The organism is Jannaschia helgolandensis (assembly GCF_900109285.1).
In the GTDB taxonomy this organism is placed as follows: domain Bacteria; phylum Pseudomonadota; class Alphaproteobacteria; order Rhodobacterales; family Rhodobacteraceae; genus Jannaschia; species Jannaschia helgolandensis.
Map to the genome: position 1 here is coordinate 112,508 of NZ_FNZQ01000004.1, position 54,417 is coordinate 166,924.

The 54,417-nt window shown below is 63.5% G+C and carries 61 protein-coding genes (2 of these 61 only partly in view); 24 read left to right on the top strand and 37 right to left on the bottom strand.

Features of this window, described 5'->3' with window-relative positions; translation table 11 throughout:
- From BMY38_RS11350 to BMY38_RS11395, 10 genes are all read right to left on the bottom strand, one after another.
- Nucleotides 1-107, bottom strand: the 5' portion of a protein-coding gene (locus BMY38_RS11350; RefSeq protein ID WP_092762916.1) for a DUF3168 domain-containing protein. The gene continues 307 nt to the left of window position 1, outside the view; 107 of the gene's 414 nt are visible here — the first part of the coding sequence; the start codon lies at nt 105-107; its stop codon lies off the left edge, out of view.
- Entirely contained in the window at nt 104-445 is a 342-nt protein-coding gene (locus BMY38_RS11355) for a head-tail adaptor protein (protein WP_092762918.1), read from the bottom strand. The genes BMY38_RS11350 and BMY38_RS11355 overlap by 4 nt, the downstream gene beginning before the upstream one ends.
- Entirely contained in the window at nt 445-996 is a 552-nt protein-coding gene (locus BMY38_RS11360; protein ID WP_092762920.1) for a head-tail connector protein, read from the bottom strand. Before BMY38_RS11360 ends, BMY38_RS11355 begins: the two co-directional genes overlap by 1 nt.
- A gap of 215 nt (nt 997-1,211) precedes the next feature.
- Nucleotides 1,212-2,357 (bottom strand): phage major capsid protein, encoded by a 1,146-nt coding sequence (locus BMY38_RS11365; protein ID WP_092762922.1) that lies wholly within the window; start codon nt 2,355-2,357, stop codon nt 1,212-1,214.
- A gap of 31 nt (nt 2,358-2,388) precedes the next feature.
- A complete protein-coding gene (locus BMY38_RS11370; RefSeq protein ID WP_092762924.1) occupies nt 2,389-2,916 on the bottom strand; it encodes an HK97 family phage prohead protease in 528 nt (175 codons plus the stop codon).
- A 45-nt stretch (nt 2,917-2,961) separates the two neighbouring features.
- The gene (locus tag BMY38_RS11375; RefSeq protein ID WP_139204704.1) at nt 2,962-3,330 is read right to left on the bottom strand and encodes a hypothetical protein; all 369 of its coding nucleotides are present in this window, start codon (nt 3,328-3,330) and stop codon (nt 2,962-2,964) included.
- A 43-nt stretch (nt 3,331-3,373) separates the two neighbouring features.
- The gene (locus tag BMY38_RS11380; protein ID WP_092762928.1) at nt 3,374-3,673 is read right to left on the bottom strand and encodes a hypothetical protein; all 300 of its coding nucleotides are present in this window, start codon (nt 3,671-3,673) and stop codon (nt 3,374-3,376) included.
- Nucleotides 3,670-4,821 carry a phage portal protein gene (locus BMY38_RS11385; RefSeq protein ID WP_092762930.1) on the bottom strand — a complete coding sequence of 384 codons (1,152 nt, stop codon included), beginning with the start codon at nt 4,819-4,821 and terminating at the stop codon, nt 3,670-3,672. Before BMY38_RS11385 ends, BMY38_RS11380 begins: the two co-directional genes overlap by 4 nt.
- A gap of 68 nt (nt 4,822-4,889) precedes the next feature.
- Entirely contained in the window at nt 4,890-6,212 is a 1,323-nt protein-coding gene (locus BMY38_RS11390) for a DNA-packaging protein (protein WP_245737580.1), read from the bottom strand.
- The gene (locus BMY38_RS11395) at nt 6,154-6,519 is read right to left on the bottom strand and encodes a hypothetical protein (protein ID WP_092762931.1); all 366 of its coding nucleotides are present in this window, start codon (nt 6,517-6,519) and stop codon (nt 6,154-6,156) included. Before BMY38_RS11395 ends, BMY38_RS11390 begins: the two co-directional genes overlap by 59 nt.
- Before the next feature lie 334 nt (nt 6,520-6,853).
- On the opposite strand from BMY38_RS11395, the gene BMY38_RS11400 reads away from it, so the two are divergent.
- Nucleotides 6,854-7,516, top strand: coding sequence for an SH3 domain-containing protein (locus tag BMY38_RS11400; RefSeq protein ID WP_092762932.1), 663 nt, complete (start codon nt 6,854-6,856; stop codon nt 7,514-7,516).
- Between the two features lie 118 nt (nt 7,517-7,634).
- Here BMY38_RS11400 and mltG read toward each other — a convergent pair whose 3' ends face one another.
- Nucleotides 7,635-8,813 carry an endolytic transglycosylase MltG gene (gene mltG / locus BMY38_RS11405; protein ID WP_092762933.1) on the bottom strand — a complete coding sequence of 393 codons (1,179 nt, stop codon included), beginning with the start codon at nt 8,811-8,813 and terminating at the stop codon, nt 7,635-7,637.
- Nucleotides 8,814-8,833: 20 nt separating this feature from the next.
- On the bottom strand, nt 8,834-10,087 hold the full coding sequence (fabF, locus tag BMY38_RS11410; RefSeq protein ID WP_092763346.1) for a beta-ketoacyl-ACP synthase II: 1,254 nt from the start codon (nt 10,085-10,087) through the stop codon (nt 8,834-8,836).
- A gap of 244 nt (nt 10,088-10,331) precedes the next feature.
- On the opposite strand from fabF, the gene BMY38_RS11415 reads away from it, so the two are divergent.
- Nucleotides 10,332-10,946 (top strand): class I SAM-dependent methyltransferase, encoded by a 615-nt coding sequence (locus BMY38_RS11415; RefSeq protein WP_092762934.1) that lies wholly within the window; start codon nt 10,332-10,334, stop codon nt 10,944-10,946.
- Nucleotides 10,947-11,007: 61 nt separating this feature from the next.
- Here the strand turns inward: BMY38_RS11415 and BMY38_RS11420 are convergent, their stop codons facing one another.
- The 5 genes from BMY38_RS11420 to BMY38_RS11445 form a co-directional block, all read right to left on the bottom strand.
- The gene (locus BMY38_RS11420) at nt 11,008-11,784 is read right to left on the bottom strand and encodes an enoyl-CoA hydratase-related protein (RefSeq protein ID WP_092762935.1); all 777 of its coding nucleotides are present in this window, start codon (nt 11,782-11,784) and stop codon (nt 11,008-11,010) included.
- A 350-nt stretch (nt 11,785-12,134) separates the two neighbouring features.
- Entirely contained in the window at nt 12,135-12,587 is a 453-nt protein-coding gene (locus BMY38_RS11430) for a cytochrome c-type biogenesis protein (protein WP_092762937.1), read from the bottom strand.
- Nucleotides 12,584-14,557, bottom strand: coding sequence for a heme lyase CcmF/NrfE family subunit (locus BMY38_RS11435; protein ID WP_092762938.1), 1,974 nt, complete (start codon nt 14,555-14,557; stop codon nt 12,584-12,586). Before BMY38_RS11435 ends, BMY38_RS11430 begins: the two co-directional genes overlap by 4 nt.
- 146 nt (nt 14,558-14,703) lie before the next feature.
- Nucleotides 14,704-15,213, bottom strand: a complete 510-nt coding sequence (locus BMY38_RS11440; RefSeq protein WP_092762939.1) for a holin family protein — start codon at nt 15,211-15,213, stop codon at nt 14,704-14,706.
- On the bottom strand, nt 15,204-15,815 hold the full coding sequence (locus tag BMY38_RS11445) for a holin-associated N-acetylmuramidase (RefSeq protein WP_092762940.1): 612 nt from the start codon (nt 15,813-15,815) through the stop codon (nt 15,204-15,206). The genes BMY38_RS11440 and BMY38_RS11445 overlap by 10 nt, the downstream gene beginning before the upstream one ends.
- Before the next feature lie 319 nt (nt 15,816-16,134).
- Between BMY38_RS11445 and fabD the strand changes: the two genes are divergently transcribed.
- The 14 genes from fabD to BMY38_RS11520 all read left to right on the top strand — a co-directional run bounded on the left by fabD (nt 16,135) and on the right by BMY38_RS11520 (nt 28,133).
- Nucleotides 16,135-17,073 (top strand): ACP S-malonyltransferase, encoded by a 939-nt coding sequence (gene fabD / locus BMY38_RS11455; protein ID WP_092762942.1) that lies wholly within the window; start codon nt 16,135-16,137, stop codon nt 17,071-17,073.
- A 27-nt stretch (nt 17,074-17,100) separates the two neighbouring features.
- The gene (fabG, locus tag BMY38_RS11460; protein ID WP_092763348.1) at nt 17,101-17,838 is read left to right on the top strand and encodes a 3-oxoacyl-[acyl-carrier-protein] reductase; all 738 of its coding nucleotides are present in this window, start codon (nt 17,101-17,103) and stop codon (nt 17,836-17,838) included.
- A 157-nt stretch (nt 17,839-17,995) separates the two neighbouring features.
- Complete coding sequence (locus BMY38_RS11465; RefSeq protein ID WP_055086694.1) at nt 17,996-18,229, top strand: acyl carrier protein; 234 nt, start codon at nt 17,996-17,998, stop codon at nt 18,227-18,229.
- Nucleotides 18,230-18,359: 130 nt separating this feature from the next.
- Nucleotides 18,360-19,232 carry a lysophospholipid acyltransferase family protein gene (locus tag BMY38_RS11470; RefSeq protein WP_092762943.1) on the top strand — a complete coding sequence of 291 codons (873 nt, stop codon included), beginning with the start codon at nt 18,360-18,362 and terminating at the stop codon, nt 19,230-19,232.
- Nucleotides 19,233-19,254: 22 nt separating this feature from the next.
- Nucleotides 19,255-20,064: a glutamate racemase gene (locus BMY38_RS11475; RefSeq protein ID WP_092762944.1), complete on the top strand. Its 810-nt coding sequence runs from the start codon at nt 19,255-19,257 to the stop codon at nt 20,062-20,064.
- Nucleotides 20,065-20,076: 12 nt separating this feature from the next.
- Nucleotides 20,077-20,532, top strand: coding sequence for a cytochrome c maturation protein CcmE (gene ccmE, locus BMY38_RS11480; protein WP_092762945.1), 456 nt, complete (start codon nt 20,077-20,079; stop codon nt 20,530-20,532).
- Nucleotides 20,533-20,538: 6 nt separating this feature from the next.
- Nucleotides 20,539-21,426 (top strand): DMT family transporter, encoded by an 888-nt coding sequence (locus BMY38_RS11485; RefSeq protein WP_092762946.1) that lies wholly within the window; start codon nt 20,539-20,541, stop codon nt 21,424-21,426.
- A gap of 167 nt (nt 21,427-21,593) precedes the next feature.
- Entirely contained in the window at nt 21,594-22,709 is a 1,116-nt protein-coding gene (locus tag BMY38_RS11490) for an OmpP1/FadL family transporter (protein ID WP_092762947.1), read from the top strand.
- A gap of 112 nt (nt 22,710-22,821) precedes the next feature.
- Entirely contained in the window at nt 22,822-23,760 is a 939-nt protein-coding gene (locus BMY38_RS11495; RefSeq protein ID WP_092763350.1) for a DMT family transporter, read from the top strand.
- A complete protein-coding gene (locus BMY38_RS11500; RefSeq protein ID WP_092762948.1) occupies nt 23,757-24,611 on the top strand; it encodes an ATPase in 855 nt (284 codons plus the stop codon). The genes BMY38_RS11495 and BMY38_RS11500 overlap by 4 nt, the downstream gene beginning before the upstream one ends.
- Before the next feature lie 50 nt (nt 24,612-24,661).
- Nucleotides 24,662-25,576 (top strand): homoserine O-acetyltransferase MetA, encoded by a 915-nt coding sequence (metA, locus tag BMY38_RS11505; RefSeq protein WP_092762949.1) that lies wholly within the window; start codon nt 24,662-24,664, stop codon nt 25,574-25,576.
- The gene (locus BMY38_RS11510) at nt 25,551-26,552 is read left to right on the top strand and encodes an alpha/beta fold hydrolase (RefSeq protein ID WP_092762950.1); all 1,002 of its coding nucleotides are present in this window, start codon (nt 25,551-25,553) and stop codon (nt 26,550-26,552) included. Before metA ends, BMY38_RS11510 begins: the two co-directional genes overlap by 26 nt.
- Nucleotides 26,553-26,650: 98 nt before the next feature.
- Nucleotides 26,651-27,523 carry a polyphosphate kinase 2 gene (gene ppk2, locus BMY38_RS11515; RefSeq protein ID WP_092762951.1) on the top strand — a complete coding sequence of 291 codons (873 nt, stop codon included), beginning with the start codon at nt 26,651-26,653 and terminating at the stop codon, nt 27,521-27,523.
- A complete protein-coding gene (locus tag BMY38_RS11520) occupies nt 27,516-28,133 on the top strand; it encodes a TetR/AcrR family transcriptional regulator (protein WP_092762952.1) in 618 nt (205 codons plus the stop codon). The genes ppk2 and BMY38_RS11520 overlap by 8 nt, the downstream gene beginning before the upstream one ends.
- A gap of 74 nt (nt 28,134-28,207) precedes the next feature.
- On the opposite strand, the gene xseA is transcribed toward BMY38_RS11520, so the two are convergent.
- The gene (xseA, locus tag BMY38_RS11525) at nt 28,208-29,767 is read right to left on the bottom strand and encodes an exodeoxyribonuclease VII large subunit (protein ID WP_092762953.1); all 1,560 of its coding nucleotides are present in this window, start codon (nt 29,765-29,767) and stop codon (nt 28,208-28,210) included.
- Between the two features lie 103 nt (nt 29,768-29,870).
- Here xseA and purD point away from each other — a divergent pair, with 103 nt between their 5' ends.
- Together purD and BMY38_RS11535 are read left to right on the top strand one after the other, a co-directional pair.
- Nucleotides 29,871-31,127, top strand: a complete 1,257-nt coding sequence (gene purD / locus BMY38_RS11530; protein ID WP_092762954.1) for a phosphoribosylamine--glycine ligase — start codon at nt 29,871-29,873, stop codon at nt 31,125-31,127.
- Nucleotides 31,094-31,492, top strand: a complete 399-nt coding sequence (locus tag BMY38_RS11535; RefSeq protein WP_245737581.1) for a DoxX protein — start codon at nt 31,094-31,096, stop codon at nt 31,490-31,492. The genes purD and BMY38_RS11535 overlap by 34 nt, the downstream gene beginning before the upstream one ends.
- Nucleotides 31,493-31,662: 170 nt before the next feature.
- Here BMY38_RS11535 and BMY38_RS11540 read toward each other — a convergent pair whose 3' ends face one another.
- On the bottom strand, nt 31,663-33,039 hold the full coding sequence (locus tag BMY38_RS11540) for a M20/M25/M40 family metallo-hydrolase (RefSeq protein ID WP_092762955.1): 1,377 nt from the start codon (nt 33,037-33,039) through the stop codon (nt 31,663-31,665).
- A 108-nt stretch (nt 33,040-33,147) separates the two neighbouring features.
- Between BMY38_RS11540 and BMY38_RS11545 the strand changes: the two genes are divergently transcribed.
- The 4 genes from BMY38_RS11545 to ispG all read left to right on the top strand — a co-directional run bounded on the left by BMY38_RS11545 (nt 33,148) and on the right by ispG (nt 37,758).
- Entirely contained in the window at nt 33,148-33,714 is a 567-nt protein-coding gene (locus tag BMY38_RS11545) for a hypothetical protein (protein ID WP_092762956.1), read from the top strand.
- 121 nt (nt 33,715-33,835) lie between these two features.
- Nucleotides 33,836-35,080, top strand: coding sequence for a 5-aminolevulinate synthase (gene hemA / locus BMY38_RS11550; protein WP_092762957.1), 1,245 nt, complete (start codon nt 33,836-33,838; stop codon nt 35,078-35,080).
- A 136-nt stretch (nt 35,081-35,216) separates the two neighbouring features.
- A complete protein-coding gene (locus tag BMY38_RS11555) occupies nt 35,217-36,542 on the top strand; it encodes a helix-turn-helix domain-containing protein (protein WP_092762958.1) in 1,326 nt (441 codons plus the stop codon).
- Nucleotides 36,543-36,627: 85 nt separating this feature from the next.
- Complete coding sequence (gene ispG / locus BMY38_RS11560) at nt 36,628-37,758, top strand: flavodoxin-dependent (E)-4-hydroxy-3-methylbut-2-enyl-diphosphate synthase (RefSeq protein ID WP_092762959.1); 1,131 nt, start codon at nt 36,628-36,630, stop codon at nt 37,756-37,758.
- A 4-nt stretch (nt 37,759-37,762) separates the two neighbouring features.
- Here ispG and egtD read toward each other — a convergent pair whose 3' ends face one another.
- From egtD to BMY38_RS11640, 16 genes are all read right to left on the bottom strand, one after another.
- Nucleotides 37,763-38,695, bottom strand: a complete 933-nt coding sequence (gene egtD, locus BMY38_RS11565; RefSeq protein ID WP_092762960.1) for an L-histidine N(alpha)-methyltransferase — start codon at nt 38,693-38,695, stop codon at nt 37,763-37,765.
- A complete protein-coding gene (gene egtB, locus BMY38_RS11570; RefSeq protein ID WP_092762961.1) occupies nt 38,695-39,945 on the bottom strand; it encodes an ergothioneine biosynthesis protein EgtB in 1,251 nt (416 codons plus the stop codon). Before egtB ends, egtD begins: the two co-directional genes overlap by 1 nt.
- A gap of 92 nt (nt 39,946-40,037) precedes the next feature.
- Complete coding sequence (locus BMY38_RS11575) at nt 40,038-41,339, bottom strand: branched-chain amino acid ABC transporter permease (RefSeq protein ID WP_175495851.1); 1,302 nt, start codon at nt 41,337-41,339, stop codon at nt 40,038-40,040.
- A complete protein-coding gene (locus tag BMY38_RS11580) occupies nt 41,336-42,346 on the bottom strand; it encodes a branched-chain amino acid ABC transporter permease (protein WP_092762962.1) in 1,011 nt (336 codons plus the stop codon). The genes BMY38_RS11575 and BMY38_RS11580 overlap by 4 nt, the downstream gene beginning before the upstream one ends.
- A gap of 40 nt (nt 42,347-42,386) precedes the next feature.
- Nucleotides 42,387-42,746: a hypothetical protein gene (locus tag BMY38_RS11585; protein ID WP_092762963.1), complete on the bottom strand. Its 360-nt coding sequence runs from the start codon at nt 42,744-42,746 to the stop codon at nt 42,387-42,389.
- Nucleotides 42,747-42,749: 3 nt separating this feature from the next.
- Nucleotides 42,750-43,571, bottom strand: a complete 822-nt coding sequence (locus BMY38_RS11590; protein WP_092762964.1) for an ABC transporter ATP-binding protein — start codon at nt 43,569-43,571, stop codon at nt 42,750-42,752.
- Nucleotides 43,568-44,359: an ABC transporter ATP-binding protein gene (locus BMY38_RS11595; RefSeq protein WP_092762965.1), complete on the bottom strand. Its 792-nt coding sequence runs from the start codon at nt 44,357-44,359 to the stop codon at nt 43,568-43,570. The genes BMY38_RS11590 and BMY38_RS11595 overlap by 4 nt, the downstream gene beginning before the upstream one ends.
- A gap of 69 nt (nt 44,360-44,428) precedes the next feature.
- Complete coding sequence (locus BMY38_RS11600; protein ID WP_092762966.1) at nt 44,429-45,619, bottom strand: ABC transporter substrate-binding protein; 1,191 nt, start codon at nt 45,617-45,619, stop codon at nt 44,429-44,431.
- A 123-nt stretch (nt 45,620-45,742) separates the two neighbouring features.
- Nucleotides 45,743-46,582, bottom strand: coding sequence for an ATP-binding protein (locus tag BMY38_RS11605; RefSeq protein ID WP_092762967.1), 840 nt, complete (start codon nt 46,580-46,582; stop codon nt 45,743-45,745).
- Nucleotides 46,579-47,427 (bottom strand): twin-arginine translocase subunit TatC, encoded by an 849-nt coding sequence (tatC, locus tag BMY38_RS11610; protein ID WP_092762968.1) that lies wholly within the window; start codon nt 47,425-47,427, stop codon nt 46,579-46,581. The genes BMY38_RS11605 and tatC overlap by 4 nt, the downstream gene beginning before the upstream one ends.
- Nucleotides 47,424-48,065, bottom strand: coding sequence for a Sec-independent protein translocase protein TatB (gene tatB / locus BMY38_RS11615; protein ID WP_092762969.1), 642 nt, complete (start codon nt 48,063-48,065; stop codon nt 47,424-47,426). The genes tatC and tatB overlap by 4 nt, the downstream gene beginning before the upstream one ends.
- 21 nt (nt 48,066-48,086) lie before the next feature.
- Nucleotides 48,087-48,347 (bottom strand): twin-arginine translocase TatA/TatE family subunit, encoded by a 261-nt coding sequence (locus tag BMY38_RS11620; protein ID WP_092762970.1) that lies wholly within the window; start codon nt 48,345-48,347, stop codon nt 48,087-48,089.
- 121 nt (nt 48,348-48,468) lie between these two features.
- Entirely contained in the window at nt 48,469-49,662 is a 1,194-nt protein-coding gene (locus BMY38_RS11625; RefSeq protein ID WP_092762971.1) for a M23 family metallopeptidase, read from the bottom strand.
- A gap of 43 nt (nt 49,663-49,705) precedes the next feature.
- Entirely contained in the window at nt 49,706-50,323 is a 618-nt protein-coding gene (locus BMY38_RS11630) for a protein-L-isoaspartate(D-aspartate) O-methyltransferase (protein ID WP_092762972.1), read from the bottom strand.
- Nucleotides 50,324-50,347: 24 nt separating this feature from the next.
- Nucleotides 50,348-51,142 carry a 5'/3'-nucleotidase SurE gene (surE, locus tag BMY38_RS11635; protein WP_092762973.1) on the bottom strand — a complete coding sequence of 265 codons (795 nt, stop codon included), beginning with the start codon at nt 51,140-51,142 and terminating at the stop codon, nt 50,348-50,350.
- A gap of 36 nt (nt 51,143-51,178) precedes the next feature.
- Nucleotides 51,179-51,964 carry an enoyl-CoA hydratase gene (locus BMY38_RS11640; protein WP_092762974.1) on the bottom strand — a complete coding sequence of 262 codons (786 nt, stop codon included), beginning with the start codon at nt 51,962-51,964 and terminating at the stop codon, nt 51,179-51,181.
- 56 nt (nt 51,965-52,020) lie between these two features.
- On the opposite strand from BMY38_RS11640, the gene BMY38_RS11645 reads away from it, so the two are divergent.
- Nucleotides 52,021-52,470 (top strand): PaaI family thioesterase, encoded by a 450-nt coding sequence (locus BMY38_RS11645; RefSeq protein ID WP_245737583.1) that lies wholly within the window; start codon nt 52,021-52,023, stop codon nt 52,468-52,470.
- A 2-nt stretch (nt 52,471-52,472) separates the two neighbouring features.
- Here BMY38_RS11645 and BMY38_RS11650 read toward each other — a convergent pair whose 3' ends face one another.
- Together BMY38_RS11650 and BMY38_RS11655 are read right to left on the bottom strand one after the other, a co-directional pair.
- A complete protein-coding gene (locus BMY38_RS11650) occupies nt 52,473-52,772 on the bottom strand; it encodes a hypothetical protein (protein WP_092762975.1) in 300 nt (99 codons plus the stop codon).
- 135 nt (nt 52,773-52,907) lie between these two features.
- On the bottom strand, nt 52,908-53,135 hold the full coding sequence (locus BMY38_RS11655) for a DUF1127 domain-containing protein (protein WP_092762976.1): 228 nt from the start codon (nt 53,133-53,135) through the stop codon (nt 52,908-52,910).
- A gap of 110 nt (nt 53,136-53,245) precedes the next feature.
- Here BMY38_RS11655 and BMY38_RS11660 point away from each other — a divergent pair, with 110 nt between their 5' ends.
- Nucleotides 53,246-54,417: the 5' portion of an aminotransferase-like domain-containing protein gene (locus tag BMY38_RS11660; RefSeq protein ID WP_092762977.1), read on the top strand. It continues 274 nt past the right edge of the window; only the first 1,172 of its 1,446 coding nucleotides appear in the window; it begins with the start codon at nt 53,246-53,248; its stop codon lies beyond the right edge, outside the window.

Sequence of the window (54,417 nt, forward strand, 5' to 3'; positions counted from 1 at the left end):
GGTGTCGAATCGAACACTGCGCCGCCCAACAATGCATCCACTGCCGGATCGGCGATCAGGCGGCCATAGACGGCGGTCTGAAGGCTTTCGCCCATGGTGTAACTCATGGCGTCGTCCTTTCCCCGGGGACGTCGCTGGCCAGGATCACCAGCACATGCTTCAGGTCCTCGTGCGTCGCCTCGACTTCGTAGACGCGGCCTCCATCGCGCAGCCGGTCACCCGCAATCGGTCGCGTCGGGTGACCGTCGGGTAATGCGTGCGTCTTGATCCGCACCTGCAAGCGCGGTGTGCGCCCGAATTCGCTGTGTTTCAGACCGCCTGACCGCATCCGGACGTCCGCCCAGATTGCACCGCGTTCTTCCCAGCCCCGGACCTGACCGCCGCCGCCATCGGGCGTGCGGACCGGCACCTCCAGCGTCAGCCGCCGGGTGTATACCTGCCCCATCAGCCCATGCCTCCAAGGCGCAGACCCCGGAATGGCGCCAGCAGCGCGTCGATCTGAACGCCGACCGCCATATCGCCCGCGTCCAACGTTTCCGCCATAAGCAGAACCGCCTGTTGCAGCGCATCCGGCACCGCATTCCACGTCCCGTATCCCGCGCGTAGCGTCATCGTCAGCGGCAGCCCTTCCCCGACAGCCTCCGACAGCAGGGCAACCGGCCGATGCGGATCGCTCCGCAGCGTCACCGGCCCCAGCGCGCGGGGGCCACTGCGCATCGTCAATTCGGCCCCCAAAACCTCCGCAACCGGAGCAATCGGCAAGGGAATCTCCTGCCCGACGCCCGTAAGGCCAGCGACAACAACCTCACGCGCGATCAACACCTTGCCCAGCCGCGCCTCAATCGACGAAATCGCGGCCCTCAACCGTAATCTCAGCCGTTCCGACTGACCCGGAACGATGTCGTAGGTTTCCGCCAGCCGCATTTGCGCGGCCAGTTGCGCCACCGGCAGCGCCTCATCCGCGATCCCTTCGGACCTCTGTAATTTCATCGCCATCCGCACCTCCGCATTGCGCGTCGAGTTTCATGTCTGGTGTTTTCCGAACGTGGTGGGTGGAACCAGTACGCCGCACGTGCGGACCAGGCCGGAGGCCCACCGGCCCCACCCTCCCCTGCGAACCCTTCAGGCCCGCAAAGGACGGGAATCGCCCCTGCTTCGGGCGACAGATTTTCAGGCGGCCCCGACTGTAAGACCGGGACCGCGCAATTGGATCAGACGACCGTGAACTTCAGAAGCTTGATCGCGGAAAAATCGGTCACATCGCCGCCGACCCGCTTGGTTGCATAGAACAGAACATGCGGCTTGGCACTGAACGGGTCGCGCAGCACCCGCAGATCGGGACGTTCGGCCACGGTATATCCCGCGCCGAAATCGCCGAATGCGATGGCCGTAGTGTCCACGCCGATATCGGGCATATCCTCGGCGATCAGCACCGGGTATCCCATCAGCTGTGCGGGTTGCCCTGCGGCCAGACTATCGGTCCACAGGAACCGCCCGTCCGCGTCCTTCATCTTGCGCACCGCACCCGCCGTCTTGGAATTCATGACGAAACTCGCGTTGGCACGGTATTTCGCACCCAGCGCATAGACCAGATCGACAATCGCATCAGACGGCTTGCTTGCTTCGAAATCGCCCGACGCGCCGGTTGCGACATATCCCAGGCTGCCCCACGTCCAGCTCTGCTCGTCGATATTCGGATAGACCAGGAAACCGCGCGGCTTGTCTATGCCATCCCCGGTAATGAAGGCCGCAGCCTCAGAGGTGGCGAACTTGTCGGCAATACGTGTGGCCAGCCAACCCTCGACGTCGAAGGCCGCGTCATCCAGCAAGCGTTGCGATGCTTTCGGCATCGCCGACAGCTCATGCAGCGGGATCGAGATACGGTCGAACAGCGATGTATCGGTTTCCTGGGTCGATCCGTTCTCGGTGGCCCATCCGGCCCCCATTTCGGTACGATCGACCAGGACATCGAACGATGTCGCCTCGACGTTGACCACCGTGGCGATCGACCGGATCGACGCCGAAGATGTCAGCACCGATTTGACCGTCTCGGCGGTCTGCGGATCGACCAGATATCCGCCCTCGGCCGAGACGGCGGTATTCATCGACTTGCCCTCCAGCGCCAGCGACCGCAGGCCGTCGTCGTCGCCCGACCGCAGATAGGCATCCATTGCCTTCTGATGCGGTGCTTCCACCATGTCGGATGTGGAAAGTTGTGGGCGTTGGCTCATGTAGGTCATGTTCAGACGTTCTTCCTGTTGCTTCATCTTCTGGGTGATATCCTGGCGGAAGCCTTTGAAATCGCTAACCAGTCCGGTCAACGCCTCTGTCACTTCCCCGACGCCGTCATGGCTCATCCGGTGTTCCTTTCGAGGGTGGTCGGCGGCGTCAGTCGCGCGCCAGTTCAAGACGCGCGGACTGGATCGCCCGCGCCATTTCACGCAGAGGGTCCGCCTTGGCCCCGACCCGCGCACTGGGCAGCATCGGAAAGGTCACAAGCGACACCTCCCAAAGCTCCAGTTCCTTCAGAAGCCTGCGCCCCTGACTGTCCTTTCCGGCCCGCTTGACCGTGTATCCGATGCTAAGCCCGTCCAGAGCACCCGCCTCGATCAGTGACGCCGCCTCACGGGCCTTCTCGACGCCCGGCAACAGACGTCCCTTCACGAACAATCCGCGCGCATCCTCGCGGACCTCGTCCCAGACACCGATCACGCAGGTCGGGTCGTGCTGCCACAGCATCTTCACCCGGCGCCCCTCGGCTGAAATACGCGCCAGACTGTCACAATAGGCTCCCGCCGCGACGACATCGCGCCCGGTGTCCTCTACCCCGAACCACGAGGCATAGCCTGCGATCCGGGCATCTTCCTCCAGCCGCACGGAGGTTTCTCCCTGCGCGAACTTGCGTTCCAACATCATGTCATTACTCCTGCTTCGGCAGACATTCGCCCGACGGCGGACGCCTCAGCCCTCAAAGAAATCCGTGATCGTGATCCAGAGCGGGTGGCACCTGTGCAATGCATAGGCCCGTGTGCCGCGTAGGCTGCGAAGCCCCCCGATCCGCCATGGGCCCGCTTGCTGAAACCCCTTGGGACGTGTCCTCACCGGCACAACTTCCGTCACGGACGGCTGGAATTCGACCAACCGTCGCACCGGTCCTTCGTACCAGGCCAGCCCCAGAAATTCGCACTGACGCATTTTGCGAAACCGGACGTGGAATATCACCCCATCCGCCTCCGACGCCTGATCGAAGATATCCGCCCGTGACACGACAGGGAAAAACCGGCTCTCCAGCAACGGTCCAACGGTGAACACCGCGGGTGTAAGCGCCATGCTCATCCCCAGCACCAACGCAGCCCGCGTTACTTTCGCTATGTTAGACACCGAGAAGGTTTCCTTTCAAAACGAAGGACATAAATCCCCCGATGATCGCCGCGAGGATCAGCCACACCAGACGCGAGATCAGCGCATCAATCCGATCAAGCCGCTTGTCGATCTGACTGAAGTGCGTCTCCAGGCGCTTTTGCTTTTCCTCGTTCACGGCCCGATACGTCTCCAGACGTGCAGCTGCCGTCTCGACCGCCGCCAGCCGCTCCTCCGCGCGCCGAAATGCCGCCTCGGTGTCGGAAAACGGTGCGTAGAGAAACCTGGACCCGCCGGTCCGGCCCGCCGTCATGCATCCTCTGCCGGGGGCAGCCCCAGCATCCGGCGCTTTTCGGCGTCCGTCAGGAACGTGGCCGACGCGATCCTGCTCCATTCGGCGTCGCGCTCGGCCTGCAATGCGGGAATACGGTCGCGATCTGCCGACAGGGTGAGGCTCTCGCCTGCATGTTCGCCCAGCCAGTATGCCAATCCTTCGCAGACCTTTGCCACAAGCGGCAAAACCGTCAGACGGTAGAACGCCCGGTTGGCCTCGACATAATTGGCATAGGTCGCGTCGCCGGGGATCCCCAGCATCATCGGCGGCACCCCGAAGGCCATCGCGATCTCGCGCGCCGCGGCCTCCTTGGTCTTCTGGAATTCCATGTCCGACGGGCTGAATCCCATCGGCTTCCAGTCCAGACCACCGTCCAGCAGCATCGGCCGCCCGGCATTACGCGCGCCCTGATGCTGCGCCTCCATCTCGGACGCCAGCGTGTCGAACTGCTCCTGGGTCAAACCCTCACCGGAATTGACGATCGCCCCGGAAGGACGCGCAGCATTATCAAGCAGGCCCTTCGACCAGCGCGACGCAGAATTGTGCACGTCGATGGCATTCGCCGCCGCCTGCAACGGCGACAACCCGTAATGATCGTCCTGCGGATGAAATGCCCGCACGTGGCAGATCGGTGAGGTCTCGCCGACGCGAAACCGATGTACCCGGCCCCCGACCGTGTAATCATACGCCACCGGCCAGCCGTCCGATCCCGGCACCACCGCCATCCGATCCGACCGCAGCACATGCAATTCCAGCGGCAGACCGTCCGGCCCGACCGCCTCGACATAGGCATTGCCGGTCAACAGGAACTGCCCGAACATCGCCTCCAGAAACTCGCCCCGTCCCTGTGCGCCATTGGGCCGCGACAGCAGTCCCAGCACAGGGTGCATGTCCAGCCGCCCTTCGTGGTCCGCACAGGTCAGCGGCACCGACGCCGCCGCCTCCGCAATCAACTTCACGGCGCGAAACCCGACCGGGTTCCCGGTGAACCCCATCCGCGTCAGCGTGCCGGTATCCCGCGATGACCAGACCGCGCGCCCGGCCGATCCCATCGCGGCAAGCCGTCCCGTCGCCGAAGCCTTCACCTCGGGCGCGCCGCCCCCGTCCTTTCGCCCAAATCCGAACATCGGTCGTCCTTCCGTCTTGCCAAAAAGAAAGGGCCCCGCCGGGCCCCCATTCTTCCATGTTCCGTCGATTACAACTGCCGCAGTCTCGGTCCCGACCGCGTGCGGTCCGGGTCCAGCAGTGCCGCCCACAGTGCCCAGACCAGCGCGTCCACGCGGTCCGGCGATCCCTTGCCGCGATATCCGCCCACGGCCATCCGGCACATCTGATCCTCCAGCGGCCCCAGCCCCCGCAGGTGCCGCACCCGGCCCTGTTCATACAGCGCCGCCACCGGCTCGGCCCGCGCGGCCTTGCCCTTGCGCGCCATCACCTTGCGATAGCTGACGGTCGGCGCGACCTGCCGCAGCACCGCCTCGATCATCTCGCCGCCCTGATTGCCTTCCGCGACCACCCGGTCCGCGCCCCAGTGGTCATAGGCATCCGCCACCGCCTTCGCCCATTCGCTGGGGCTGGCCGCCGAGACCGTCGCATCTTCCAGAACCCAGGCTGTCCAGTCCCGTGGCGGTCCTGACGTAACCGCGCCCACGACCACGATCCCGGTCTCGTCCGCGGTCCCGCCCGATGACACCGCCGGGTCCACGCCGATCACGATCCTGTCGAACGCCGGCACCTCATCCACACGCAACGCATCCAGTAGGGGCGTCGACCAGAACGACCCCTCGATATCCTCCAGCAACAGACCGTCCAGCTCCTGACGCCCCATCCGCGTCCCGCCATAGCGTTCCATCACTTCCGTCAGGAATCCGCGCGCCAGATTGGCCCGGTTCACTTCCGTCGCGCCATGCGTCATCACCGTCGATTTCCGCGCCAGGATGTCCTTCAGAACCGGCACGTTCTTGGGTGTCGTCGTCACCACGGCCTGCGGATTGTTTCCAAGCCGCAGACAGAACTGCAACATGTCCCACGCATCTTCCGCCGATTTCCACTTGGCCAGCTCGTCGACCCAGGCCGCGTCGAACTGCGGCCCGCGCAGCGCCTCGAAATCATGCGCCGAAAACGCCTGCGCCTCGGCTCCGTTCGGCCAGACCAACTTGCGGCTTGTGGCTTTCCACTGCGGGCGCCAATCCGGGGGCGTGCAGCGCAGAATGCCGCTCTCCCCCTCGATCATCACGTCCCGCACCTGATCGTATGTTTCCCCTACCAGCGCCACCCGGCGGGCAACCCCTGCCTGTAACGACCGCGAACCCTCGACCTGGGCGCGCACCCATTCGGCCCCGGCGCGGGTCTTGCCCGCGCCGCGACCGCCCAGAATGACCCAGGTGCGCCAATCACCCTCGGGTGGCAGTTGATGGTCCAAAGCCCAGAAGTCGAAAAGATACGGCAGTGCCTGAAGCTCATTCGCTTCCAGTTGCTCCAGAAATCTCTCCCGCATCCAGATGGGCGCGGATGCCATCGAGACGGCGCCCGATCTCAGCGCGTGCCGCGTCAAGGTCGATCCCGTCTCCTCCTCGTTGGGTGCATAGCGCATCTTCCACCTTCCCTTCTTCCACCAGGATCATCTGAACGGCCTTGCCCAAATCCTTGTGAAGCGTTGCCAGCCCGGCAATCTCCAGCTCGGCCAAAGGCTTGTCCTTAAGCGCGTCCAGGCTTCCCTGAAGTATCTTGCGAAGGGCGAGCATGCTCAGAAATGCGCCCTCCGCCCGTGTCCGCGTGTCGATATCCGCCTCTTCGGACGGGTGGATCATTTGTTCACTGTCCATATCTTCAAGCTCCGTGCAGTTTCGGTTTGGTCCGCACGTCGGCAGAAACGAAAAAGGCGACCGGGGTGTCACCCGTGCCGCCTCGCCCACTTCTTCCAGCTTGCCCTAAAGATGTTTTTGAGCGTTCGGTGGGTCAACAGGATTTCTGCATTTCCGCATACTTATCTTTCAACACTTTGTTTTATTAAACATTTTTCATGATGGTTTCAGAATTGCAGCATCCCGTTATCGCATATCAGGGAACGCCACAGCATCTCGCCTGTTGTCATCGCGTCGCTTCGGCGATGGCGTCCGGATGTCCGGACGTGCCTGCAAACAATTAAGTGAGCATCATATGACCTACCGTACTCTTTCCGCCGTCAGCGCCGCAGCGCTGATTGCCGCCACACCCGTCCTGGCCCAGACTCAGGCCCAGGTCGCTACCGATCTCAATCTGCGCGTCGGTCCCGGCGAAAACTACGTCATCAGAAGCACCCTGCCCGCAGAAGCCATGGTCGACGTCACTGGTTGCGTCGAAGGTGGCTCCTGGTGCGAGGTCACCTATGAAGGCGAGACGGGCTATGCCTATGCGCCCTATCTTGTCGTGACCGAAGAAGAACAGATGGTCGCCCTGCCCTCCGCCACCGTCACGACCGTCGAAACCGTCACCTATGACGAAAGCAACAACGGCGACGAAGCCTTCATCGGCGGCAGCGCCGGTGCGGCCATTGCTGCAACTGCCATCGGTGGTCCCGCTGCGATCGTTGGCGGTGTCCTCATCGGCTCCGCTCTGGGTGCCGCAGCAGGCGTCGAGGTCAAGGAAGAGACCGTGACCTACGTCCAGCAGAACCCCATCCAGCCGATCTACGTGCAGGGCGAAGTTGTCACCGGGGCCACCCTGCCTGCCGAGGTCACGCTCGTTCCCGTTCAGGACGGTGAACTGGCTTACGTCAACCTCAACGGTAGCCCGGTTCTGGTGAACCCCGAGAACCGCACCATCGTTCGCATCGTACGCTGATTCACCTTCGGAAAACTGCAAAGGGCAGCCATATGGCTGCCCTTTCGCACGTCATGACCAATTGTCTGACATTTGATCCGTTTTCCGACGAGACTTCAAATGTCAGACATTTGAAATCTCAATTGCCGGTCTGCGCGCCTTCCGCGGCCTCCCGTGCCGCCTCGATCGCGCGCCATGCCGCGACATTCTGATTATGTTCGGCCAGCGTCTCGGCAAAGAGGTGTCCGCCAGTCCCATCAGCCACAAAGAATATCTCGTTCGTCTGTTCCGGGTCCAGTGCCGCGCGGATCGCTTCGGCACCGGGGTTGGCGATGGGCGTCGGCGGCAAACCGTCAATCACATAGGTGTTGTAAGGCGTTTCGGCCCGCAATTCCGATTGCCGGATGCCCCGTCCCAGCGGACCGCCCTCACCCTTGGTGATACCATAGATCACCGTCGGGTCTGTTTGCAGGCGCATCCCTTGGTTCAGACGGTTTATGAACACCGCCGCCACGCGACGTCGCTCCTCCGCGATGGCCGTTTCCTTCTCGATGATGGACGCCAGGATCAGCGCTTCCTCGGGCGAGGTGATCGGCAGGTTCGGGGCACGGCTGGCCCAGGCATCCGCCAGAATGCGCTCCTGCGAGACGCGCATGCGGTTCACCAACTCCTCGGCCGACGACCCCCGCGCCACGTCGTAGGTATCGGGCGCAAGCGTTCCCTCGGGCGGCACCGGCATATCCGCGCCATCCAGAAAGTCGACCGATTCCAGGCCGTTAATGATATCCCAGGATGTCAGTCCCGGTGCCACAGATACACGCCAGGTGATCGGAACGCCACGCTCCAGAAGCGCGGCGTAATCCTCCGGCACCTCGTCTCCGGGCGCAAAGGTTGCGATCTCGATCAGCTGGTCCTGCCCCGGTATCCGTTCCCGTACCCGGATTTCCGGGTCGGTCTGCCGCACCATATAGGTAACCGTGTATGGAAACACCGACGGCCCTCCGGCGGTCAGGATGTCCAGAACTTCGGGCATGGAAGCCCCGGAGGGGATTTCGTAGGTTCCGAACTTCAGGTCGCCGTCCCGCTCGGCATAGCCGGTGCCTATGCGGAAGATGCTTCCCGAAGACACGATGCCATCCTCGGCCAGACGGGTCGAGACCTCGCGCATATTTGATCCGCGCGGCACTTCGAAAAAGGTCGCGGACTCCAGCGGTCCCGGCTCGGCCCATCTGGATTTCCCGATCTGGATAATCCCGGCTAGCGCAGCGATCAAAACGACGCCAAGGGTCAGCGCGTTGGCGGCAATATGCTTCCACATCAGATATTTATGCCTCGAAGTTAAAGCTTGCCCATGACGAGCGATGCGTTTGTGCCACCAAAGCCGAAGGAGTTCGACAAGACCACGTCGACCTTCCGCTTCTCGGCCACTTTCGGCGCAAGCGACAGCTTGGGCTCTACCGCAGGCGTATCTAGGTTCAGCGTCGGCGGCGCAACCTGATCGCGCAGGGCCAGAATGCAGAAGATCGCCTCGACCGCTCCAGCTGCCCCCAAAAGATGCCCGATGGCGGATTTCGTCGATGACATCGTGGCATTCGCCGCGTGATCGCCCAGCAAACGCTCCACCGCGCCCAATTCGATCGTGTCGGCCATCGTCGATGTGCCGTGCGCATTGATGTAATCCACATCGCCCGCCTTTATTTCGGCGTTCTTCAGCGCGGCGCGCATCGACCGTTCGGCCCCGTCGCCCGTCTCGCTGGGCGCGGTGATGTGATAGGCATCGCCCGACATGCCATAGCCCAGAACCTCGGCGTAGATCTTTGCGCCGCGCGCCTTGGCATGTTCGTATTCTTCCAGCACGACGACGCCCGCGCCTTCGCCCATGACAAAGCCGTCGCGGTCTTCGGAATAGGGGCGCGAGGCCTTGGTCGGATCGTTGCCCCACTTGGTCGAGAGCGCCTTGCAGGCGTTGAAACCGGCGATTCCAATCTCGGAAATCGGGCTTTCCGCTCCGCCCGCGATCATCACATCCGCATCGCCCAGTGCGATCAGACGCGACGCATCGCCAATGGCATGCGCCCCCGTCGAACAGGCGGTGACGACCGCGTGGTTCGGGCCTTTAAAGCCATACCGGATCGAAACCTGACCGGAGACGAGGTTGATCAAAGCCGACGGAATGAAGAATGGCGACACCCGCCGCGGCCCACGTTCCTTAAGCAAAACAGCGGTTTCCGCGATGGTTTGCAACCCGCCGATACCCGACCCGATCATCACGCCGGTGCGCAGCTTGCCTTCCTCGCCGGGTTGCCAGCCGCTGTCCTCGACTGCCTGAACCGCCGCCGCCATGCCGTACAGGATGAAGTCGTCGACCTTGCGCTGCTCCTTCGGCTCCATCCAGTCGTCAGGGTTAAATGTGCCGTCGCTGCCATCGCCACGCGGAATCTCGCAGGCATAGGTCGTGGCCAGATGGCTCGCGTCAAACCGCGTGATCGGTCCGGCCCCGGACTCACCATCGATCAGTCGCCGCCACGTTTCCTCAACGCCGCTGGCCAGCGGCGTCACCATTCCCAGTCCTGTCACGACGACACGGCGCATCTGCATCTGCCCTACCTCCAAGTCTTTAGGGGCTGATACACTGCGATGCCCCCCCTCTCAAGGCATGGTGATGCGGCGGCGGCGGGCGTGGGCGCATCCCGAAACAAACGCGGATGCGATTTCGGACCAGAACCGGCCATGTCGATGGAATACCTCAAGGGCGGGACATTGCGGCCATCCGATACTATGCAGACAATACCCAAGCGGCCTGCCCCCAGGCGAGCTGCAAGACAGGAGAAGTTCCATGACACAGGATCGAACGAGCCATTGGGAGAAGGTCTATGACGAGAAGACCGAGACCGAATTGAGCTGGCATCAGGCCGATCCCGAGATTTCCCTCGAACTTTGCAAACAGGCTGGCCCCATCGCGTCCGTCGTCGATGTGGGGGCCGGGACATCGCAATTCGCCGAACGGCTCCTCCAGTTGGGAATTCGTGATGTGACTGTCCTGGATATCGCCGAATCCGCCGTGGAGAGAGCGCGACAGCAGACCGGCGAGCCGGGCAAGTCAATCGATTGGGTCGTCGCCGACGTCACGACATGGACGCCGGAGAGGACTTTCGATCTCTGGCACGACCGGGCCGTATTCCACTTCCTGGTCGATAGGGATGATCGCGCCGCCTACATCGATCGGCTTGGCCGTGCCCTGCGTCCCGGCGGACATGCAATCATTGCCACCTTTGCGCCGGACGGCCCCGAAAAATGCAGCGGCCTGCCGGTCGTTCGATATAGCCCAGAGAGCCTCGGCGCGGTTCTGGGCGCGAAGTTCGAACTCGTGACGTCTCGTCGTGATCTGCACCAGACGCCATGGGGCAGTCCGCAGTCCTTCCAATTCAGTCTTTTCAAACTGAAAGAGTGACCGAAGCCGCGACGCACACCCGTTGGCTCAGGCCATCCAGGCACTACAAGTTGAGACCGATCTACCGCCCCTCGAACTTGGCCGGCCGCTTTTCCAGAAACGCCATCACACCTTCCTTGAAGTCGCGCGAATGACCGGCTTCGCCCTGGAGCCTGGCCTCCAGCATCAGCTGCTCGGCCAGCGAGTTCTCGAACGATCCACGGATTGCCCGTTTGACGTTCCGGTAGGCCAGCGAGGGGCCGTTCGCCAGATGCGTCGCCCGCTCGTTCCAGACCTCGGCGAAATCCTCGTCCGCAACCGCCTCCCAGATCATCCCCCAGTCGCTGGCCTGGCGCGCGGTGACAGGCTCGGCGAACAGCGCCGCACCCATAGCCTTGGCCATGCCCATCTGACGCGGCAGCCAGTAGGTGCCGCCCGCGTCGGGGATCAGGCCGATGCGGGTAAACGCCTGCAGGAACACCGCCGATTCCGTCGCGATCACCACGTCACAGGCCAGCGCCAGGTTCGCACCCGCCCCCGCCGCCGGGCCGTTGACGGCAGCGATGGTGGGAATGGCGCAGTCGAAAATCGCCATCAGCATCGGCTCGTATTCGTCGCGCAGCGTGCGTTCCAGGTTCAGGGTGTTGAGATTGGCGCGGTCGCCCAGATCCTGCCCGGAACAGAAGGCCTTGCCCTTGCCCGTCATCACCAGAACGCGGGCGGTCTTTTCGGACTCGTGCACGGCGTGCAGGATTTCGGCGCGCATCTGAGTCGACAGCGCGTTCAACACGTCGGGGCGCTGCAGGGTCAGCGTTGCGACACCGTCGCGTTCGCTGAGCCGGATCGTTTCATAGTCCATAGGGGTCTCCGTCCACGTTCGCAGCGACCCTAGGGCGGGCCGCTGCACATCGCTAGCGGAACCTGACGGCACGGATCAGGGCACGACAGCCCGGATCGTCGCGCGCGGCGTCGGTGTCGGGCGACGGTATTCGGCCCGTTCCACGCGCTGCCTGCGCCCCTTCCGCCCGCTGTGCCGCGCCAAAAAACCTGCGGCGCGCAAGACGGCGCTCAGCAGGCTTCGATGCGCGGGAACGTATTCCAGCTGATTGCGCAGGAGATGTCTGAACCGGCAGACACCATTCAGAAAAAAGGTCACATCGCGTGGCAGATGGCATGCCTCGATTGGCTGCGGATCGCAGAGTCGAGTTATCAGGTCAGCCTGTCGCCATCCATCAAAGCCTGCAAGCGCGCCTCTTCCTCTGGGTTCAGGGCGGCGGGCGTGCCACGATGCCGCGTGATCGCCACGCCCGCGACCGCACCGCCCAGCAAAAACAGGGTGAGCGGCGCGATCCACAGGATCATGTTGACCCCGGTCATGGTCGGCTTCAGCAGGACATATTCACCGTAGCGCGCGACCATGTAATCGATGATTTCCGTATCGGTATCGCCCGCCACCAGCCGTTCACGGAGCAGAATGCGCAACTCGGCGGCGAGGTCCGCGCCGCTTTCGTCGATATTTTCGTTCCGGCAGACCAGACAGCGCAATCCTTTCGACAGCTCGCGGGCCCGTGCCTCCAGCACCGGATCGTCCAACTGCTCGCCCGGTTCGACGGCAAGCGCAGGAGTGGCGGCAATCAGCGCGGCCAGGACCAACCCCCTCATTCCGCTGGCACCCCACCGGTTGCGGGCGCCTTGCGCGCGCCTGCTGCCACGCGGTAGCGGCGGTCGGTCAGCGACAGCAATCCGCCCAGCGCCATGATGATCGCGCCGCCCCAGATCCAGTTGGCGAAGGGTTTGATATAGACCCGGATCGCCCAGCCGCCGCCTGTTTGCGCATCGCCGATCACGGCATAGACGTCGCGAGTCAGGCTGCTGTCGATCCCGGCCTCGGTCGTGGGCATCTGGGCGACGGGATAGATACGTTTTTCCGGAAACAGGTCGCCCAGCAGACGGCCGTTTTCCCAAGCCGTCAGATCGGCACGGGTGGCGACATAATTCGGGCCGCGCAACTGGGTCACGTCGTTCAGTACCACTTCGTATTTCCCGACCGTCAGCCGGTCACCGATGTCGAGGACCGCGATCCCTTCCTGCTGCCATGCGATCAGAGCGGCGACACCGAATACGGTGATACCCAGCCCCCCGTGCGCCAGCGCTTTACCCCAGTCTGCCCCCGGCAGTCGCGTGACACGACCCAGACGATCGGACCAGCGCCCGCGTCCCGTGCGCGTCGCCAGATCGACCACCGCACCCGCGAACAGCCAGACACCAAGGCCAGCACCCAGCGGCCCACCCAGGCTGCGTCCGGTTTGCATTGCCCAGACCAGTCCCATGACTGCCAGTGCCAGCACGGCCACGGGCCAGAGCACGCGCAGCACCCGGCCCCGCCCCCGCTTCCACGGCAGGATCGAGCCCACCGGCAGAATCGCGGCCAGAACGATCACGAAGGGGGTGAACGCCATATTGAAGAAGGGCGGCCCCACGGACAGTGTGCGTCCGAACGCCAGTTCAGCCACAAGTGGCCAGACAGTGCCCGTGAAGACCACGAAGGCGCTGACCACCAGCAGGAGATTATTGGCCACAAGAGCCGATTCCCGGCTGACCACGCCGAACACGCCCTTGGCCTGCATCACAGGTGCGCGGACCGCATAGAGCAGCAGCGCGCCGCCGGTAAAGAAGCCGAGGATGGCCAGAATGAACACGCCGCGTTCGGGGTCGTTGGCGAAGGCGTGGACCGACGTCAACACGCCCGAGCGCACGATGAACGTCCCCACGAGTGAAAATCCGAACGCGAGAATTGCCAGCAGGATCGTCCAGGCCTTCAGCGCCTCGCGTTTTTCGACGACGATGGCGGAGTGCAGCAGGGCGGCGGCAATCAGCCAAGGCATGAAGCTGGCGTTTTCGACCGGGTCCCAGAACCAGAACCCGCCCCAGCCCAGTTCGTAATAGGCCCACCACGATCCCAGCGCGATACCCACGGTCAGAAACAGCCATGCCGCCAGCGTCCACGGGCGGACCCAGCGGCCCCATGCGGCATCGACGCGGCCTTCGATCAGGGCAGCCACTGCAAAGCTGAACGACATGCTGAGGCCGACGTAGCCGAGGTAGAGAAACGGCGGGTGGAAGGCCAGGCCCGGATCTTGCAGCAGGGGATTCAGATCCTCACCGTTGAAGGGCGGAACGGGCATGCGGATGAAAGGGTTCGACGTGAACAAGATGAAGGCATAAAAAGCCACGCCGATGCTGGCCTGCACGGCCAGAACACGCGCCTTGAGCGTCGCGGGCAACTGCCCCCCGAACCAGGCCGCCGTCGCCCCAAACAGCGCGAGAATCAGCACCCACAACAGCAGCGATCCCTCATGGTTTCCCCAGACGCCGGTGACCTTGTAGAGCATCGGCTTGTCGGTATGGGAGTTCAGCACCACGAGCCGTAGCGAGAAGTCCGACGTCACGAAGGCATAGGTCAGTGCCGCAAAGGCAACGCCTACCAAAGCGACCTGCGCGGAGGCAGCGGGGCTGGCGACGGCCATCCATCCGCTCCATCCCTTCCACGCGCCGATCATCGGCACGATCATCTGTACGATGGCGACCGCGAAGGCCGTTATCAGGGCGAAGTGTCCAAGTTCTGCAATCATGGGGCCTGCCTTACGACAACAGCCGGTCGCAGCCAATGGGGCGCGACCGGCGGTCACAGGCGAGCACGATCACTTCCGCGTCAACTGGACACTTCCGCGTCAACTGGGCACTTCCGCGTCAACTGGACACTTCCGCGTCAACCCGATCAGTCGCGGTCGGCTTGCCAATCGCTCAGCGCGGAATTTGCACTGTCATCATCCTCTCCGGCGATCCAGGCGGATTGCACGGGTTCGGGCCGTACGGGGATCGGGACTGTCGCGGGTGCCCGAAGATAATGCATCTCCCGTGCGCCGAAATAAAAACCGACGATCGCGCCAAGCAGCCACCACAGCGGGTCGGGCACATAGGCGAGCCCCCCCATCCGGGCGGCGAACCCCAATGGGTCGACCATCGCATAGACGAACAGGCCCAGCGTTCCCATTGCAAGCATCGGGCGCGGCAAACGGTTCAGCCCGTCGACGAACCGGTCGAACAGACCGCGCCGGTCCAGCGCGAACTCACTGCCCAGCTGCTCCAGTGCGGCTTTCTGCGCCTCGGCCCCCTGACGCTGCCCGTCGGTCGCGTTGGGCAGGAATACTTCGGCCACCCCCCGCGCCGCCCGGCCCAGCGCATCGACCGCGCCTGTGCCCGCGACGATGCCCGACACTACCCCCATTTCGCCGTCCTTTCCGCATGCTCCGCCGCCGTCAGGTGATAGCGCGGCGAGATGAATGCCTCGGCTCGCGTGATCCAGCCGCCTTTGCCGCCATCCCTGCGGCGGGCGTATTTGCGCGACGACGGGCGCCGGTCGGCCAGCGCATAGTACCAGTTGCGCCGCGCGATGCCGTAGGCGTCGGCCAGGTGATCCGGCGCGGCGTCCTGCGCCGCACGGGCGGCGGCGGCAGTCCTGGGACCGATGCGCCCGTCGACCGAGACGCGATGCCCCATGCGCCCCAGCAGGCGTTGCAGGATACGGACCGCATTGGCCCCGGAATTGACCTGCATGTCGAAGACCGAGGCCTGCAACGCCTCGGGCAGTGTATCGATCCGGGCGCGACGAAAATAATTGTCGATGAAAATGTCGACGGCGCGGGCGCGTGGCAGGGCGCGCACGTCGTCCGTATCGACATCCCCGTCGCCGTCGATATCGAGTCCCAGCGCCCGCATCGTATGGATGGTAACACCGTAATTGGTCGCCCCGCCCGGATCGTCCGGATCGTTGACATAGCCACCCTCGCGGGCGACGATTTCTTCTGCGATGGCACGAACCGACAACATGGCCCGACCTCCCATGCTCTGATTGCGTGAAAGCCAGAGGCTCGGGTCGAACGGTTAACGAAGCGTTATGGCAGCGCACGGTCGGGGATCGTGAGGACCTGCACATCGCGGCCATGAACGTCAGCGATCATACCGACGTCGATGTTCGATGACGCCGGGGCAGGTCGCGAATGCAAGCAGCGCTGGTCCGGCATGCAGTCGAGGCCCGAGAGCCCGCCCAGGGACCATTCCGTATTTGTGTGCGTCATCGCACCGGAACGTGCAGGGTTCACACCGCCGTCCGGCATCGGTAAACCGCTAGCAAACAAGGGGGCACATCATGAGCAGAGCATTCGTTTTTCCCGGTCAGGGCGCGCAGGCCATCGGCATGGGGCGCGATCTTGCCGACGCCTATCCGACGGCCCGTGCCGTGTTTGACGAGGTGGACAGCGCCCTGCGCGAAAACCTTTCGGCCCTGATCTGGTCTGGCGAAGCCGACGACCTGATGCTGACCCGCAACGCACAGCCTGCCCTGATGGCCACGTCGATCGCCGCCCTGCGTGCCCTGGAATCCGAAGGTATTACAGTCGCTGAACACGCTGCCGTCGTGGCCGGTCACAGTCTGGGCGAGTACACCGCATTGGTCGCCGCCGGGTCGATCACGCTGGCCGATGCGGCGCGTCTGTTGCGCATCCGCGGCGAGGCGATGCAAAACGCCGTCCCGGTCGGTATCGGTGCGATGGCCGCCCTTTTGGGACTGGACTTCGAGGCGGCGCAGTCCGTCGCCCGTGAAGCCGCCGAGGATCAGGTCTGTCAGGCCGCGAACGACAACGATCCGGGTCAGGTCGTCGTGTCGGGCCACCGCGAAGCGGTCGAGCGCGCGCTTGTCATCGCCAGGGACAAGGGGGCGAAGCGTGCGATGTTGCTGCCCGTCTCCGCCCCGTTCCACTGCGATCTGATGGAACCTGCGGCCCGCGTCATGGCCGAGGCGCTGGACGATGTGGACATCGCCGACCCCTCCGTGCCGCTGATCGCGAATGTCACGGCCCAGCCCGTTCAGGACGCCACTTCGATCAGGTCGCTGCTGGTCGATCAGATCACCGGGTCGGTCCGCTGGCGCGAAAGCGTGGGCCGCATGGTCGAGATGGGCGTGACCGAGGTCTGGGAAATCGGGGCTGGCAAGGCTTTGTCCGGCATGATCCGGCGCATCGACAAGGGTGTCGCGACGCGCGCCATCGGCACGGCTTCGGACGTGGCAGACGCAACTGCGTCGGTTTGAGACATTCACATGAAGAAAGGCCAGCAGATGTTTGATCTGACAGGAAAATGCGCACTGATTACCGGCGCGTCCGGCGGCATCGGCGCGGAAATTGCCCGCGCGCTGCATGGTCAAGGTGCCACCGTTGGCCTGTCCGGCACACGCGAAGAACCGCTGAAGTCGCTGGCCTCCGATCTGGGCGAGCGGGCGCATATCCTGCCCTGCAACCTGTCGGATGCCGATGCCGTCAACGCCCTGCCCAAACAGGCAATCGAGGCAATGGGATCGGTCGACATTCTGGTCAACAATGCCGGCATCACCCGCGACAACCTCTTCATGCGCATGTCCGAGGAGGAATGGGCCGACGTCATCAACGTCAACCTGACGTCGGCATTTCGCCTGTCCAAAGGCGTGTTGCGTGGCATGATGAAGGCGCGCTGGGGCCGCATCGTCAACATCAGCAGCATCGTGGGGGCAACCGGTAACCCCGGTCAGGGGAACTATGCCGCGTCCAAGGCGGGCATGGTCGGCATGGGAAAATCGCTGGCCTATGAAGTCGCGTCGCGCAACATCACCGTCAACACCGTTGCCCCCGGTTTCATCGCCACGCCGATGACGGACAAGCTGACCGACGACCAGAAATCCAAGATAAACGATCAGATTCCCGCCGGTCGAATGGGGACACCGGGCGAAATCGCAGCCGCCGTGACCTATCTTTCCAGCCAAGAAGCGGCTTATGTCACAGGGGCGACGATTCACGTGAACGGCGGCATGGCCATGCTCTAGGCCGCGCCGGACAAAGGATTTGCCATCTTGCGCCTCCATGATATAGGCGGCGCACACATTCGGGGGCGACCCCGAGGCCCGGCGTTTCGGGCAACCCGGCATGGGGTCACGGACATGCACACCCGCCCGAAATCGGGCATCGAGATGAGGTAGAGACATGAGCGACATCGAGGACCGGGTCCGCAAGAAAGTCGTCGAACATCTGGGCGTCGAGGAAGACAAGGTAACCGAGAATGCGTCGTTCATCGACGATCTTGGTGCCGACTCGCTCGACACCGTCGAGCTTGTGATGGCCTTCGAGGAAGAGTTCGGGATAGAGATCCCCGATGACGCCGCCGAGTCGATCCAGACATTCGGCGATGCGGTGACGTTCATCAAAGCGAACTCCTGATCCCATTCGATCCGTTTCGGATCGTTGGATCGAAGGCGCCCCACGGGGCGCCTTTTGCATGTCTGTCTGCATATCCCTGTCCCGCAGATTGGAATGGCACCGCATCCCGCACCGATGCTAGAAACCGGACATGACCTCGAATGTCGCCCGCGATATCACCTACGCGAACTCCGCCCGGACCCGGAGCGGCCGCATGGTCATTCGCGGACTGGAAATCCTGACCGGTCGCCATGCCCTGTTGCGTCGCGCGCGTGGGTATGACGACGCCGTAGCCGAAGGCGCGATCTTCTGGGAGGAAATGGCCAGCCGCTACGGATTGTATCCCGATATCGTGCGCGGAACGCTGGACCTGATCCCGCGCGAAGGGCCGGTCGTCGTGGTTGCCAACCACCCCTATGGCATCCTCGACGGGCTGATGCTGTCGCTGCTGTTGTCGCGGGTGCGGCCGCAGGGGTTCAAGATCGTTGCCAACGACGTTTTCCTGCGTGCGCCCGATCTGGCTGATGCGATCCTGCCGGTTAGTTTCGACGACAGCCGGGCCGGTCAGGCGACCAATCTTTCCATGCGCCGGAGTGCTCTGGCCTATCTGGCTGAAGGCGGCATCATCGGCGTCTTCCCAGGCGGTGCGGTTTCGACCCCGGTGAGGCCGTTCGGCCGGGCCCGCGATCCCTATTGGCGGGGGTTTTCGGCGAAGTTGATCCGGCAATCGGGTGCGACGGTCGTTCCTCTGCATTTTCAGGGATCGAATTCGCGCATGTTCCAGCTTGCCAGCCACATTCATGCAACGCTGCGGATGGGTCTTCTGGTCCGCGAATTCAGGGCGCGTGTCGACGGACCCGTTCGGGTGTCGGTCGGTGCACCGCTGCCACCCGGCGAAATCGCCGCGATTCCCGGAAATCAGGCAGATCTGATGGCGATTCTGCGCGCAAGGACTTATCTGGCCGGGCAGGAGGATGCCGCATTGGGCTTCGACTGGGATAAACAGAAAGCGGGCTGCACATGAATTCCACGACACCGGCCCGCGCATGAGCGTCGGCATCTTCGACAGCGGCCTTGGCGGCCTGACCATCTGGGATGCGGTGACGCGCCGGATGCCCGATCTTGCCGTTACCTATTATGGCGACAATGCCCATGCGCCCTATGGCGTGCGCGAGCCGGAGGCCATCCACGACCTGACCCGCACCGCCGTCCATGACATGTGGGACATGGGCTGCGATCTGGTGGTTCTGGCCTGCAACACGGCATCGGCCGCCGCCCTGCGCCGGATGCAGGAGGCGGGGGTGCCCGAGGGCAAGCGCGTGCTGGGCGTCTTCGTCCCGCTGATCGAGGCGCTGACCGAACGCAATTGGGGCGACAACTCTCCGCCGCGCGAAGTCGATGTGAAACAGGTCGCGCTGTTCGCCACGCCCGCCACCGTCGCCAGTCGCGCATTTCAGCGCGAGCTGGCCTTTCGGGCCATCGGCGTCGACGTGGAGGCTCAGGCCTGCGGCGGTGTCGTCGATGCGATCGAGGACGGTGACATGATCCTGGCCGAGGCGCTGGTCCGGAGCCACGTCGACGCCCTGCGCCGCAAGATGCCCGTGCCGCAGGCCGCCGTTCTGGGCTGCACGCATTACCCGCTGGTGCAGGATGCGTTTCAGCGCGCGCTTGGCGAAAACGTGACCGTGTACAGTCAGGCGGATATTGTCGCCGCCAGCCTTACCGATTACCTGTCGCGCAGGCCCCACATGGCGCGCGGTGGTGTCTCGCGGATGTTGACGACCGGCGATCCCGAACAGGTCTCGGCCCGCGCCACGCAGTTTCTGCGCCGCCCCCTGTCGTTTGATGCCGCCTGAGGATACACGCCGATGCGTTCGCTGAAAAAGACCCGCCGGATCCAGATCATCGTGATTGCGGCTGTCGCGCTGGCCGGGGCGACGGCCCTGATCGGCTATGGTTTCCGGGGCGGCATCCAGTTCTTCATGTCGCCCAGCGAAGTAACCGCCGCGCCGCCGCCGCCCGGCCAGGTGTTTCGCATCGGCGGCCTGGTCGAAGACGGCAGCCTGATCCGCGGCGAGGGCACTCAGATCACGTTTCGCGTCACCGACGGCGGCGCGTCTGTCCCCGTTACCTATACCGGCGTTCTGCCCGACCTGTTCGGCGAGGGCGAAGGCATGATCGGCACCGGGCAGTATGTCGATGCGACGTTTCAGGCAACCGAGATCCTTGCGCGCCACGACGAGACCTACATGCCAAAGGAAGTGATCGACGCGCTTAAGGAACAGGGTGTGTATCAGGACCCCGACGCGGCCAGCGGAAGCTGACTCCGGATGTCATCACAGACCTTTGTGGCCGCGCTCTGGATGCTGGGCAGTGTGGCCAGTTTTTGCCTGATGGCCATCGCTGGGCGGGTCGTCAGCCCTGCGCTCGATACGTTCGAAATCATGCTCTACAGGTCGCTGACCGGCGTTGTGGTAGTTCTGGGGCTGGCCGTCGCGACCGGACGGATGGGTCAGGTTTCCCTGCGCCACATGCCGTTGCAGATCGTCCGCAACCTGGCACATTTCACAGGCCAGAACCTCTGGTTCCTCGCTATCACGATCGCCCCGCTGGCGCAGGTTTTCGCGGTCGAGTTCACTTCGCCGATCTGGGTGCTGCTGCTGGCACCGCTGGTCTTGGGCGAACGGGTGCGCGGTGCTCAGATCGTGGTTGCCGTCGCAGGTTTCGCAGGCGTGCTGATCGTGGCGCAGCCGTTTTCGGGCAACGTCTCCATCGGCCTGCTGTTCGTCGGCATCGCCGCAGTGTTTTTCGCCATTACCAACCTTCTGACCCGCCGTCTGACGCGGACCGTGACGGTTACCGGCATCCTGTTCTGGCTGACGTCGCTGCAACTGCTGTTCGGGCTGGTCGCCGCCGGGTGGGACGGGGACATCGCGGTGCCGGACGAATCGCTTGTCGCCTGGGTCATCGCCATCGGCTTGGCCGGACTTGGCGCACACTGGTGCCTGACCAACGCACTGCGACTGGCCCCGGCCTCCACCATCATGCCGGTCGATTTTCTGCGCCTGCCGCTGATCGCGCTCGTCGGGACGTGGATCTATTCCGAGGCCCTTGATCCGATGGTGCTGATCGGTGGCACAGTGATTTTCAGTGCGGCCTGGATCAATCTTCACCTGGCCCGCCCGCCCAAGAGTCAGATTGTTGCGCGCGCGCCATAGTTCAGGACCGCAGCAAATTAGTAAGATTTGTGACGTAGGGTCTTATTTGACCGAATCCGCTGCAGAATCCATCGCTTTCGTCATCAGTAACCGTGCGGCCGGGAAGAGGAAGCTCGCCGTTCGGTCCATGCCCCTTCATGGGGGGCACCACAAGGGATGAGAACCATATGAATCGTCTCACACTCGCCGTTGTCGCGGCGACCGTCAGCACGTCCGGCGCATTTGCCGGAGGGCTGGATCGTTCTAACCAGGCCACCGGCATCATCTTCAAGGAAGGCACCTATGCCGAGTTGAACTTCGGCTATGTCGCGCCTTCGGTCGACGGCACGGACCGGAACATCGGTGCGGGCGCAGGCGCCAGCGGTGATGTTGCGGATAACTTCTTCCAAGGCTCTTTCGGCTATAAGCAGGACCTGAGCGACAAGCTTTCCTTCGCAATCATCGTGGATCAGCCCTACGGCGCCGACATCGCCTATCCGGTGGGCGGAAGCGTGAACCTAGGTGGCACCACGGCCACGCTCAACTCGCGCTCCATCACCGGTATGCTTCGCTACAAAATCAACAATCGCTTCAGCGTTCTCGGCGGTATCCGGGCGCAGGATATCGACGCCGCGGTGACGCTGAACGGTGCCGCATACGGCCCGGCCGCGGGCTACGCCGCCGATTTCGATGGCGATACCGGCTTCGGCTACCAGTTGGGTGCCGCCTACGAGATCCCCGAGATCGCGCTGCGCGTTGCGGTGACCTACTTCTCCGAGATCGACCATACCCTCGACACCATTGAAAGCGGCCCCGGTGGCGCGCCCAGGGCCGCTGGTCCGGACACGCCGCTGACCACCCCGCAGGCCCTCAACATCGACTTCCAGACCGGCGTCGCGGCCGATACGCTGGTGTTCGGTGGCGTGCGCTGGGCCGACTATAGCGAAGTGAAGGTTCGCCCGTCCGGTCTGGGCGGCAGCAGCCTGACCGACATCGACGATTTCTACCGCCTGACCCTCGGGGTCGGTCGCAAGTTCAGCGAGCAGTTCTCCGGCGCGATCTCGCTGACCTACGAGGAAGGTGGCGACGATCTGGTCTCGCCGCTTGGGCCGACGAACGGGCAATTTGGTCTGACCGTGGGTGGGACCTACTCGATCCAGAATGTCGAACTGACGGCGGGTATCAACTACACGCGCTTTGGTGACAGCAATCCGCGCACCGCCGGTGCTACGCCGGTCGCCGCCGCCGACTTCACGGACAACGACGCCATAGGCGTCGGCTTCAGGATCGGTTACAGCTTCTGACCTTTCCGCACCACCTGACGACCGAAGCGCCCCGTCTCCGCGACGGGGCGCTTTGCGTTTGGTGCATGTTCCGGGTGGTGCAGGTGATCGTGCAGCAGTAGCGGTGGCGGTGATGACCATTGCCTCCTCCACCCTGTCCGGTCCCACCCTGTCCAGTCGGGCCTGGGTCGAACTGATCCTGCTGTCTTTCATCTGGGGCGGCAGTTTTCTGGCCGTCCGCATCGCGCTGGACGAAATCCCCTTTGTCACCACAGTCGCCTTCCGGGTGGGCATCGCGGCGCTGGTCCTTTGGGTCTATGTCGCAATCCGTCGCCTGCCGGTGCCGCGCGATCCGCGCATCTGGGGCGCCCTGCTGATGATGGGGCTGCTCAATAACGTCCTGCCGTTCAGCCTGATGGCCTGGGGTCAGCTGCATATCGAAACCGGGCTGACCTCGATCCTGAACGCGGGCACCGCGGTGTTCGGCGTTCTGGCCGCGGCGATCTTCCTTGCCGACGAGCGTCTGACGGTGCGGCGCGCCATCGGCGTAGGCCTTGGATTTCTGGGCGTGACGATAGCCATCGGTCTGGAAAACCTTGCCAATTTCGATATTCGCTCGGCGGCGCAACTGGCCGTCGTGGCGGGCACTATCTGCTATGCCCTCGCGGGCGTCTGGGCGCGAGTGAACCTGCGCGGCCTTGCGCCACAGGTTTCGGCAGCCGGAATGCTGACCGGCTCCAGCCTGGTGATGATCCCGGCGGCACTGTGGATCGACGGACCGGTTATGCCGCAGCAGACCGATACGATCCTGGCCATCGCCTATTACGCGGTGATCGCCACGGCAGTCGCCTATCTGCTGTATTTCCGCGTGCTGGCCATCGCCGGCAGTGGCAATACCATGCTCTGCACCCTGATGGTCGCACCTGTCGCCATCCTTCTGGGTGCCTGGGTGCGCGGCGAGGTTCTGTCACCCAACGTCTATGCCGGGTTTGCCCTGCTGACCCTTGGCCTTCTGATCATGGATGGCCGCCTGTTGCACCGATTGCGGGCGCGCGCTACGTCACGGCGATGATCTACGACAGCCCGCAGGCCTGGCGGCAGGCCCCCGACAAGCGCATCACCTTTTTCGGCATGTCCGGGCTGGGGAAGACCCATCTGTCGCAAATCCTGCGCGGCAACGGGGATTGGTTTCATTATTCCATCGATTACCGCATCGGCACCGCCTATATGGGCGAGCACATCAACGACAACCTCAAGCGTCACGCCATGCGGGAGCCGTTTCTGGCCAAGCTTCTGCGTACCGACAGCATCTATATCGGGTCGAACATCACCTTCGGGAACCTGAGTCCGCTGGCGACGTTTCTGGGCCAACCCGGCGATCCGGCCAGGGGCGGCCTGCCTTTCGACGAATACGCGCGGCGGCAGGAATTGCACCATCGGGCCGAAGTGAACGCCCTGCTGGATACGCCGTTCTTCATCGAACGGGCGCGCGACATCTATGGCTATGACAATTTCGTCTGCGATACCGGCGGGTCCATCTGCGAAGTCATCGACCCCGAAGACCCGGAAGATCCGGTGATGGCGACTTTGGCCGCGAATTCCCTGCCCGTCTGGATCGAAGGCACGCCCGATCACGTCGAAACGCTGGTCGCGCGATTTGCCCACGACCCCAAGCCGATGTGCTATCGACCGGAATTCCTGAACGAAAAATGGGCCAGACACGGGGGCGAAGATGTCGACCCCAATGAATTCGCCATCGCGACCTATCGCGACGCCATCATGGCACGACATCCGCGATACGCCGCGATGGCGCGCAACTGGGGCGTGACGGTGGCCGCCGCCGACGTGGCGACAACGCGGGATGCCAGCGATGTGACCGCGCTTGTGGCCGAAGCCATTGGCAAACGGCGCGGGCGAACCTAACTCTGCCCCTCCCCACCGTCTATTCCTGACCTTCGGACACAGATCGACCCATGCCCATCACCCTGCCCCGCGACCTGCCCGCCTATGACGTGCTCGACGACGAAGGCGTGATGGTTCTGTCGGAAGATGCGGCCACGCATCAGGACATCCGTCCGCTGCGGATTGGCCTGCTGAACCTGATGCCGATGAAGATCACGACCGAAACGCAGTTTGCCCGGCTGATCGGCGCGACGCCGTTGCAGATCGATCTGACCCTGATCCGCATGACCGAACACCAGTCGCGTCATACGTCCCCCGCCCATATGGAGGAATTCTACCGGACCTTTCAGGACGTGAAGCACGAGAAATTCGACGGTCTGGTCATCACCGGCGCACCCATCGAACATCTGCCGTTCGAAGAGGTCACCTATTGGGACGAGCTGCGGCAGATCATGGACTGGACCCAGACCAACGTGCATTCCACCTTTGGCGTCTGCTGGGGCGGCATGGCGATGGCGTGGCACTTCCATGGGGTTGAAAAACACATGCTGGACCGCAAGGCTTTCGGCTGTTTCCGGGTGTCGAACGAAGACCCGTCGTCGCCCTATCTGCGCGGGTTTTCCGACGAATGCGTGATCCCGGTGTCGCGCTGGACCGAAGTGCGCCGCGACGAGGTCGAGGCGGCAGGCATGAAGGTGCTGCTGGGGTCCGAGGAAACCGGTCCCTGCCTGATCGAGGATACCGCCCACCGCGCCGTGCATATCTTCAATCACTTCGAATACGACAGCGACACGTTGCAGACCGAGTACGAACGCGACGTCGCCATGGGCACGCCGATCAACATACCGGGGCATTACTACCCGAACGACGATCCGCGACGTAAACCGCTCAATCGCTGGAGAAGTCACGCGCACCTTCTATATGGCAACTGGATCAACCAGATTTACCAGACCACGCATTATGATATCTCGCAGATTGGCCGTTAAGGGCGGGGTGGCGACCCTTGCCGCGAAACTCGGAGGCACCGCGCTGGAGCGCCGGGCCGCCGCGCGCGAAGCCCGTTTCGAAGCCGCATTTCCCCCCGAGGGTGAAATTCTGGACGTGACGTTCAACGGCAATTCGGTCCCTGTCCACGCGGTTGTGCGTGGCGTTGGCCCGGATTTGATCCTGATCCATGGGGCATCCGGCAGTTCACGGGAATTCACCTTTGACATGATCGACCGGTTGTCGGACCGCTATCGGTGCATCGCCTTCGACCGACCCGGTCTGGGCTATACCGGCCATACCGATCCCAGATACGCCGCCGTGTTCAGCTCCGAAGCGGAATCCCCGGCCGAGCAGGCCGCCCTGCTGGCCACGGCCTATGCCAAGATCGGCACGCTGAAAGGCGATGGGCGTGCGCCGCTGGTGCTGGGACACAGCTTCGGCGGAACCGTCGCACTGGCCTGGGGTCTGGACCAACCTGCGCGCGCCCTGATCCTGCTGGCAGCCGCGTCGAACCGCTGGAAAGGTGGCCTCGGACCGCTTTATGCCCTCAATGCCTCCGCTCCGGGCGGCGCCCTCGCCGTGCCCCTTCTGACCGCCACCGTAAGTATCGACCGGCTGCGCGCCATTACCGAAGGCATCTTTGCGCCCGATGCCATGCCCGACGGGTATTTCGCCCATGTCGGCGCGCAACTGATCCTGCGGCGCGACGGTCTGCGGTCCAATGCGCGGCAGGTAAACGGGTTGAAACCCCACGTCCTCGCGATGGAACAACGCTATCGCGACCTGACCCTGCCGGTCGAGATGGTGCATGGCACCGCCGACACCATCGTTCCCGTCGACATTCATGCGAACGTCCTGATCGACATGCTTCCGAACGGCAACCTGACCCTTCTGGACGGCATCGGCCACATGCCGCACCACGCCGACCCCGAAGCGGTCGTCGCCGCCATCGACCGCGCCGCCGTTCGCAGCTGACACTTTGTCTTTGCTTCTGAAGTATTCCGGGGGCCGTGAAGGCAGACCCACTGTCGCGCCGTTGCGGCACACGCTATGTCTCGGGAAAGGAGTTCCGTATGTCCAAACCCTTCGACGCCGCCATAACCAGGTTCTTTGAGGACGAGGCCCCGAAGGATATCCGCAAGGCCATTGAAAAAGCGGACAAGAAGGACATCCTGATCGATGATTTTCCGTATGATGAATGGATGGACAAGGACGACTATGAAGATCAGCTCAATGCGCTTCAGATCGAACTGGTCAAGTGTCAGGCCTGGGTGCGGGACAGCGGCGCGCGGGTCATTGTCGTGTTCGAAGGCAGGGATGCCGCCGGTAAGGGCGGCACGATCAAACGCTTCCGCCAAAACCTGAACCCCCGCGTCGCCCGCACCGTCGCCCTGTCTAAACCGTCGGAAACCGAGGCCGGGCAATGGTATTTCCAACGCTATGTCGAACATCTGCCGACGGCGGGTGAAATGGTCCTGTTCGACCGCTCGTGGTATAATCGAGCCGTCGTGGAAAAGGTCTTCGGCTTTTGCACTGATGCGCAGCGCGAGACTTTCTTCGACCAGGCTCCCGATTTCGAAGCGATGCTGACCCAGGATGGCATCACACTGGTGAAGCTGTGGCTGAATGTCGGACGCGCCGAGCAGTTGCGCCGGTTCCTCGCGCGCGAGGATGACCACCTGAAGCAGTGGAAGCTGTCGATGATCGACGTCAAGGGACTGGCCAGGTGGGACGCCTATACCGATGCAATCGCCGAGACGTTCGAGCGCACCCACACCGACACCGCACCATGGACCGTCGTGCGTTCAGACGACAAGCGTCGCGCCCGCCTGAACGCGATCCGCAGCGTGCTGATACAGGTGGATTACGCCGGACGCGACGACAAGGCGCTAAGGATCGACGACAAGATCGCCGGTCGGCCTGAGCTTTGGCTGAACGGTGCCTAAACGCGGCTATCACCATGGTAACCTGCGGCAGGCGCTGGTCGACGCCGCGTTGTCGTTGATTACCGAAAAAGGACCGACCGGGTTCACTCTGTCCGAGGCGGCCAAGCAGGCAGGCGTCACCCCGGCGGCAGTCTATCGGCATTTCGAGGGTCGCGAACAGCTGATCATCGAATGCGCATTACAGGGGCACGAGATTTTCGGCGACCTGATGGACTTCGCCTACAAGAATGGCCAGCCCTCGGCCCTGGCGGCGTTCGAGGCGACGGGCCGCGCCTATCTGGCCTTTGCGCGCAAGTATCCGGGCCACTATATGGCGATGTTCGAATCCGGCCTGTCCCGCCATGCCACGCCCGAATTGTCGCGCGCCGTCGGTCGATCGCGTGGCGTTCTGGAGAAAGCCGCCGAGGCCCTGTCGCAGCACATCCCCGAAGACCGCCGCCCGCCCGCGACGATGTTCTCTTCGCACATCTGGGCTATGTCGCACGGCGTGGTAGAGCTGTTCGCGCGCGGCAACCCCGGTGGAAACGCCCCCTTCCCGCCCGAGGATCTGCTGGAGGCCGGGATCGGGATTTATCTGCGCGGACTGGGGTTGGTCGCGCCGGATTCTTGATCCTCGGGTGGCGGAACGAGGGGCGCCGCCCCTCGCACTCCCCGGGATATTTCTACCAAGAGGACAGCGGGAGGCTAAAACAGCTTGCCCTGATCCGGGGGCGTCTGCTTCGCACGGGGTTTTGCACGCGACTCGCCGGTCGCCACATCGACTGTCTGCTTGCCTGCGAACTCGATCCTCAATGTCGGCTTGTTGCGGGCAGTGGCGGCGTCGGTGACGATCTCATCGCCAGCGCGGATTACCGCAAAGCCACGTTCCAGCGTGCGCTCGTAGCCCAGCGAAACACGCATGCGATCCAGCGCTTCCAGCCGATCCCGCGCACGGGTCTGGCGCGTCGTGGCCGTCGTCACGAATCGTGACGCAAGAGCCTGCAACCGCGTCTCGCCCTGTCGTACCTGTCGCAGCAGCGGGGCGAATCGCAACGCAGTCGCCCAGCGATCGAGATCGCGGCGTTTCGCGGCCTGTGCGCGGGGCAATGCCTGTGCCAGCCGCATCGATATTTCGGCCAACCTGCGCCGCCGCTCGGCCACCGCGCCGGTCAGTGCGGCGGGCGTGATGCGGCCTTCCATCCGCGACAGGGCGACGCGGGCCCGGTCCGTCCGCGCGCGCAGGGCGGCGGGTAAACGGTCGGTGGCCAGATCCAGCCGCTGCCGCGCACTCGCCAGCAGCGCCTCGGGCCGAGGCAGGCCACGCGACAAGTCGGTCAGCCGCTGTCCCCGCGCCGCCACCAAGGCTCGCGCCGCCCGCATCTGACGCATCCCCAGACCGTCGACATGCGCCATCAGGTCCAACCGCATCGGCACCGCCATTTCGGCGGCAGCGGTTGGCGTCGGCGCACGCCGGTCGGCAGCATGGTCGATCAGCGTAGTGTCCGTTTCGTGTCCAACGGCGGAAATCAGGGGGATCGCGCTGTCGGCGGCCGCGCGGACCACGATTTCCTCGTTGAAGCCCCAGAGATCCTCGATCGAGCCACCGCCACGCGCGACGATCAGAAGATCGGGCCTCGGGATCGCGCCATCCAGGGTCAGCGCGTTGAACCCGCGGATGGCATTGGCAATTTCAGGGGCCGATGCCTTGCCCTGCACCGCCACCGGCCAGATCAGAACATGGCGCGGAAACCGCTCACGCAACCGATGCAGGATGTCGCGGATCACCGCACCCTGCGGCGAGGTGATGACGCCGATCACGCCCGGCAGAAATGGGATCGGCCGTTTGCGTGACGGCTCGAACAGCCCCTCGGCGGCCAGCGCCAGGCGCCGTTTTTCCAGCATCGCCATCAGCGCGCCAGCGCCCGCGACCTCCATCGCGTCGACGTTCAGGTTGTATTTCGATTGCGCGCCGAAGCCCGACAGCTTGCCGGTGACGATAACCTCCATGCCTTCTTCCGGTTCCACCGAAAGCTGACTTATCTGGCCCTTCCACGTGGTGCAGGCCAGCACGTTCCGGTCATCCTTGATATCGTAGTAGAGGTGCCCGGACCGCGCCCGGAAGATGCGCCCGATCTCGCCGCGCACGCGGATGCGCCCGAAGCTGTCCTCCAGCGTGCGTTTCACCGCGCCCGAGATTTCGGAAACGGTGTATTCCGCTTCGTTGCGGCGTGGCGCGGGGCCGGAATCGTCGATCAGATCGTCCATTTGGCGGTTCTAGCGCGCCAGGTCAGCGGTCACCATACCGGCGCGCTTGTCCTCGTGCCGTGCCAACCCTACACCGCCCCTGTCGGATACGAAGGGGCGCGTCATGAACATTCTGATCCTCGGCAGTGGCGGGCGCGAACATGCGCTGGCCTGGGCGGTTTTGCAGAACCCGAAGTGCGACCGCCTGATCGTGGCCCCGGGCAACGCGGGGATAGCCCAGATCGCGGAATGTGCGGCACTGGACATTCTGGACGGGTCCGCCGTCGCCACCTTTGCCGATGAAGAAAGCGTGGACTTCGTGATCGTCGGGCCGGAAGCGCCGCTGGCGGCGGGCGTGTCGGATGCTCTGACTGCCGCAGGAATCGCGGTGTTCGGGCCGTCGGCGGCGGCAGCGAAACTGGAGGCGTCAAAGGCCTTCACCAAGGAAATCTGCGCCGCCGTGAATGCGCCCACCGCAGCCTATGGCCGGTTCGACGATCTGGAGGCGGCACGGGCCTATCTGGCGGATCAACCGCTCCCCATCGTCATCAAGGCCGATGGGCTGGCCGCTGGCAAAGGCGTCACCGTCGCTGCCACCATCGAGGAGGCAGAGGGCGCATTGACCGATATCTTCGGCGGCGTCCACGGCAAGGCCGATGTGGTGATAGAAGCCTTCCTGCGCGGCGAAGAGGCCAGTTTTTTCTGCCTTGTAGACGGCGAAACGGTCCTGCCTTTCGGCACCGCGCAGGACCACAAGCGGGTCGGCGACGGCGACACCGGGCCGAACACCGGCGGCATGGGCGCCTATTCCCCGGCCCCGGTCATGACGCCACAGGTCGAGGCCCGCGCGCTCGATGAAATCGTCCGTCCGACGATGATCGAGATGGTCCGGCGCGGCACGCCGATGCGCGGCGTCCTGTTCGTCGGCTTGATGATCGAGGATGGCGCACCCAGCCTGGTTGAATACAACGTCCGTTTCGGCGACCCGGAGTGCCAGTGCCTGATGATGCGCCTTGGCGGTCAGGTGCTGGACCTGTTGCTGGCCTGCGCCGAGGGGCGGTTGGACGGCGCGCAGGTGCATTGGGCCGACGATCACGCGATCTGCATCGTGATGGCAGCTCAAGGCTATCCCGGTGCCTATGCCAAGGGGACGGCAATCGGCGGGCTGGACGCCCTGCCCGCCGACAGTCGCAACATGGTGTTCCACGCCGGAACCGCGCTGGCCGACGGACGCATGGTGGCCAATGGCGGACGCGTGCTGGGAGTGACCACACGAGGCGATGATCTGTCGGACGCGCGCGACCGGGCTTATGCGGTGGTCGATGCGGTGGATTGGCCGGAGGGGTTTTGCCGCCGCGACATCGGCTGGCGCGCACTGTGACATGGACCCGGCCCGCTGTGATTGTCGCGCGCGTCCTGATCGGCGCGCTGTTTGCCGCCGGTGCCGTGCAGAAGGCGGTCGAACCCGAGGCGGCGGCGGGGCTGCTGCGCGGTCTGGGCCTGCCCGGCGCGTTTGTCTGGCCCGCGCTGATCTATAACGCGGCAGCAGCGGCGGCCCTGTTCGCGGGCTGGCGAGTGGTGCCGGTGGCCTTGTCGCTGGCGGCGTATTCTGCCCTGACCAGTCTCTTTCATCTGATCCCGGACGATCCGTGGCAGATGTCGATCTTCGTCAAGAACTGGGCCATCGCGGGCGGATGCCTTGCGCTGGCGGTGGCCGCACGGCAATCGGACACGGCGGAGGCCTGAAGGCCATTCCCACCCATCCCGTCGCTTCTGCCGAGCAAAAATCGCTTCTTGAGGCGGGTTTTCGAAGGGTTTTCGAAACCGCTGCAAGCGTCACTTTCTTCGCGGCACCAATGACAACCAGAGCATCGGCAGTCCGTGAGGTCGCGTTCTTCTCAGGCGGCAGTCCCGGATCAGGCGATCCGGCCCAGCACCCGCGCCCAGCTTCGGATGCCCTTGTGGAAACTCTGGACGTCGTATTTCTCGTTCGGAGAATGTATCGCGTCATCGTCCCTGGCAAAGCCGGTCAACAAGGATTCCATTCCCAGCACCTGCTGAAAATAACCCGCGATTGGAATCGACCCACCGGCACCGACGAAGGCCGCCTGATGGCCCCATTCCTCGGTCAGGGCCAGCTGCGTGGCGGCAAAGATCGGGCTGTCTGTCGCCATGGTCGATGCGGGCGCGGCTCCATGGTCCTTGAAGGTGACGTGGCAATCGGGCGGCATCTGCGCGATCACCCAATCGCGGAACGCCTCGCGCAGACGCAGAGGGTCCTGCCCGCCGACCAGACGGAAGCTGACCTTGGCCGTCGCCGCAGAGGGCAGGACGGTCTTGAATCCAGCCCCGGTATATCCAGCCGAAATGCCGTTGATTTCCGCTGTGGGCCGCGACCAGAGCTGTTCCAGTCCCGTGCGCCCGACCTCGCCCGCCGGATGCGACAGGCCGATGTCTCCCAGGAAAGCTTCGGTCGAGAAGCCAAGGTCTTTCCAACCCTGCTTGACCTGACTCGGCGGCTCGCCCACGCCGTCGTAAAATCCCGGAATCGCAACTCGGCCCTGATCGTCATGCAGATTGCCCAGGATGCGCGTCAATACGCGGGCCGGGTTAATCGCCGGACCGCCGTAGATGCCGGAATGCAGATCGCGGTCGGGGCCCGTGATCGTCAATTCCTCGCCAAGAAGCCCGCGCAGTGTGGTGACGATCGCAGGCACGCGGTCGTCGTACAGTCCGCTGTCGCAGATCAGCGCCAGTTCGGCGGTCAGCTCCTCCTTGTTGGCCTTGAGAAACGGGACAAGCGAAGGCGAACCCGATTCCTCCTCTCCCTCGAACAGGATGGTAATGCGGCAGGGCAGTCCGCCGGTTTCATCTTTCCAGGCACGGCAGGCTTCCAGAAACGTCATCAACTGGCCCTTGTCGTCGCTGGCCCCCCGCCCCCGGATGACCGGGCCGCGCGGCGTCTGGTCTATAGCCGGGTCGAAAGGGTCGCGGTTCCACAAGGACAGCGGATCGACCGGCTGCACGTCGTAATGGCCATAGAACAGAACATGACGATCGCCTGCCCCGCCATGCGCCACGACCATCGGATGTCCCGGTGTGGTTCGTTTGCTGGCGTCGAAGCCCAGATGCGTCAACTCCGCCACCAGCCAATCGGCGGCGGTCTCGCAATCGTCGTCATGTTCGGGATCCGTCGAGATCGAGGGGATGCGCAAAAGCTCCTTCAGTCGGTCCTGCGCGCGGGACTGGTCGGCATCGATACGGTCGAGGATGGCGGGAATGGGATCGGTCATGGGGCCTCCGGCACAGTTCGCGCCAAGGGTGCGCCGGGTTTCGGGGGCTGTCCAGAGGCGACGTCCCGCGCTAGAAGCACCGGACCCTGCCAATTCACGAGGCCCGACATGATCCGCGCGACCCTGATTGCCCTGCTGACGCTTTCCCTGCCTGCCGCTCTGCCTGCGGTCGCGCAACAGGTTCCCGATCAGGCCACCGCCAAACGCATGCTGTTTTCCACACGCAACTCGCAGATCGTCATCACCCGGCAACCATTCCTGTCCGCAGCAGACCTTGCCACGCTTCAGAAGATGCCGAAGGTCGCAGAGCTGAAATATTACGGCGCCCTTGCCGCCAGCCCCGCCGAGGGGTTGCAGTCCGCTCAGACACGGGGGGCCTTCAACTTCCATTCCATCGAGGATGCCCGTGCCGCCGCCTTGTCCGGCTGCGGCGCCAGCTGCGTTCTGGTGGCCGAAATCTATCCTCGCCGATACCAGCCCGGTCGTCCCCTGACGCTCAGCCAGGATGCCTCGCGCATCGTGAAGGGACGCGATTTCCGCCGCGCGGGAGCGAATGCCGCCCTGGCGATCAGCCCGGCGACCGGCGCATGGGGTCTGGGCGATGGCGGAGCGGCTGCAACAGCCAGTTGTGCTGCCAAGGGTGCGCGCGATTGTGAAGTCGCCGTCAGCCGATAATCTTTGCGCGACAATCTGTGATCTATATCAAGGCCGCACCTTGTCGTAGACGCTAGGCATCGGGTGATACGCCCTTTAACATCCGACAAAAGACGGCCCCACGGCAAAGGAACCGAAGCGCATGACGGAAAAGACGGCACCCTCGGGATACGATTTCGCCCTGGATCGCGCGCTGAAGGCGCTCCACGACGAAGGCCGGTACCGGACGTTCATCGATATCGAACGCCGCCGCGGTCAGTTCCCCCATGCCGTCTGGACCCGCGCCGACGGGTCGGAACAGGATATAACCGTCTGGTGCGGCAACGATTATCTGGGCATGGGCCAGCACCCCGTCGTCCTGTCGGCGATGCACGACGCATTGAGGGCGACCGGTGCCGGGTCTGGCGGCACGCGCAACATTTCCGGCACGACAGTTTATCACAAGCAACTGGAGGCCGAGCTGTCCGACCTGCACGGCAAGGAAGCCGCGCTGGTATTCACCTCGGCCTACATCGCGAACGACGCCACGCTGTCGACATTGCCCAGGCTCTTTCCGGGACTGATCATCTATTCCGATGCGCTGAACCATGCCTCGATGATCGAAGGCGTGCGTCGCAATGGCGGACAGAAACGCATCTTCCGACACAACGACGTATCGCATCTGCGCGAATTGCTGGCCGCCGACGACCCTGCCGCGCCAAAGCTGATCGCCTTCGAATCGATTTATTCGATGGACGGCGATTTCGGTCCAATTGCCGAGATTTGCGATCTGGCCGACGAATTCGGCGCGCTGACCTATATCGACGAGGTGCATGCCGTCGGAATGTACGGTCGCCGGGGCGCGGGTGTGTGCGAACGTGACGGGCTGATGCACCGAATCGACATTATCAACGGCACATTGGCCAAGGCCTATGGCGTGATGGGCGGCTATATCGCCGCCTCGGCCAAGATGTGCGATGCGGTGCGGTCCTATGCGCCGGGCTTTATCTTCACAACCTCGCTGCCACCGGCCATCGCCGCCGGTGCCGCCGCCAGCGTCGCGCACCTGAAAACCGATCAGGCCCTGCGCGACCTGCACCAGGAACGCGCTGCCGTGCTGAAGCTGCGCCTGCGCGGGCTGGGCCTGCCGATCATCGACCACGGCAGCCATATCGTGCCCGTGCATGTCGGCGATCCGATCAAATGCAAGATGATTTCGGACCGGCTGCTGTCGGATCACGGGGTCTATTGCCAGCCGATCAACTTTCCAACCGTGCCGCGCGGCACCGAACGTCTGCGGTTCACGCCGTCGCCGGTTCATACGCCGCCCATGATGGATGCATTGGTCCGCGCAATGGACGATCTCTGGTCGCATTGTGCGCTGAATCGCGCTCAAGCCGCAGGATAAGCATTATCGTGCATTGTGCCTTATTTTCTGGTAGCCTAAGCGTGCAGTAGATCTCCGATGGGGAGTCGGGGTCTAAATCATAAGCGGAAACGCGCACGTTAATGAGGCGCGTCCAGAGATTGCGGGGCAGGCCCATATGTTTGGCCGAAAGAGCAAGTTTCTATCAAGAGTCGACAATCCGTCACGGGGTTACGACAGTTTCGAGTTGCGTCTAGGCGATGAAATGCGGGGCGAACGAGCCACGCAGGGAAAGTCGCTGATGGATGTTCAGCGCGAATTGCGCATCAAGGCCAGTTACATCGCCGCCATCGAAAATACCGACCTGTCGGCTTTCGATTCGCTGTCGTTCGTCGCAGGCTATGTGCGCAGCTACGCGCGTTATCTGGACCTGGAACCCGAGATCGTTTTCGCCCGCTTTTGCGAGGAATCGGGGTTCGGCGGCTTCTCGGCCCTGAAACCGATGGAATCGGAAGTGTCGCGCCGGCAAGCCATTTTCGACCAGCCGATCGCCAAGGCCAAAGCCTTCAACGTCGGCACCCGGACCAAGCCGGCCGTCGCGATGGATCCGCTGATGGGCTCGGGCAATCTCTTTGCCAACAAGTCTCGTCCGGTCTTCGCCGGGTTCGAACCGGGCGCGCTGGGTTCGCTTGCCGTGCTGGTCGCGCTGGCCGGCGGACTGGGGTATGGTGGTTGGACCGTGGTGCAGGAAATCCAGCGTGTGCAGGTTGCGCCTGTCGAACAGGCACCCGAACTGATCGCTGAACTTGACCCCCTGGCCCCCGCTACGCTGCAACTGTCCGCTCCGGAAGATACCGGCGTTCCCGCTCAGTCGCAGGACGCGCTGGCGCGGTTGTATCGGCCGCAGGCGCTGGACGTGCCGATCATGACGGCCCGCGACGCGCCGATTTCGACCATTTCACCCGGCAGCTTCGGTGCGCTGGCCGCGGCCGAACGCTCCGGCCTTGATGGCCCGGACGCGAGTTCCGAGGTGATCAACGCCTCGATCAACGCTGCCCTCATCGAAGCCATGAGCGGTGAAGCCCCCGATGCCTTGTCTGGCCCCGTGACTCCGCGTGTCCTGGCAGATGCCCCCGATGCAGTGGTCCTTGTGGCCGTGCGCTCGGCTTGGGTGCGTGTCCGGTCTGCGGACGGCGATACGCTGTTCGAGAAGATTCTGGACCCCGGCGACACCTACGAAGTCCCTGTGGCCGAAGCCCCGGCCACCCTTCGGACCGGTAATTCCGGCGCGCTGTACCTGTCCGTCGCGGGGCAGACGTTCGGCCCCGTCGCCCCCGGCCCGCAGGTCGTGTCGAATGTCGCGCTCGACGCCGCATCGGTGCGCGACAACTACACCGTCGCCAACCTTGAAGACGACAGCGACCTGGCCCGCGTCGTCGCCGAGCTGGAGGTCGATCCGGCCCTGCCCGGTGGTCCCGATCTGGTGGCCGCGCCCGTCGAATGATGGTGCGGCATAGGGGGTGCCGGTTGCGCCCTCTGCGCCCAGATATTACCTGTGACACGAATTCTGCGACCTGAGGTCCCTGCCCGTGTCCGACACCCTTCATTCCATTCGTCCCTGGCGCCAGATCGACCGCCGCAAGAGCCGTCAGATCATGGTCGGCAACGTGCCTGTCGGCGGTGATGCCCCGATCACCGTGCAGACGATGACCAATACGTTGACCACGGATGTCGCTGGCACAATCGCACAGGTTCAGGCCGCCGCAGATGCCGGGGCCGATATCGTCCGCATCTCGGTCCCGGACGAGGCATCTTCGAAAGCATTGAAGGACATCGTTGCCGAAGTGACGGTGCCCATCGTGGCCGACATCCACTTCCATTATCGCCGCGGTATCGAAGCCGCCGAAGCCGGGGCCGCATGCCTGCGGATCAACCCCGGCAACATCGGCGATACCGCCCGTGTGCGCGAGGTAATCGCCGCCGCGCGCGATCACGGTTGCAGCATCCGCATCGGCGTCAATGCCGGTTCGCTTGAGAAGCATCTTCTTGACAAGTATGGCGAACCCTGCCCCGACGCGATGATCGAAAGCGGGCTGGACCATATTCGCATCCTCGAAGACAACGACTTCCGCAACTACAAGATCAGCTGCAAGGCGTCCGACGTCTTCATGGCCGCCGCCGCCTATCAGGGGCTGGCCGAGCAGACCGATGCCCCCATCCATCTTGGCATCACAGAGGCCGGGGGGCTGGTCTCCGGTACGATCAAATCGGCCATCGGGCTGGGCAACCTGTTGTGGATGGGGATCGGCGACACGATCCGTGTCTCGCTCTCCGCCGATCCTGTGGAGGAGGTGAAGGTCGGTTACGAGATCCTGAAATCGCTGGGTCTGCGGCATCGGGGCGTCAATATCATCAGCTGCCCCAGCTGTGCGCGCCAGGGGTTCGATGTCATCAAGACGGTCGAAAAGCTGGAGCGTCGGCTGGAACACATCAGGACGCCGATGTCGCTGTCGATCATCGGTTGCGTCGTCAACGGTCCGGGCGAGGCGCTGATGACCGACGTCGGCTTCACCGGCGGCGGCAATGGTTCGGGCATGGTTTACCTGGCGGGCAAGCAGAACCACAAATTATCGAACGACCAGATGGTTGACCACATCGTCGAACAGGTCGAGGCGCGTGCTGCGGCGATCGAGACCGGGACTGCGCAGGCGGCAGAATGATCGTCTAGGCGGGTCGCAGTACCGCGACAGCGAATTGTTCGCGATCGTCGGTCAACATCGTCTCAACCTGCCAGCCTGCCTTTCCGGCCATATCCGACAGTGAATCCGGCGTGTATTTCCGACAGCTTTCCGTATGGATCGTCTCACCCTCGGCAAATGTGATCACCTGACTGTCGAGCCTGACGGATTGCGCCTTTCGCGACACCAGATGCATCTCGATCCGGGCCGGGTTTTCGCACCACCGCGCTTGGTGCGTGAAGCCATCGATGTCAAAATTCGCATGAACTTCGGCGTTCAACCGTCTGAGAATGTTCAAGTTGAATTCTGCCGTCACGCCTTGCGTGTCGTCATAGGCGGCAATCAGGGCGGGGATCGGTTTGACCAGGTCGGCACCCAGAATGAACCCGCAAACGCCGTTCCAGTCACGGGCCCGCGCCAACAGGGAGATCGCGTCAACCGGCTCCAGATTGCCGATAGTCGAACCTGGGAAGAACCCGACCTTCGCAATTCCGTCCATTGAATGCGGCAAATCGATGGGTGCAGTAAAATCGCCCACGACCGGATGGATCGCCAACCGGGGATAGCGCGCGCGCAGGTCCTTCGCTGTCGCAAGCAGAAAGTCTTCCGAAATGTCGATGGGCACGTAACTTGCGAAATGGTGGCCCGCATCCAGCAGAGTCCGCGTCTTGACCGATGCGCCTGATCCCAGTTCGACCAGCGCACCGCCGTCGGGCACTGTGTCCACCAGCGTGTCGGCATTGGCGCGCAGGATCGAAGCCTCGGTGCGGGTCGGATAATACTCCGGCAGCTGCGTGATCTGTTCGAACAGTTCGGACCCGCGCCGGTCATAGAACCATTTGGGGCTAAGGTGTTTCTGCGGGGCGGTCAGGCCGGCCAGCGCATCGTCCAGAAGCTCGGAATTGGCAATATCCTTCATCAGACGTCCCGCGCCAATCTCAGGCCCATCATCTGCCAGCGTTGGTGGGGATAGAAGAAGGTGCGGTAGGTCGGGCGCATCTGGTCGCGGGCCGTGGCACAGGACCCGCCGCGCAGGACCATCTGGTTGACCATGAATTTACCGTTATATTCGCCTAGCGCGCCTTCCGGCGGGCGGAACCCTGGATAGGGCGTGAAGGGCGAGGCAGTCCATTCCCAGACGTCGCCCCAGACACCCTGCCCCGGCATCGGGCGCAACTGGCCGTGATCGAGGAAATTACCGTTGATCGGCGTGTCGCGAAACGCCAACTCGTGTTCCACTTCGGTCGGCAGGCGCGCCCCTGCCCAGCGGGCGAAGGCCTCCGCCTCGTAATAGCTGACGTGAACGACCGGCGCATCCAGTGCCAAGGGTTGCGCGCCGCGCAGTGTGAACGTCCACCATTCGCCGTCCTGTTGCCACCAGTAAAGCGGATGTTCCCAGCTTTCACGGGTGGCGACCGCATGCCCTTCCATCAGCCAGTGGCGCGCGTCGCCATAGCCGTCGTCTTCCATGAAGTCGATCCAGTCGCGGTTGGTTACAGGGCGGTCGGCGATGTCGTAAGCGGGTGCAAAGACCGGGTGGCGCGGCTGTTCGCAGTCGTAGGCGAAGCCTTTCCCGTCATGCCCGATCTCGACCAGCCCGCCGTCGTGGCGCGTGAATGTGAGCGGAACTTCGGACGTCACCGGCAGAGGCTCGGGGTCGCGATAGGCGGGCAGAAGAGGGTTGAACGAAAGCCCGTGCAGCAGGTCGGTGACCAACAATTCCTGGTGCTGCATCTCATGATGGCAGCCCAGTTCCACCAGACTGGCGATATCATCTGCGTCATCACGGTTCGACGATAGCAGTCCGGCCAGTGCCTCGTCGACATGGGCGCGATATCCGGCGACTTCGGCGCAATCCGGACGGCTGACCATGCCGCGCCGGTCACGGGCGTGGCGCGGCCCGGCTTGCGTATAATAGCTGTTGAACAGGAAGGCGAAGCGGTCGTCGGGGCTTACATAATCGGGCAAACGGGGCTTCAGGATGAACTCTTCGAAGAACCACGTCGTATGCGCCAGATGCCATTTCGCGGGGGAGGCATCCTCCATAGATTGCAGCATCATGTCTTCGGGACGCAGGCGTTCCGTCAGGTTGGTCGTGCGATGGCGCGTACGCTCGAACAACGACAGAGCTTCGGGCGGGGCAAGCGGGGCTGGGGCAATGGCGGCCATGGGGCTCCTCCAGAATCTGAGCGAACCTCATACTTAGGTCATCTCATTCAGATTGCCCGTTACCGTTTTGTGTCATGGCCATTGTGCGCGGATCAACGCTCCGGCAGCAGGCCCTTCGGCGAGAATCGTAGCACCAGCAACAGGATGACACCCATCGTCAGCAGACGCATATGTGCTACCGACGCCAGCAGATGCCCCTTGAGCCAGAAGCCATCGGCCATGCCCGCCGTCACCCCCTCCATCAGAAGCGCACCAAGCGGTTCGACCTGAACCCAGAGCCACCAGATCAGAAAACCGCCCAGCACCGAGCCCCAGTTGTTGCCCGACCCGCCGACGATCACCATCACCCAGATCAGGAAGGTATAGCGCAGTGGCTGATAGGTGCCGGGCGTCAGCTGCCCGTCCAGCGTCGTCATCATCGCCCCAGCCAGTCCTACGACGGCGGATCCAAGAATGAAGATCTGCAGATGACGGGCGGTAACGTCCTTGCCCATCGCTTCGGCCGCCACCTCGTTGTCGCGGATGGCGCGCATCATTCGCCCCCACGGAGAGGCGAGCGCGGCCTGCGTCAGCCAGATTAGGAGCAGGAGCACGACGCCGAACAGGCCCGCGTAGGCCAGCTTGACCGCAATGGTCGACGCAGTAACCGGGTCGGCATCCAGTCCGGTCGCGAAATTTCTGAACCCGGACGATGCCTGAAGGTCGATTTCGTAGGGAACAGGGCGCGGCAGGCCGATGACGTTCTTGACGCCGCGAGCCAGCCAATCCTCGTTCTTCATAATGGCAATGACGATTTCGGCGATGCCCAGCGTTGCGATGGCCAGGTAATCGGACCGCAGGCCCAGGGCCGTCTTGCCGATCACCCAGGCCGCGCCTGCCGCCAGCAAACCGCCGACGGGCCAAGCGAGAAGCACTGGCAGGCCAAGTCCGCCGATGTTGCCCGCACTGGCCGGATTGACCGCCTCGACCGCTTCGACACCGGGGTCCAGAACCGCGCGGAACACGAAGAAGCCGACCAGCAGGATCGCCGCCGTGATCCAGCCGCGATAGGTTTTCAGCCTCCGGTATGCCATGATCGCCGCGATCACCGTTGCCGCGCCAAGGGCCAGGCCGCCGACAACGCGTAAACCGCCCGCTGCCAGGGCTTCGGTATTCGGCGGCGTCGAGACCAGCACAGTGCCCAGACCGCCAAGCGCAACGAACCCCATGATGCCGACGTTGAACAGCCCGGCATAGCCCCACTGCATATTGACGCCGAGCGCCATGATCGCCGAGATCAGGCCCATATTGAAGATCGTCAGTGCGACATTCCACGACTGGATGAAGCCGGTCCCGACGAACAGTACCGCCACGAGGGAAAACAGGGCGACCACGCGGATGTTATAGCTGCTCATACCGATTTCCCCGCAAACAGTCCCGTGGGCCGGAACAGCAACACGATTATCAGGATAACGAAGCTGACCGCGAACTTGTAATCGGTGGACAGAAGCTGGATCAGGCCGTCCGGCTCCAACGCCTCTGGCATCAGATAGCCCAGCACCTTTTTCAACGGATAGGTGATGGTGACTTCGGCGAATGCGATCAGGAATCCACCTGCGATGGCCCCCACCGGGGAGCCGAGGCCGCCAACGATGGCCGAGGCGAAAATCGGCAGAAGAAGCTGGAAATAAGTGAACGGCTTGAAGCTTTTGTCGAGACCGTAAAGCGTGCCCGCGATCGTCGCCAAGGCAGCCACGATCAACCAGGTATACATCACCACGCGTTCGGGGTTGATGCCCGACAGCAGAGCCAGATCTTCGTTGTCGGAATAGGCGCGCATCGACTTGCCAGTGCGGGTCCGGTTCAGGAACCAGAACAGGATCGCGACCACGATCACTGCCACCACAACGGTGATGACCTGCGTCGTCTTGATTGCCATCCCCTCGTCCAGACCGGTCATTCGTTTGAAATCGCCCGCAGTTATCAGAAAGCGTGCGCCATCTGAAAACAACTGATCGTCCGGCCCGATGATGAAACGGACAAGCCCGTTCATCACGAACATCACCCCCAGCGAGGCGATCACGAAGGTTACCGGCACGGCCTTTTTCGTACGGTAGAATTTATAGACCACCCGGTCCGTACCAAGCAGCAGCAGCCCCGTCACCGCGATCCCGATCGGAAGCGCCAGAAGTGCCGTGGGCAAAGGCCCGGCGGAAATTCCAATCGCCTGAAACCCCCATGTTGTCAGGATCACCGCCATCGTCCCAAAGGCCATCGTGTCACCATGGGCGAAATTGGAAAACCGCAGGATGCCATAGATCAGCGTGACGCCAAGCGCGCCGAGTGCCAGTTGCGCGCCGTATGCCGTGGCCGGAATGAGAACGAAGTTCGCGAGGCTTACCAGCGCGTTGAGCGGTTCCATCAGGACGTGTCCTCAGAGGTCGGATAGGGGGTGCGGTCGGTCAACGCAGCACGCAGGTTCCGCGCGCGACCGGGGCCAGCAGGGCAGATCCGTCGCTGCGCTTGATCGTCAGGATGACCGGGCCGGAGATACCATCGGTGAACCGCGCGGTATCGTTCGTCAGCGCGCCTTGCAGGCGGAATTCCTCGGACGAGGTGGTGACCGTCGCCGAACCGGAGCGCAACCCGCCGCTTTCGTCATTCACGGTCAGCCGAACCTGCGCGCTGCGCGGGGCGGACGCGAATGTGCAGACCCAGTTGACGACACCGGCATTGTCCCAGGCATCGTCGCTGGCTCCGCTGGCCATCGTGGCCATCGTGGTCACAGTCAAAATCGCGGCCGTGTGTAAAAATCGGGACATATCTTATCCTCCAAGAAAGCTGCGGCGGACTTCGGGGTCAGCCAGAAGCTCTTCACCCGTGCCAGTGTGGGCATTCCGCCCCTGCACCAGAACATACCCGCGATCCGCTATTTCCAAAGCCTGCCGGGCATTCTGTTCGACCATCAGGATCGGAATGCCGGTACGCGCGACCTCGATGATGCGGTCGAACAATTCGTCCATGACGATGGGACTGACCCCTGCCGTAGGCTCGTCCAGCATAAGGACTTTGGGCTTGGTCATCAGGGCACGCCCGACGGCGACCTGCTGACGCTGGCCGCCAGACAATTCGCCAGCGGGCTGACGGCGCTTGTCGCGCAGGATTGGAAACAGGTCATAGATCTGTTCCATCGTTTGCCGGAAGTCATCGCGACGGATGAAAGCCCCCATCTCAAGGTTTTCCTCGACCGTCATGGAGGTGAAGATATTGGATGTCTGCGGCACGAACCCCATGCCCCGGACAACACGGTCCTGCGGCGACAGGGCGGTGATATCCTCGCCGTCCAGCCGAACGCTGCCCTTCCGCAGGTTCAGCATCCCGAACACGGCTTTCATACCGGTGGACTTGCCCGCGCCGTTTGGACCGACGATTACGGCGATTTCGCCCGGATCGACGGCAATCGTGCAATCGTGCAGGATGTCTGGCCCCTGCCCGTAACCGCCTGTCATGCTGTCGCCGACCAGAAAGGCGTTCGTCGTCTCGACCCGGTCGGCGGGCGCGCTGCCCTGCTCCATCGTGCTGCCGCCGGGCCGGGTGATCGACCGGTCCTTGTTGCCGCGGCTGTCCTGCCAGTCATTCCTGGTCATGCGCTGGCCCCGGCAAGCTGATCCTTGTTCTTCAGGCCGGTGCCCAGATAGGCCTCGATCACCTGTTCATTGGCCTTGATCTCGGCCAGCGAACCTTCGGCCAGCACGTGCCCTTCGGCCATACAGATGACATGGTCGCTGATCCGGCCGATGAAATCCATGTCGTGTTCGATGACGACAAACGTGTAGTTCCGTTCCTGGTTCAGCCGCAGAATCGCATCGGCAATCGTGTTCAGCAGGGTCCGGTTCACGCCCGCGCCGACCTCGTCCAGAAAAACGATCTTCGCTTCGACCATCATCGTGCGGCCCAGCTCCAGCAGCTTCTTCTGCCCGCCCGAAATCTGGCCTGCCCGTTGGTCGGCAAGGTGTGTGATCGTCAAGAACTCCAGCACTTCATCCGCTTTTGCCCGCAACGCGCGCTCCTCGTCGGCAATGCGCTTGCGCCCGAACCATGTGTTCCACAGACCCTCTCCGGACTGGTCGCCCGGCACCACCATCAGATTCTCGCGACAGGTCATCGAACTGAACTCATGGGCGATCTGGAATGTCCGCAGCAGACCCTTGTGGAAAAGCTCGTGCGGCGGCAGGCCGCTGATGTCTTCGCCCGCCATCGTGACCGTGCCCGATGTCGGTTTAAGAACGCCAGCTATCACATTGAAAAGTGTTGTTTTTCCCGCGCCGTTCGGACCTATAAGCCCGGTGATCGTGCCCGGCTCGATCCGCAGCGTCGCACCGTCCACGGCCCGGAAGCCGCCGAAATGGCGATGCAGGTCGGTGACCTCGATCATGTCTGTTCCCCCGATTAGACAAACAGCCCCGGCAGAGTGCCGGGGCCGTTCGATCGCGTCAAAGTAGGATCAGCGGTAGCCTACGACCACCAACTCACCATTCTCGAAAGTGACTTCACGGTAGTTGCCCGCCGATTCACCGGGTCCGATCAGTTCTACAGCCGAGGCACCGACGTAATCGATGTCGCCGCCGTCCTTGAGGATCTGCAGACCCTTGGCCAATTCGCCGGGCAGGATCTGCTCGCCGGGGGCGTTGGCGACGTCCATCACACTGTCCTTATAGGCTGCCGGGTCTGTGGACCCTGCCGCCTGCATGGCCAGCAGGATGAGGGCCGCGGCATCATAGGCTTCGGCCGAAAACGGCGAGGTGCCGTCATAATCCGCAGCCGAGGCCATGTCCTGATAAAGCTTCGCGCCGGGGCTGTCGGTTCCGGGGTTCTGGCCGGTCGAGCCGTCGATCTCCGAGCCGAAGTTGTCGACCAGAGCCTGTGAAATCATGCCGTCCGGGAAGTGGAAAGTGTCGAACGCACCCGAGTCGATGGACGCGCGCACGATGCCCGAACCGCCCTGATCGACATAGCCCGCGACGACCAGACGGTCGCCCCCGGCCGCGGCCAGCGCGCCGACTTCGGCCGAGTAATCCGCCTTGCCGTCCTCGTGCGCGGCCGAGATCGTGACCTCGCCACCGGCTTCCTCGAACGCGGTCTGGAACGCATCGGCCAGACCCTTGCCGTAGTCGTTGTTGGTATAGGTCAGCGCGACGCTCTCGATGCCCTTGTCCATCAGGATTTCCGTCATGATGACACCCTGACGCGCATCCGAGGGGGCGGTGCGGAAGAACAATCCGTTGTCTTCGGCGGTCGACAGACCGGGGCTGGTGGCCGAGGGCGAGATCATCACGATACCGTTCGGCACGGCGACGTTCGACAGCATGGCACCCGTGACGCCCGAACAATCGGCGCCCACGATGCCCACGACACCATCGCCGGTGATCAGACGCTCGGTCGCCGATGTGGCAGCAGCGGCGTCGATGCAGGTGCTGTCGGCGCGCACCGGCTCGACCATGACGCCATCCAGCAACATGCCCGAATCCGAGACTTCCGACATCGCCATTTCGGCACCGGCGGCCATAGCGGGTGCCAGTGATTCAAGCGGACCCGTAAAGCCCAGGACGACTCCAAGCTTGATGGGGCTGTGCGCGTCCGCGAAGGCGGCTGTCGTGGCCAGCGTCGCGGCTGTAGCCAGCAAAAACTTTCTCATATGTATTCTCCCGGTTGGCGACTCTTTCTCGAGTCTTGGGAAGGGAGGGTATGCAGCATCCTGCCGAGATGAAAGCCATGATATGAACGGTTCGCAAATTTTTATCTCTGCGAAAATGGGACGTTACAGAGAAATCCCCTGTCTCCCCGCCAGATCGACAAAGAATTGCCAGGCCACCCGTCCCGAACGCGACCCACGCGTCGCCTGCCATTCGACCGCCTGGGCGCGCAGGTCGGCGTCCGAAACGGTCACGCCGTAAGCATCGCAATAGCCCCGGATCATTGCCAGATAGGCGTCCTGATCGCAGGCGTGAAATCCCAGCCACAGGCCGAATCGGTCGGACAGCGATACCTTCTCCTCGACCGCTTCCGACGGATTGATGGCCGACCCGCGCTCGTTCTCGATCATGTCGCGGGGCATCAGATGGCGACGGTTCGACGTGGCATAGAAGATCACGTTATCGGGCCGCCCTTCGATCCCGCCGTCCAGCACCGCTTTCAGCGACTTGTATGCCGCGTCATCATGGCTGAAGCTCAGGTCGTCGCAATACAGCACGAACCGGTGCGGCACATCGCGCAACACGTGCAACAGGTTTCCGACGGTCTGGATATCCTCGCGCTGCAACTCGACCAGTTTCAGTCCAGTTTCCTCAAGATCGCCGTGGACAGCCTTGACAAGGCTTGATTTTCCCATTCCCCGCGCACCCCAGAGCAGGGCATTGTTGGCGGGCAACCCCTCGGCGAACCGGCGGGTATTATCCAGAAGCGTATCGCGCGCCCGGTCGATACCCAACAACAGGTTCAGGGGGATGCGGTTCGGACTTGGCACCGGCAACAGGCGGTCGGGTGCCGTGTCCCAGACATAGGCCGATGCACTCCAGTCCGGCGCTGCGAACGGCGCGGGCGCCAGACGATCCAGCGCCGCGGCGATCCGATCCAGCGCATCACCCTGCCCGTCGCTCAAAACGTCTCGTCCTCGTCCAGCAGGCCTTCTTCGCGCATCCGCTTTTCACGCTGCCGTTCGACCATACGCACCAGCCAGATCGAAATTTCGTAAAGCCCGAAGACCACCACGAACAGGATCAGCTGCGTCACCACGTCGGGCGGTGTCACGAGGGCTGCGACCAAAAGGATGCCGACCACGGCATATTTGCGCACACCGGCCAGTCCGGCGGAACTGACCAGTCCCGCCTTGCCCATCAGCGTCAGCAGGACCGGAAGCTGAAAACACAGACCAAAGGCCACGATCATCTTGAGCGAGATGTCGAGCGACTCGTTCACCTTGCCCTGAAACACGATGCCGATGCCCGACGCGCTGACGCCGTCGGCTCCTTCGGCCACCAGTGCGGCCAAAAGGGACGCGGCATCCGCGAACCCGAGGAAAAACTGCATCGCCAAAGGCACGACCACGAAATGCGCGAAGGCCGCGCCGAGGACGAACAACAGGGGTGAGGCAATCAGGAACGGCAGGAACGCATTCTTTTCCTGCTTGTAGAGACCGGGTGCCACGAACCGCCACAACTGATGCGCGATGACGGGAAACGACAGGATCAGCCCGCCCACGACCGACACGCGGATCAGGGTAAAGAAATACTCCTGAGGGGCGGTATAGATCATCGTCGGGTTCGGGTTGCCCAGCGACCGCATGGTATTTTCAATCGGCAAAAGCAGAAATTTCAGAATCTGCTCGGCCACGATGAAAGACAGGATCATACCGATCAGGAACGCCGCGACGGACCAGATCAGCCGGGTCCGAAGCTCCGCCAGATGCTCGATCAGCGGGGCGGAGCTGTCGTCCATCTCGCTCATGCCTTACCCTCCGACTTGGCCGGAGAAGGCTTCTTCGCCGCGGGCTTGCGGGCCGCGGGCTTCTTGGCGGCGGGCTTCTTGGCGGCGGGTTTGCGGGCCGCGGGCGCCTTTGGGGCGGCAGATTTCGCTGCGGCGGGCTTGGCAGCGGCCTGTTTCGGTTTGGTCTGCTTACGCGGGGCCTGCTTGGGCGCGGCCGCAGCCGGATCGGGCACCAGATCCGGCTCGTCCGACATCTCGGCGGCTTCGGCTGCCAAGCGCGCCTCGGCGCGAGCGGCGGTTGCCGCCTGGATCTTGTCGCGCGCGGCGGCGCGGTCCGGACTCAGGCCCGCGTCGGGCTTGGCGGCCTTTCCATCGGCTTCGTCGGGGTTCCAGGCGCTCAACTCGCCCGTGGCGTCCTTGATGGCATCAAGCCCGAACTGCTTGGGATCGGCCGCTTTGCGCAAATCACCCGCGATATCCTTCACACCGCTGTCCTCGGCCGCGTCATTCATCGCGGTCTGGAATTCGCGGGCCATCTTTCGGGCCTTGCCGGTGAACTCACCCAGCGTACGGAACATGCGCGGCAGATCCTTCGGACCCACCACGATCAGGGCGACGACGCCGATGACCAGCAATTCGCTCCAGCCGATGTCGAACATGTCAGCGCCCCTGGGTCGCGATCAGACCTTGTCCTTCTTCGCCGCTTCCGGCGTCACGTCGCGCGCGGCGGTCCCGTCTGCCAGTGCCGGATCGGCGGCAGTGGACGTGGTGGCCGTGGTATCGGGTTCATCGTCCTTCGAGCCGTCCGCGACGCCTTTCTTGAAGGACGTGATGCCCTTGCCGACTTCGCCCATCAGCGAGGAAATCTTGCCCCGACCGAATAGCACAAGAACGACGACGGCGATAAGAAGAAGGCCCGGCAGGCCAATGTTGTTGAGCATGGTAAGTCTCCCTCGAAGGGGCCTCTCGACAGGCCCGCAGTCTGCGTTTCGGACATTACTTACGCATTGAGGCGGGCACATGAAAGCGCCCGCACGCAAATTTGCTTGGGTCTCGCGATGATCAGCGCAGCAAGGGGGCCGGGTCGATCGCATCGAAGCCGCGCCGCACCTCGAAGTGCAGGAACGCCGGGTTGCCGCCGCCAACACTGGCGACGCGCTGACCCGCAGTGATCGAATCGCCCTTGGACACACGGATGTCCTTGATGTTCGCATAGACCGTCAGCAACCCGTCGGGATGGCGCAGCACCAGGATCGGTACCTGATCGGTATCCCGCGTGATCGCGGCGACGGAGCCCCCGGCGGCCGCCAGAACGGCAGTGCCCTCGGCGGCACGTATGTCTATGCCTTCAATACCGTCCGAAAACGAACGCAGCACCTCGCCCGATACCGGCCTGCGCAGCCCGGTGGTCGCGGCGGAGGCAGCAGGAGCGGCGGTGGCGGCGGCAGGGGTGACGGGCTGAGCCGCGGGTTCAGGCGCGCTGGCCGCCGTGCGGAACTGATCGAGGTTCGGACTGTCGGGCAGCGCCTCTGCTTCGATCGTCTCGGGCAGGGCCGAACTGGCCGAAGGCGGCAGCGGAGCACCGGACCCCAATCCCGAACCGGCCGTCGCCACCTGTTCTGCGCCGTCGGTGCCGATCACCAACGGGATCAGCAGATACTGGCCTTCGCGGACAGCCAGATCGGTGCCCAGGCCGTTCCAGTCCGCCAGAGAAGCCGGGCTAACGCCGTATAGACGTGCGATGGAAAATGCCGTCTCGCCACGGGCGACGCGGTGACGGACCGGTTCCTGCCCGTCTTGCACGGCGACCTGCGCCGGGGCGTTGCCGCCCGATGCGCGATCAATGGCGGCACCCGCGATCGAGGTGATGTCAGGGCGCCCGTTCGTCCCGGACGCGCCGGGCACGATGCGGCTCGGCAAGGCCAGAACCGCGTCCTTGTTCAGGCGGCTGTCTGGCTCCATCCCGTTGAAACGGGCCAGTTCGGTGGCGGAATATCCGATGCGGCCAGCGACAGACGTGACCGTATCGCCGCGTCGCGCCACGACGACCTGATAATTCGGATAGGTGATAAGACCATTCGCATCGGGCGATGGCCGTTCAGCGACCGAACGTTGCACCCCTTCAGACGTGTCGATCGTGCCAGCCTGATTTCGTAGATCGAAGTCGAGGTTCCCTGACTGGAATTCCGCGCATCCCGCAAGGACGCCCACACCCATCAGAAGCCCCACCCATGCGGTTCTGCCTGTTCTGGACATCACTGTCCCCCTGTCACTGCCCAAATTCGGGATGCCACGTCCTTTAGTCGTGTTCCACCCCCTCCACCAATGGCACGAAGCGCACTGGCGAAAGTTCGTCGTAATCGTATCCGTCCGGCGTGCGCGTCACCTTGATCAGCATCTGGATGTGATCCGACACGCCCACCGGTACCACCATGCTACCCCCGATACGCAGCTGTGCCAACAGCGGACCGGGCGGATCTTCGGCAGCGGCAGTAACAAGAATGCGGTCGAAGGGTGCCTGTTCGGGCAGACCGAAACTGCCATCGCCGGTGATCTGGGTGATGTTCGACAGACCCATCGCCTGATGATTCCGCTGAGCGATCCGCGTCAGGGCGCGGTGGCGTTCGACGGTATAGACCCGCCGCGCCAGATGCGACAGGATCGCGGACTGATATCCGGTGCCGGTCCCTACCTCCAGCACCTTGTCGCGCGGCTGCACGTCCAGCGCCTGTGTCATCAGGCCAACCACGCTGGGCTGGCTGATGGTCTGGCCGACCGCGACCGGCAGTGGCACGTCGTCATAGGCCCGCGCTGCGAATGTCTCGGTCACGAAGAGCGCGCGGTCCACCAGTTCCATCGCCGTCAGAACGCGCGCATCCGTCACGCCGCGCGATCGCAGAGACAGTTGTAGGCGCATGGTGTTTTCGGGTGTCACGGAACCTCAGTCGCTGTATTTTGGAAAAGCGATCCGAAGATCGTCCAGCGCGGCGGCGTCGGTCAGGTCGCACCGCATCGGAGTGACCGACACCCAGCCATCCATGTTGGCCTTGACGTCGGTGCCGGGCTGCGTCGCCTCGGCCTGCGCGGACCCCTTGATCCAGAGATACTTGCGACCCGAGGGTGCGGTCTGCGGCGCGACCGACATGCGTGCGTCGCCGCGATAGCCTTGCGCCACTGCCGCCAGACCGCGCACCCGTTGGGCGGGGCACGGCGGAAAGTTGACGTTGTAGAACAGTTTGTAGGCATCGCCGCCCCAAGGCGCGTCGGCCCACAGACGCCTGACGCAGTCTGCACCGTGTTCGGCGGCCGCTTCGAAGGGATTGTCCAGGTGGACGTTGTCAGGGCCATAGAACTGCGACAAGGCGATGCCGCGGATACCCTGCAACGCCGCCTCCATCGCGGCGCCGATGGTGCCGGAATAGACCGTGTTCTCGCCCGCGTTGTTGCCCCGGTTCACGCCCGACAACACCAGATCGACCGGCCCGTCGACCAGATCGCCCAGGCCCGCCAGAACGCAATCCGCAGGCGCGCCTTCCAGCGCAAACCGGCGCGGGCCAAGCTGACTGATCATCGACGGCTTGACATAGTTGATGCAGTGCCCGACGCCCGACTGCTCGAACGCGGGCGCAACGGTCCAGACTTCGCCGTCGTCGCCCGCCACGGCGGTGGCGATGTCGTGCAGCACGGCCAGACCCGGAGCCGAGATGCCGTCGTCGTTGGTGATCAAAATGCGCATGAAAGCCCCTTTCGCCCTCCTGTTATGTTGCCGGGGTCACTGCGTCCAGCGGGGCGCGCGCTTTTCCAGAAAGGCCTGTATCCCCTCTGCCGTGTCGTCGTCCGCCAGATTGGCAACCATCGCATCACGAGTCAGGTGATAAGCCGCCTCCACGGGCAATTCGGCCTGGGCATGGAACACGCCCTTGCCGATACGCACGGCGGTCGACAGCTTTTCCGCGACCTTGCGCGCAATGGCCGCTACCGCGTCATCCAGCGCGGATTGCGGCACGGCGCGATTTATCAGCCCAGCCGCGACTGCCTCGGGCGCGGTCAGGAAGGCACCCGTCGACAGCATCTCGAACGCTCGCTTTCGTCCGACATTGCGGGTCAGGGCGACCATGGGCGTGGAACAGAACAGACCGATATCGACCCCGTTCACACCGAACTCCGCGTCCTGGGACGCAATCGCCATGTCACAGGTTGCCACCAACTGACAGCCGGCGGCGGTGGCGAGGCCGTGGACACGCGCGATCACCGGCTGGGGCAGGGTCTGGATGGCGGCCATCACGGCGCTGCAGCGGTCAAACAAATCGCCAAAAGCAGCCGCCCCGCCGTCCTCGTGCTGGCGCATGTCCTGCATTTCGCGAAGGTTGTGTCCGGCACAGAATGCTCGGCCCGCCGCGCGCAGGACGACGACGCGGGACGACCCTTCCGAAATGTCTGACAATTGATCGCGCAGGGCGGCCAGCATTGCATCCGAGAGGGAATTGAGTGTGCCGGGGTCATTCAGCGTCAGGGTCGTAATGCCATCGGCGTCGGCCCGAAGTAAAATGTCAGACATTTGAAATCCTCCTCGATCCGTGGCGATAAGGGTGCGACCGGAACGGGGGGGATGCAATGACGGAAATGACTGGGCCGAAAACGACCGGGCTGAAAATGGATGCGCGCGCGCTGCAACGGTTTCTGTCGGCCGAATTCCTGCAGGTGGCCGAGGATTTCACGCTGGACCGCGTCGATATGGATGGCCTGACTGTTCGCATGACAGTCGCCGACCGGCATCTGCGCCCCGGCGGCACGGTGTCCGGGCCGTCGATGTTCGCGCTGGCCGATGTGGGCGTCTATCTGGCGATCCTGTCGCGGATCGGCCCGGTCGCGCTGGCTGTGACGACAAATTGCTCCATCGACTTCATGCGCAAACCCGTCGCCGGGGCCGACCTGATCTGCGAGGTGCGGATCCTCAAACTGGGGCGCGCGCTGGCGGTGGGGGATTGTCTGCTCCGATCGGAAGGCGACGCCCGCCCCGTAGCGCGGGCGACACTGACTTATTCCATCCCGTCCGTATCCTGACGTCATTCGGTGCGGCAGGTCACGGCGGCGATACGATCCACATTTTCTGGCGCAATGCTGTTGAAGACGGCAATGCCGGTTCCGGTGCTGACAGTGGAATTGGCCAAAGGCTCTCCTTCGGCATCTTCCGCAAGACAGTAGAGGACCGTGTTTTCGGCATCGTCTCCCGTCATGGTTTCGACGGCGCATTCGACTCCGCCTGCGGTGGCTTTGCAGTCCAGTGTATCGAGATCGGCTTCGGGATCGACCGGCTGCGCCAGGGCGGAACCGGCAGAGAGGGCGAGGATCAGAAGGGGTCGCATGGCTGGCTCCGTCGTTTGTTGATGCGGCTCAACGCAAAAGCCGCGTCGACGGTTCGCTCAAATCTTGTGCCCCGCATAAAAAAGGACCGGGTGTCCGCAGACGACCCGGCCCAGGGGGGGAAGTGTCCGGACGCCTCATGCGCGCCAGAACGGCTTTGCCACCTCGTGCAGCACTTCGGCGGTGGTCAGACCGATATCGGGATATTGTATCGCATCGAGACGCTTGAGCCCGGCGCGCGTCCGCGCCCGTGTCTCCCATTTGGCCAGCGTCGATCCGGCGGCAATCAGCGCAGTGGCGACTGGCGAAGCGCCGGAGACAGCGTATGCGTTGAGGGCGGGGTGATCGAATGCGAGGGCCGTCATGGTCTGTTCCTTTCGGGATATAACCTTGTGCTTGTATTGATACAATTTCACCGCTAGGGTGTGATTTATAGATACAATCTTCCCGCACCCGAATCCAGCGATACATTGTGATGAATACAATTCCGGATACGAATGTAATTCAGGTCTCGTTCGGCGAGGATTCCCGGCCAAAGTATGCGGTGCTGGAATCCGCCGTGCGGGCCGCCATCGACCGGGGCGCCCTGCCCCCCGGCACCCGCCTGCCCCCGGTGCGCGAACTGGCATGGAAGATCGGCGTCACGCCGGGCACCGTCGCCCGGGCCTATAGCCGCCTGACGGACAAGGGCATCCTGAGTGCCGCAGTCGGGCGCGGGACATATGTAGCGGAGCCGGTCAGTGCCCGGCCTGCCCCACTGATCGCCGATGTGATCGAGGACATGATCGAGGTCGACTCGATCCCGCATCGCACCGGCGGCGACAGCTATGAGGTCAACCTTTTCTCGCCGCATCTGCCTGCGAAAGGACAACATCTTCTGATCCGGAAACTGCTCGCTCAAGTGGCCGAAAATCCGCCGTCGGGCATGATGCACTATCCCAGTCGCGGTGGGGCGCAGGCAGCGCGCGAAGGCGTTCTGGCCTGGCTCGACAACACGCCGCTCGGCCCGGTGAGCGAGTCGGACATCGTTCTGACCCATGGCGGGCAAAGCGCCATTTTCCAGGTCCTGCAGACCGTGCTGACCGGATCGAAGCCGACCGTTCTGGTCGAGGCGCTGTCCTATCCGGGGTTCCGCCGTGCCGCGCAGGCATTGCGCGCCAATGTCGTGCCTGTCGCGATGGACCGTCATGGCATCGTCCCCGAAGCGCTGGCGGAAGCGGCGCAGGGATGCGACGCGCAGGTCCTCTGCACTTCCCCGGAAGTTCACAACCCGACCTGCATCTTCACGCCGGAGACCCGGCGGCTGGAAATCGTCGAGGTCGCCCGCGCCCACAACCTTCAGATCATGGAGGACGATTGCTACCGAATGGGCCGGTCGCAGGCCGCCTGCTATCGCAGATTGGCACCGGAACGGGGCTGGTATGTCTCCTCGATCGCAAAAACGGTAACCCCGGCGCTGCGTTTCGGGTTCGCCATTGCGCCCGGCGACTGGACGCCCGCGCTGCGGCGGTCGGCGGAACACGGCTATTTCGGCCTGGGAACCCCGCTGACCGATCTGGCGGGGCTGTTGCTGCCGCATCCTGATCTGCCGGGACAAAGCGCCGCCGCACGGGCCGAGGTCAATCGTTATATCCAGACCGCCGCGAA

What these genes read in the sequence shown, in the direction of transcription:
- BMY38_RS11355 (WP_092762918.1), bottom strand. Translation starts at nt 445, where the DNA reads ATGGGGCAGGTATACACCCGGCGGCTGACGCTGGAGGTGCCGGTCCGC.
- BMY38_RS11360 (WP_092762920.1), bottom strand. Translation starts at nt 996, where the DNA reads ATGGCGATGAAATTACAGAGGTCCGAAGGGATCGCGGATGAGGCGCTG.
- BMY38_RS11365 (WP_092762922.1), bottom strand. Translation starts at nt 2,357, where the DNA reads ATGAGCCATGACGGCGTCGGGGAAGTGACAGAGGCGTTGACCGGACTG.
- BMY38_RS11370 (WP_092762924.1), bottom strand. Translation starts at nt 2,916, where the DNA reads ATGATGTTGGAACGCAAGTTCGCGCAGGGAGAAACCTCCGTGCGGCTG.
- BMY38_RS11375 (WP_139204704.1), bottom strand. Translation starts at nt 3,330, where the DNA reads ATGGCGCTTACACCCGCGGTGTTCACCGTTGGACCGTTGCTGGAGAGC.
- BMY38_RS11380 (WP_092762928.1), bottom strand. Translation starts at nt 3,673, where the DNA reads ATGACGGCGGGCCGGACCGGCGGGTCCAGGTTTCTCTACGCACCGTTT.
- BMY38_RS11385 (WP_092762930.1), bottom strand. Translation starts at nt 4,821, where the DNA reads ATGTTCGGATTTGGGCGAAAGGACGGGGGCGGCGCGCCCGAGGTGAAG.
- BMY38_RS11390 (WP_245737580.1), bottom strand. Translation starts at nt 6,212, where the DNA reads ATGGCATCCGCGCCCATCTGGATGCGGGAGAGATTTCTGGAGCAACTG.
- BMY38_RS11395 (WP_092762931.1), bottom strand. Translation starts at nt 6,519, where the DNA reads ATGGACAGTGAACAAATGATCCACCCGTCCGAAGAGGCGGATATCGAC.
- BMY38_RS11400 (WP_092762932.1), top strand. Translation starts at nt 6,854, where the DNA reads ATGACCTACCGTACTCTTTCCGCCGTCAGCGCCGCAGCGCTGATTGCC.
- mltG (WP_092762933.1), bottom strand. Translation starts at nt 8,813, where the DNA reads ATGTGGAAGCATATTGCCGCCAACGCGCTGACCCTTGGCGTCGTTTTG.
- fabF (WP_092763346.1), bottom strand. Translation starts at nt 10,087, where the DNA reads ATGCGCCGTGTCGTCGTGACAGGACTGGGAATGGTGACGCCGCTGGCC.
- BMY38_RS11415 (WP_092762934.1), top strand. Translation starts at nt 10,332, where the DNA reads ATGACACAGGATCGAACGAGCCATTGGGAGAAGGTCTATGACGAGAAG.
- BMY38_RS11420 (WP_092762935.1), bottom strand. Translation starts at nt 11,784, where the DNA reads ATGGACTATGAAACGATCCGGCTCAGCGAACGCGACGGTGTCGCAACG.
- BMY38_RS11430 (WP_092762937.1), bottom strand. Translation starts at nt 12,587, where the DNA reads ATGAGGGGGTTGGTCCTGGCCGCGCTGATTGCCGCCACTCCTGCGCTT.
- BMY38_RS11435 (WP_092762938.1), bottom strand. Translation starts at nt 14,557, where the DNA reads ATGATTGCAGAACTTGGACACTTCGCCCTGATAACGGCCTTCGCGGTC.
- BMY38_RS11440 (WP_092762939.1), bottom strand. Translation starts at nt 15,213, where the DNA reads ATGGGGGTAGTGTCGGGCATCGTCGCGGGCACAGGCGCGGTCGATGCG.
- BMY38_RS11445 (WP_092762940.1), bottom strand. Translation starts at nt 15,815, where the DNA reads ATGTTGTCGGTTCGTGCCATCGCAGAAGAAATCGTCGCCCGCGAGGGT.
- fabD (WP_092762942.1), top strand. Translation starts at nt 16,135, where the DNA reads ATGAGCAGAGCATTCGTTTTTCCCGGTCAGGGCGCGCAGGCCATCGGC.
- fabG (WP_092763348.1), top strand. Translation starts at nt 17,101, where the DNA reads ATGTTTGATCTGACAGGAAAATGCGCACTGATTACCGGCGCGTCCGGC.
- BMY38_RS11465 (WP_055086694.1), top strand. Translation starts at nt 17,996, where the DNA reads ATGAGCGACATCGAGGACCGGGTCCGCAAGAAAGTCGTCGAACATCTG.
- BMY38_RS11470 (WP_092762943.1), top strand. Translation starts at nt 18,360, where the DNA reads ATGACCTCGAATGTCGCCCGCGATATCACCTACGCGAACTCCGCCCGG.
- BMY38_RS11475 (WP_092762944.1), top strand. Translation starts at nt 19,255, where the DNA reads ATGAGCGTCGGCATCTTCGACAGCGGCCTTGGCGGCCTGACCATCTGG.
- ccmE (WP_092762945.1), top strand. Translation starts at nt 20,077, where the DNA reads ATGCGTTCGCTGAAAAAGACCCGCCGGATCCAGATCATCGTGATTGCG.
- BMY38_RS11485 (WP_092762946.1), top strand. Translation starts at nt 20,539, where the DNA reads ATGTCATCACAGACCTTTGTGGCCGCGCTCTGGATGCTGGGCAGTGTG.
- BMY38_RS11490 (WP_092762947.1), top strand. Translation starts at nt 21,594, where the DNA reads ATGAATCGTCTCACACTCGCCGTTGTCGCGGCGACCGTCAGCACGTCC.
- BMY38_RS11495 (WP_092763350.1), top strand. Translation starts at nt 22,822, where the DNA reads ATGACCATTGCCTCCTCCACCCTGTCCGGTCCCACCCTGTCCAGTCGG.
- BMY38_RS11500 (WP_092762948.1), top strand. Translation starts at nt 23,757, where the DNA reads ATGATCTACGACAGCCCGCAGGCCTGGCGGCAGGCCCCCGACAAGCGC.
- metA (WP_092762949.1), top strand. Translation starts at nt 24,662, where the DNA reads ATGCCCATCACCCTGCCCCGCGACCTGCCCGCCTATGACGTGCTCGAC.
- BMY38_RS11510 (WP_092762950.1), top strand. Translation starts at nt 25,551, where the DNA reads ATGATATCTCGCAGATTGGCCGTTAAGGGCGGGGTGGCGACCCTTGCC.
- ppk2 (WP_092762951.1), top strand. Translation starts at nt 26,651, where the DNA reads ATGTCCAAACCCTTCGACGCCGCCATAACCAGGTTCTTTGAGGACGAG.
- xseA (WP_092762953.1), bottom strand. Translation starts at nt 29,767, where the DNA reads ATGGACGATCTGATCGACGATTCCGGCCCCGCGCCACGCCGCAACGAA.
- purD (WP_092762954.1), top strand. Translation starts at nt 29,871, where the DNA reads ATGAACATTCTGATCCTCGGCAGTGGCGGGCGCGAACATGCGCTGGCC.
- BMY38_RS11540 (WP_092762955.1), bottom strand. Translation starts at nt 33,039, where the DNA reads ATGACCGATCCCATTCCCGCCATCCTCGACCGTATCGATGCCGACCAG.
- BMY38_RS11545 (WP_092762956.1), top strand. Translation starts at nt 33,148, where the DNA reads ATGATCCGCGCGACCCTGATTGCCCTGCTGACGCTTTCCCTGCCTGCC.
- hemA (WP_092762957.1), top strand. Translation starts at nt 33,836, where the DNA reads ATGACGGAAAAGACGGCACCCTCGGGATACGATTTCGCCCTGGATCGC.
- BMY38_RS11555 (WP_092762958.1), top strand. Translation starts at nt 35,217, where the DNA reads ATGTTTGGCCGAAAGAGCAAGTTTCTATCAAGAGTCGACAATCCGTCA.
- egtD (WP_092762960.1), bottom strand. Translation starts at nt 38,695, where the DNA reads ATGAAGGATATTGCCAATTCCGAGCTTCTGGACGATGCGCTGGCCGGC.
- egtB (WP_092762961.1), bottom strand. Translation starts at nt 39,945, where the DNA reads ATGGCCGCCATTGCCCCAGCCCCGCTTGCCCCGCCCGAAGCTCTGTCG.
- BMY38_RS11575 (WP_175495851.1), bottom strand. Translation starts at nt 41,339, where the DNA reads ATGAGCAGCTATAACATCCGCGTGGTCGCCCTGTTTTCCCTCGTGGCG.
- BMY38_RS11580 (WP_092762962.1), bottom strand. Translation starts at nt 42,346, where the DNA reads ATGGAACCGCTCAACGCGCTGGTAAGCCTCGCGAACTTCGTTCTCATT.
- BMY38_RS11585 (WP_092762963.1), bottom strand. Translation starts at nt 42,746, where the DNA reads ATGTCCCGATTTTTACACACGGCCGCGATTTTGACTGTGACCACGATG.
- BMY38_RS11590 (WP_092762964.1), bottom strand. Translation starts at nt 43,571, where the DNA reads ATGACCAGGAATGACTGGCAGGACAGCCGCGGCAACAAGGACCGGTCG.
- BMY38_RS11595 (WP_092762965.1), bottom strand. Translation starts at nt 44,359, where the DNA reads ATGATCGAGGTCACCGACCTGCATCGCCATTTCGGCGGCTTCCGGGCC.
- BMY38_RS11600 (WP_092762966.1), bottom strand. Translation starts at nt 45,619, where the DNA reads ATGAGAAAGTTTTTGCTGGCTACAGCCGCGACGCTGGCCACGACAGCC.
- tatC (WP_092762968.1), bottom strand. Translation starts at nt 47,427, where the DNA reads ATGAGCGAGATGGACGACAGCTCCGCCCCGCTGATCGAGCATCTGGCG.
- tatB (WP_092762969.1), bottom strand. Translation starts at nt 48,065, where the DNA reads ATGTTCGACATCGGCTGGAGCGAATTGCTGGTCATCGGCGTCGTCGCC.
- BMY38_RS11620 (WP_092762970.1), bottom strand. Translation starts at nt 48,347, where the DNA reads ATGCTCAACAACATTGGCCTGCCGGGCCTTCTTCTTATCGCCGTCGTC.
- BMY38_RS11625 (WP_092762971.1), bottom strand. Translation starts at nt 49,662, where the DNA reads ATGTCCAGAACAGGCAGAACCGCATGGGTGGGGCTTCTGATGGGTGTG.
- BMY38_RS11630 (WP_092762972.1), bottom strand. Translation starts at nt 50,323, where the DNA reads ATGCGCCTACAACTGTCTCTGCGATCGCGCGGCGTGACGGATGCGCGC.
- surE (WP_092762973.1), bottom strand. Translation starts at nt 51,142, where the DNA reads ATGCGCATTTTGATCACCAACGACGACGGCATCTCGGCTCCGGGTCTG.
- BMY38_RS11640 (WP_092762974.1), bottom strand. Translation starts at nt 51,964, where the DNA reads ATGTCTGACATTTTACTTCGGGCCGACGCCGATGGCATTACGACCCTG.
- BMY38_RS11645 (WP_245737583.1), top strand. Translation starts at nt 52,021, where the DNA reads ATGACGGAAATGACTGGGCCGAAAACGACCGGGCTGAAAATGGATGCG.
- BMY38_RS11650 (WP_092762975.1), bottom strand. Translation starts at nt 52,772, where the DNA reads ATGCGACCCCTTCTGATCCTCGCCCTCTCTGCCGGTTCCGCCCTGGCG.
- BMY38_RS11655 (WP_092762976.1), bottom strand. Translation starts at nt 53,135, where the DNA reads ATGACGGCCCTCGCATTCGATCACCCCGCCCTCAACGCATACGCTGTC.